Raw genomic sequence first — 57,671 nt, 5'->3', positions numbered from 1 at the left:
CGGATTGGTCTTCAGCGGCTTTGCCAGCACCATCGCCGCATTGGTGGCGAGATCGCCGTGGGCGCTGTCGCGCGGCGGCTCCACCACGCATCGCTGCAACAGGTCCGCTCCGACCTCCCCTCCCGGATGGAGTTCGAGGATCGCGGCCCGCACAAGCTCGGCATAGTGGCTGAAGATGTTCATCGCGTTCTTGTGTCCGTGGAGAGGATTCCGTCCCTTGGGCCGCAATCCGGTCTGGTCTGGTTCGGCCGTGTCGGGGCCGGTTGGAAAAGCGGCGTATACCGCGCGGCGGGCCTATCCCAAATCGGGAGTGTGGTCAAACAGCCGGCGATGCTCGTCGATGGCGAAACGGTCGGTCATCCCGGCGATGAAATCGCACACCCGCCGCGCCCGCCGGGTCTCGTCGTCCTGCTCGAGGCCGCGCCGCCATTCCTCCGGCAACTCGGCCGGCTTCGCCATATAGGCCCCGAACAGGTCGCGCACCACCCCGGCCACCTGTCGGCGCACGGCGAGCATCGTCTCGTGCCGGTAGAGATTGGCGAAGAGGAAAGCCTTCACCTCGCGTTCGCGGGCCGCCATCTCCTCGGAAAAGGCGACAACGGGCGCACCGGCCGCGCGAATGTCCTCCGCGTCCGCGGGAGAGAGCGCGGCTAGCCTGCGCAGGGATTCGCCGATCACGTCCTCGACCATCCGGGTGATCGAACGCCGCACGATCTCGTGAATGCGCCGCGCCTCTTCCAGCTGCGGATAGCGCGCGTCGACCTCGTCCAGGATCCGGGCCAGGAACGGCACCTCGCGCATCTGCTCGATGCTGAGCAGCCCGGCGCGCAATCCGTCGTCGAGATCATGCGCGTCATAGGCGATATCGTCGGCAATCGCGGCGGCCTGGGCCTCGGCGCTCGGCCAGCTGTCGAGGCGCAGGTCCTGCTTCTGCGCATACTGGCGAATGGCGAAAGGCAGCCCCGTATCCTTGAACTTGCCAAGCGGATGCCCGTTGCCGTCGAGAAGCGGCCCGTTGTGCTTGACCAGCCCCTCCAGCGTCTCCCAGCTGAGGTTCAGACCGTCGAACTCGGCGTAGCGGCGCTCCAGCACGGTGACGACACGCAGTGACTGCGCGTTGTGGTCGAACCCGCCGAACGGCGCCATCGCGGCGTCCATGACGTCTTCCCCCTCATGCCCGAACGGCGTGTGGCCCAGGTCGTGGGCGAGCGCCAGGCATTCGGCGAGGTCCTCGTCGAGCCGCATGGCCCGGGCGAGCGAGCGGGCGATCTGCGACACCTCGATCGTGTGGGTCAGCCGGGTGCGGAAATGGTCGCCCTCGTGATAGACGAACACCTGCGTCTTGTGCTTGAGCCGCCGAAAGGCGGTGGAGTGGATGATGCGGTCGCGGTCGCGCTGAAACGGCGTGCGGGTCGGGCTCTCCGCCTCGGGCACCAGGCGTCCGGCGCTTCTGTCCGGGTCGGTGGCGTAAGCGGCGCGCGGCTGGGCTCCATAGCCAAGCGGTGCGGTCATGAGGCCTCCTGGTCGTCTGCCGGAGATTGACGTGCGCGAGGATCGCGTACGCTTTCGGGCAGCGAGACTGTTGACGCATGCCCGCGCTGTTCATACCTATTCACTAACGCCTTGCACAGGGCGGCCTTGCTCGGAGCATGCGATTTCCCGCAACCCGCAAGCCGCCCGGCCGGATCACCCGGCGCGGCAAGCACCGGAGCCTCCATTGCCCCGGGGAGACGGCATCCCCGCCGGCAACGGCAGTGCCTGCAAAACGGAAGAGCATGACCATGGCGGATCACATCACGGACGCGACGCCCGAAACGGTCGACCTCAGCGACACGGCGGTAAAGCGCATTGCCCGTATCCTCTCCTCCGAACCGGAGGGAACCAGCCTGCGCGTCAGCGTCGAGGGTGGCGGCTGTTCGGGCTTCCAGTACAAATACGACCTCGTGCGGGAGCAGGAGAGCGACGACCTCGTCATCGCCCGCGACGGCGCGAGCGTGCTCATCGACCCTGTCTCGCTGCAATACATGAGCGGCTCGGTCATCGATTTCGTCGACGACCTGATGGGCCAGTCGTTCCAGATCAGGAACCCGCTTGCCGCCGCCGGCTGCGGCTGCGGCACCAGCTTCTCGATCTGATCTCCCGCCTTTCCGATCCAAAGGACCGACGCCGTTGAAAATCGCCACCTGGAACATCAACGGCGTCAAGGCGCGCCTTGAGACAACGCTTGCCTGGCTCGACGAGGCAAAGCCCGACCTTGCCTGCCTGCAGGAGATCAAGTCCGTCGACGAGGGCTTTCCCCGCGCCGCCTTCGAGGAGGCGGGCTACCAGGTCGAGACCCATGGCCAGAAGGGTTTCAACGGCGTCGCGCTTCTGAGCCGCCGCCCCCTGACGGACATCGCGCGCGGCCTGCCGGGCGACGACAGCGACGAGCAGGCCCGCTACATCGAGGCCCGCGTCGAGACGGACGGGCACCCCTTGCGCGTCGGCTGTCTCTACCTGCCGAACGGCAATCCGCTCGGCACCGAGAAATTCCCCTACAAGCTCGGCTGGATGGACCGTCTGATCCGCCATGCCCGCATGCGGCTCGAGGAGGAAGAGCGGTTCGTGCTCCTGGGCGACTACAACGTCATCCCGGACCCGCGCGATGCCCGCCATCCGCAGAACTGGACGGACGATGCCCTGTTCCAGCCGGAAAGCCGCGGTGCCTACCGGGCCCTGCTCGCGCTTGGCCTGACCGACGCCGTGCGCGCCACCAACCAGGAGGACGGCGTCTACACGTTCTGGGACTATCAGGCCGGCGCCTGGCAGAAGAACAACGGCATCCGCATCGATCACGTGCTGCTGTCGCCCGAGGCGACCGACATCCTGGAAGGCGTTGGCATCGACGCGCATGTGCGCGGCTGGGAAAAGCCGTCGGACCATGTGCCGGTCTGGGTGAATCTCGCTGCCTGAACCTTGCCCGGCATAACCGCTCAATGCGCGGCGGGCAGCCCGGCCAGCGTGGCGATGGTATGCGGCGCCTGCCTGAGCGATGTCGGGCAGGAACGCTCCAGCGTTTTCCAGGTCGTGTTGTTGAGGTTCATGGAGCAGCGGGCCATCCTCGGCCCGTTAGGCCCGCGCAGGCAGATCATGTCGCCGAGCTTGTAGTCGGTTCCGAAGAAGCGGCAGGTGCAGTTCATGTTCGCGCCCGCCTGCCGGATCTCGCCCGCCCGGGCGATACCCGTTTGCCCCGCGAGGCCGGGCAAGGCGGAAAGCCCTGCAACCAGCAACAGCACGGGCATGCTGCTCCCGGTAAACACCTTGCCGGTGCTTGCAGCCAGGGTCTTCAGACGTCTTGTCCGGATCCAGCCCTTCTTGCCCATGTCATATCGTACCATGAAAACGCTGCGTAAACGAGCCCGGAGCGCCGCGCCTCTCCGGCACCCGCGCAACAATCGGCCGGGGTCGTCCTCTCCCGGCTTTTTCCCCCCGCGCCGATCCGATATGGTGCGCGCCGACATGAGCGCCGGTCTTCCCCGGCAAGCGGAGACATTCACGGTGACTGGCAAGGTGATTGGCAAGGTGACGGGTACCGTGACTGGCACAAGCGCAGCGCAGCGAGCGGCAACACCGCAGCGCCCGCGGCTGCAGCTCGCGGCGGCACTGTCACTGGCCCTGGTGCTTGCCGCCTGCCAGACGGCCGGCAAGCCGGCCGGCAACTCCGTATCGGCGAACGCTGCCCGCGCCGCCGCCGTGCAGACGGCCGCCCTGCCCGCCCTGCCGGGCACCGCCACCACAAGCGCCGGTCCGGCCCTCGCCTTCGCCCCTCCCGGGCAGGCGGAGCCCCGCGCCCATGCGGCGATCGTCATCGATGCGGCAAGCGGCAGCGTCCTGCACGAGGAACAGGCGGACGCCCTGCGCTATCCCGCCTCGCTGACCAAGATGATGACCCTCTACCTGTTGTTCGACGCCGTGTCCGAAGGCCGGGTCTCCCTCGACACACCGCTTTCGGTCTCGGCGCGGGCCGCCGGACAGCCGCCGGCGAAAATCGGCCTCAGGCAGGGTGGAACGATCACCGTCTCGCAGGCGATCCAGGCGCTTGCGGTCAAGTCGGCCAATGATGTCGCCGTGACCGTGGCGGAAAACCTCGGCGGCTCGGAAGCAGCCTTCGCCCGCACGATGACCTCCAAGGCCCGGGCGCTGGGCATGCGGCGCACCCATTTCGTCAATGCCTCGGGCCTTCCCGATCCGCGCCAGGTGACGACGGCGCGCGACATGGCGATTCTCTCGCGGGCCTTGAAGAGCCGGCACGCCAACCGCGCCCGCGCCTTCACCGCCCGCAGCTTCTCCTATAACGGCCGCACGTTCGAGGCGACCAACAACCTGCTCGGCCGCGTCGCCGGCGTCGACGGCATCAAGACCGGCTATATCCGCCTTTCGGGCTACAATCTGGCTGCCTCCGCAAGGCGCGGCGGCCGGCAGGTGATCGCCGTGGTGTTCGGGGGGGAAAGCGAGGGCGCGCGCGACCGTGAGGTCACCGCCCTGATCGAGCAGTATCTCTAAGGCACGCTTATGAGTTCACGCCCCGGCGGGGGCTGTCCGACACCGCGTCGGGCAGCAGTATCATGTGCGACAGGTGCCCCTTCTCGCCGGGCCGCGACGTGCTTTCGTCCCCCGGAATGGGCTCGGGTTGCTCAAGCAGGGGATCGCCGCCTTCCGGCACGACGGTGACGATCACGCCGCTTGTGCCGTCGACCAGCAGGAAGAAGCGCTGTCCGTCCTTGCGCACGACGACCTCGATGCGCCCGTCCTTGTTCATGTAACGCAGGGTGGTATAGCCGGATTCGGCGAGGTTCATGACGATCCCGTTGAGGTCCGTTCCGACCTTCATGCCCGGCACCGGCTCCATCGCCAGCGCGGAGCCCGAAAATCCGCCGGCCGCCGTGAGCGGCAGGACAATCGCAAGAACCAGGGCAAAACGACCGGTCACCATCCCCTTACCTCCCCTTGCCTTCCCGGTTGCCTTCCGCACCGCGCCCTCGTCGGGGGCGCGTGGTCCGTGGTCGCTGGACCGCCGGAGAGACGCAAATGATGAGCCCGATCCCTGTCGGCCGCCCCGTCCCTGCAACCCGGCCGGCAATTCGACCGGCAACCCGAGAAGTGTCTGATGCTACCACAGTTTTCCGACCATCCGGCACTGATATCGACATCAATATGACTACAGAAGACTACGGATGCCGGTAGAAGCGCCGGGCGAAGACATGTCCTCTATCGGCTTACGCAGGGGGATTTTTGCGGATCACATCTTGGCCAGCGGAGGCGGGGATGGCGGACGAGCGAGGCCGTCATTGGCTCCGAGAAGCTAAAGCAGCAATACGCCCGCATAAACCCTGCGGATCCATCCGGGTAGGAACGGCTGAGCCAAGACAAGGCGTCCGCCTGCGAACACGAGACACTGTGCGGGAGGTGTGTTGATGCCGGAATTGTCGAAGACCATACCCCGGTCGGCCATGAGCACGGCTTCGCGGATCAAGGGTGCGCCGCGCTCGTAGCGGGCGCGTATCTTGTTCTCCGGCACTGTGTGCCCACCCTCTTCGACCCTCGAGCCAACCCGGACAACGGAGAGCTCCGCCGCCTCCACCCCCACATGCATGACGATGACTGTAAATCCTCGCGCGCGAGCCTGCCTGACGAGTTCAAGCTTCGAGGGATGGGAGAAGACCGTCTCGGTAGCAAAGTCACGGCCGTTGGCGAGGCAATTCGCCCGGCGGTGGTCGGCGATCCGTGCCGCCTCATAAGCCGCGTCGGGCGAGGGCTCGCAAAGTTCGTCCCGCTGGATGACATCGGCATTGATGAAAGGACCCGCGAAGCGGGGCGCGACGCGGGTCTCGTAGAGGGTGGACTTGCCAGCGCCATTCGGTCCGGCGAGCACGATCATTGTCGGGCTCATGCCCCCGGTTTGGTTTTTGGTTTGGCTGCACGCACGAGGTTGCCGCCCGCATCGAGACCGACGCCAAGGCCAAGCGCGCGCCGACGGGCGAAGAATGCCTCTTCTCCCGCGTCCGGCTCCGCCATCGCCTCGGTGAAGCTGTCGAGCCAGACGTCTTTTTCCTCACCTGTGAGATCGCGCGTCTCGCGCGCTCCGGCAAGCACTTCGCTAATACGGTTGGAGTTGAAATTGCCGGACTTCTCTATGGCGCGGCCAATCCGCAGCCAATGAGTGATCTGGCCGGCAACCGAACGGCTCTGCAGCTCGGATTCGCGCCGCACGAGCGCCATCACGTCGTCACTCAGCTTCACGGACTGTGCCATCGCATCGACCTCCTGATCACTTACAAGGTAGCATTTTGCTACCCCTTGATCAATGGCTGGAAATCGAGCCTCCCCGGCCAACCGTACTGGCTCTTGGAAAGGCTCCTGCACCGTGAGGTTCGATAACCGGCGCTCTTTTTGATTGCATCACCGAAGCGCTGCGTGATGCAGTGGCTGCTTTGGGCATAGCAGCGCTTGTAGCGTGGCTTCTGCTTCGACTTGGGTGAGTTGCAGGCGGAGATGCGGCATGGATCAAGTGAGGCTCGCGGGTCTTTTTGGCGAACCGGCGGGAGTGAGCAGATGAGCGATCTTCCGTTACGCAACAAAACACCGCTGAGACACCACCTCTATTGTTATCTGGAGCCAACCGTCTGGCCAGGTAAAGGGCTGTCGCCAGTCAACAAGGTGCTGGCCGTCCTCATTGCCCTGGCGACGGCCGCCGCGATTCTCGAAAGTGAACCGGTGATCCTGACGGGGCGGGAGTCTGTGTTCTTTATCGTTGAGGCCGTTTTCACCGTGCTGTTCGCGATCGAGTACCTGCTCCGTCTCTGGGTCGCGGGAGAGAATGCCCGCTACTCCGGAATTGCGGGCCGCCTTCGATATATGGCCACGCCAGCCGCAATCATGGACTTTCTGGCGATCTTGCCGCTCCTGCTCACCACCTTCGGTACGGAAGCATTCCTGCTCAGGCTTTTCCGTTTGACGCGCATTCTGCGGGTGGCCCGCCTTGGCCGCTTCTCGCGAGCCTTCGAGGCGATTTCCCAAGCCCTTCATTCTCGACGTTTCGAGTTGATGATGAGCGCAGGCATCGCCGGCATGTTGCTGCTCTTCTCCTCTACTGTTCTCTATCTGGTGGAAGGTGCGATACAGCCCGAGACCTTCGGAAGCATTCCGCGAACCATGTGGTGGTCAATCGCAACTCTCACCACGGTCGGATACGGAGACGTCTATCCCAAGACAGCTCTTGGACAGTTTTTTGCCGGGCTGACCGCTGTCACCGGGATTGGCCTGATCGCAATGCCGACAGGCATTCTCGCCGCAGCCTTTTCCGATGCTATTCAGGCGCGGCGAAAGGCCGATGACGTCAATGACGCCGCCTTGATCGCTCCCGTCGGCCCCGCCAATGACGGCAAAGACAGCAACACATAGAATCCCGCCATTCCCGCTCCCGCCCTGCCGAACGGTCTGCGCCGCAAACACATGGCCGGATCCGGCATCCAGCGTATCAGCCGCGCCGCAGGCGCTCCCCTGATCGGCGGGCGCGCCGGCTTCACCGCGCTTGCCCGGGATGACCGGTGAGAACCGGCCGCCGCGCCCCGCGTCTTGTCCCTGAAAACAAAAACCGCCCGGCATCGCTGCCGGACGGGTTTGTGTTTCGTATATCGAGCAGCAGGGAGGCCGGCCTTCAGGCCAGCCGTCCCCGTCCCGTCAGCTGCAGCCGCTGGTGCTGCCGCAGGTGTCGCATTTCAGGCAGGTGCCGTTGCGCACCATGGTGAAGTTGCCGCATTCCATGCAGCTCTCGCCCTCGTAGCCCTGCATCCGGGCCTTGGCGATCTGCTGCGCCTGGCTTGCCTTGGCGGGCGCTGCGGTGCCGACCGCGACATCCGCCTCCGGCTCTGCCTCCACATCCCGCTTGAAGGCGGTCGCGACCGCCGCCGTGCGGGCATGGATGCTGCCGCTGGCAACCGCCGAGGCCTTGCCGCCCTTGGCCGAGCCGCCCTCGCCGCCGCCAAGCGAGCCGGCCGGCTCACCCGGGTTGCCGACGAGGCGGAAACGCTCCGTCTGGCCGCGCACAAGCCCCTTGGACACGACGCCGCTATGCGCGGTGCCGGCCGGACGGCCTTCGTTCTCGCCGCCGCTGATCGACGTGGTCGACAGGGATTCCGGCGACACATGGGCCAGGTCGTGCCGGTCCAGGTAGGAGACGGCCAGTTCGCGGAAGATGTAGTCGAGGATCGAGGTCGCGTTCTTGATCGCCTCGTTGCCCTGCACCATGCCGGCCGGCTCGAACCGGGTGAAGGTGAAGGCGTCGACATATTCCTCGAGCGGCACGCCGTACTGGAGGCCGAGCGAGATGGCGATGGCGAAATTGTTCATCAAGGAGCGGAAGGCGGCGCCTTCCTTGTGCATGTCGATGAAGATCTCGCCGAGGCGGCCGTCGCCATACTCACCCGTGGTCAGATAGACCTTGTGGCCGCCGACACGCGCCTTCTGGGTGTAGCCCTTGCGCCGGTCCGGCATCTTCTCGCGCTCGCGCACGGTGCGTTCCACCACCCGCTCGACAATGCGCTCGACGATCCGTTCCGCCACCATCTCGGCCCGCGCCGCCTGCGGCTGCGCCATCAGCGCCTCGACCGCATCCTCCTCGTCATCGTCGCTGTCGGCGAGAAGCTGGGAGTTGAGCGGCTGGCTCAGCTTCGAGCCGTCGCGGTAGAGCGCGTTGGCCTTCAGCGCCAGGCGCCAGGACAGCATGTAGGCCTCGGCGCAATCGGAAACCGTCGCGTCGTTCGGCATGTTGATCGTCTTGGAAATCGCGCCGGAGATGAACGGCTGTGCCGCCGCCATCATGCGGATGTGGCTCTCCACCGACAGGAACCGCTTGCCCAGGCGACCGCACGGATTGGCGCAATCGAAGACCGCGTAATGCTCCTGCTTGAGGAACGGCGCGCCTTCCAGCGTCATCGCGCCGCAGACATGGGTGTTGGCCTGCTCGATATCGGCACGAGAAAAGCCGAGATGCGCCAGCAGCTCGAAATCCGGATCGTCGAGCTTCTCGGCCGGCACCTTCAGGGCGTCGGTCAGGAACTCGTCGCCGAGCGTCCAGCGATTGAAGACGAACTTGATGTCGAAGGCCGACTTCAGCGCGCCCGCCACCTTCTCCAGCGCGGCATCGTTGAACCCCTTGGCGCGTAGGCTGCCGGGATTGACCGCCGGAGCCTGGTCGAGCGTGCCGTGGCCGACCGCGTAGGCCTCCATCTCGGCGATCTCGCTCTCGGAATAGCCGAGCGTGCGCAGCGCCTCGGGGACCGCCCGGTTGATGATCTTGAAGTAGCCGCCACCGGCCAGCTTCTTGAACTTCACCAGCGCGAAGTCGGGTTCGATGCCGGTCGTGTCGCAATCCATGACCAGGCCGATCGTGCCGGTCGGCGCGATCACTGTCGACTGGGCGTTGCGGTAGCCGTGCTTCTCGCCCAGCTCCAGTGCCAGATCCCAGGCCGCCTTGGCCCGTTCGACCAGCACCTTGTCGGCGCAGGACGCATGGTCGAGCGGCACCGGATTGGTGTTGAGTCCCTCGTAGCCCTCGCTCTCGCCATGGGCGGCGCGGCGGTGGTTGCGGATGACGCGCAGCATGTGCTCGGCATTGTCCGCGTAGCCCGGGAAGGCGCCGAGTTCGCCAGCCATCTCTGCCGAAGTCGCGTAGGAAACACCGGTCATGATCGCGGTGAGAGCGCCGCAGATCGCCCGCCCCTCGTCGCTGTCATAAGGAATGCCGGACGTCATCAGCAGCCCGCCGATATTGGCGTAGCCAAGGCCGAGCGTGCGGTAGCGGTAGGACAGCTCCGCGATCTCCTTCGAGGGGAACTGCGCCATCAGCACCGAGATCTCGAGCACCATGGTCCACAGACGCACGCCGTGCTCATAGGCCTCGACGTCGAACACCCCGTCCTTGCCGCGGAACTGCAGCAGGTTCAGCGACGCCAGGTTGCAGGCCGTGTCGTCGAGGAACATGTACTCGGAGCACGGGTTCGAGGCGCGGATCTCGCCCGAGGCCGGGCAGGTGTGCCAGTCGTTGATCGTCGTGTGGTACTGGATGCCCGGATCGGCGGAGGCCCAGGCGGCATAGCCGATCTGCTCCCACAATTCGCGGGCCTTCAGCGTCTTGGTGACGCGGCCGTCCTTGCGCGCGGTCAGGTTCCAGTCGCCGTCCTCGACCACGGAGGTCAGGAAGCCGTCGGTGACGCGCACAGAGTTGTTGGAATTCTGGCCCGAAACCGTCAGGTAAGCTTCCGAATCCCAGTCGGTATTGTAGGTCGGGAACTCGATCTTGGTGAAACCCTGGCGGGCGAACTGGATGACGCGCTGGATGTAGTTCTCCGGCACCATCATCTTCTTGGCGGCGCGGATCTCGCGCTTCAAGGCCGGGTTCTTCGCCGGATCGAAGCAATCCCCGTTGTCGGCCTCGCAATTGACGCAGGCCTTCATGATCGCGGTCAGGTGCTTCTGGCAGATCTTCGAGCCGGTGACGAGCGCGGCCACCTTCTGCTCCTCGCGGACCTTCCAGGTGATGTAATCCTCGATGTCGGGATGATCGACATCGACCACCACCATCTTGGCGGCGCGACGCGTCGTGCCGCCCGACTTGATGGCCCCGGCCGCCCGGTCGCCGATCTTGAGGAAGCTCATCAGGCCGGACGACTTGCCCCCGCCCGACAGCCTCTCGCCCTCGCCGCGCACGCGGGAGAAGTTGGAGCCTGTCCCCGATCCGTACTTGAACAGGCGCGCTTCGCGCACCCACAGGTCCATGATGCCGTTCTCGTTGACGAGATCGTCCTGAACCGACTGGATGAAGCAGGCATGCGGCTGCGGATGCTCATAGGCGGTGGCCGAGCGGGTCAGCTCACCTGTTTGAAAATCAACGTAGAAATGCCCCTGGCTGGGGCCGTCGATGCCATAGGCCCAGTGCAGGCCGGTGTTGAACCACTGCGGCGAGTTCGGCGCCACCTTCTGGGTGGCGAGCATGTAGCGCAGCTCGTCGTAGAAGGCGCGGGCGTCGTCCTCGCCGTCAAAGTATCCGCCCTTCCAGCCCCAGTAGGTCCAGGTGCCGGCGAGCCGGTCGAAGACCTGGCGGGCGTCGATTTCCGAGCCGTAGCGCTCTTCCTCGGGCAGCGCCTCGAGCGCTGCAAGGTCCGCCTCCTGCCGCCACAGCCAGGAGGGAACGGTGTTCTCCTCGACCGGCTTCAGGCGGGCGGGGACACCGGCCTTGCGGAAATATTTCTGCGCCAGGATATCCGCGGCAACCTGCGAGAACTGCGCAGGAACGTCAATGTTTTCAAGCCGGAAGACGATCGAGCCGTCCGGATTCCGAATTTCGCTCGTGGCCACGCGAAACGCGATCTCGGCATAGGGCGACTGGCCGCCCTTCGTGTAACGCCGCTCGATCTTCATCCAAAAGCCCCCTTAACGTGCATCGGCCCGGCGGGCCGTGGGTATCTATTCGCGGCCAAGGCCGCCGGTGGAGCGGCGCGCGGCATGATGCCGGCGCCCGGTGCGAGGCGGCCATGCCGCCGGGCCGCGCACCTGAAGATGCGCAAGCCCTGTCCCCGCCGCCCTGTGATTTCGCCGCGCTTTGCCGCGCGGTCATGTGTGAAGGATGAACACCATATATAGTAGATCATCGCTTTTCTGTCACGACATATCGTCAACGCAAGGCGCAATTTTCCCGCATCGCGAACCGCCGCGGTCGCCATGCCGAAACCCGGAAGGCTCCGGGGACCATACGCTTGCAGTTGATGAGGACGCGGGGTCGAAGCCCCAACCTGTCTGCGATTTATCCGACACCCGAACGTTAGGGTGAATCGCCGGTGAGCGTCAAGCACCCAAATCCATCTATTGTGGTCACGCCTCGGCCAGACCCCAAATGTAGTGTGTGCGTGTGGATAACGAGGATGACGGGTGCTTTGCCGGCTCGGCCGCCAGATAGGCCTTGCAAGTGGCCTTCCGCCCTGACCGGCGCCTCCCCGGCCCCGCGTGACGGGAGCACCGCCACACCGCCGGTTGCGGGGATTGGCGGTTTTCCGGCCCCAAAAACGGAGCCGTACGGGGTGCCCCGGAACACCCCGGGGACAGCGCGAATCTGTCCCCGATTGCGCCAAATCCGGCCGAAAACAGCCCGAAACGACGCGGGTGAAAAACAGAATCACGTCTGTTTTGCCAATATAACAGCGATATTGATTCAATTTTAGCAAAACTGTCTGAGAATCGTCTTGTTCCCCTCAATCGCGGGGAAATCCGGCTGTGCTTTAAATGCCTTCCTTGGGACCTCCAACCGGGATGGCAACGTGGCTCGGATGACGCGGCATTACGCATACGGACTGGACATCGGCGATCTCGATGTCGTCGTCGTCGACGATTCCAAGCCGATGCAGGCGATCCTGCGGTCGACGCTGCTGTCGTTCCGCGTGCGCCGGGTGCGCACCTTCGACACCGCCGAGGCGGCGCTGGAAGTGATGCGGCTCGACCCGCCCAATTTCATCATCACCGACTGGCGGATGAAGCCGATGAGCGGCGTCGCCCTGCTGCGCGCCATCCGCCAGCGCAAGATGGCGCCGCTCTGCTTCCTGCCGGTGATGTTCTGCACCGCGCACGGCACCCGCACATTGATCGACCGGATCCTGCGCGACGGCGCCCAGCACGTCCTGACCAAGCCGCTGTCGCCCTCCGCCCTTTACGACCGGCTGATGTGGACGCTGCGCGATGCCCGCCCGCTGGTGATGGGCGAGGACGGGCGCTATGTCATCGACGGCGTCGCCGACAGTCTCGATGCCAAGGCGCGCAAGTGGCAGCAGATCGGCAACGGCCGCAACGTCGTCACCGTCAAGCCCGCCGTGACGCGCCGCGACGTGCCGCAGACCCCGGCGAGCCGGCCCGAGACGGCACCGCCCCAGGTGCACGAGACCGGCGCGCCCAACGCCAAGACCGCCCGCGCCGGCTTTGCCACCGTGCGCCCCAAGCGCGACAAGAACGCCGCCTGAGGAAACCGCCTTCAGGAAGAAGACCCCTTCAGGAAGAAGACGGGCGCCGCTCGCCGCCGGCCGGGACGCCCCGCCGCATTGCGCAACGGGCAAGGGTGCGCTATGCGAGGGCAACGGTATCAAACGAGACGGCGAGCCGATGAAAACCCTGCTGCAATTCTTCACCTGGTGGAACAGCGCCACCTGGGGCACGCGCCTCTTCACATGGCGCAAGGGCGAGTTCGTCGGCAAGGACGAGTTCGGCAATTCCTACTACCGCGAGCGCGGCGGCAAGAAGCGCTGGGTGATCTATGACGGCCTCGCAGAAGCCTCGACGATCCCGCCCGGCTGGCACGGCTGGATGCACCACCGCACGGACGTCGCCCCGAGCGAGACCGACTACGCCCCCCGCACCTGGGAAGCCCCGCACATCCCCAACCGCACCGGCACGCATCAGGCCTACCGGCCCAAGGGCTCGATCCTGACCGGCGACAAGCGCCCGCAGGTGACCGGCGACTACCAGCCCTGGACGCCGGGCGAGTAAGGACGGGCGAGGCTCTCAGACATTGATTTCTGAGAACTGACACCAGCCAGCCCGATCACGGCTACTCGTTGCGCTATGAGTCTCTTTCTAGGCGATTGGTGGAATCAAGCCACAATCGCAGCGGGGCTGCAATACGCAGCAGAAAAGCACTTTCTTTCATCTCTCTCGCGTGTCCCATTCGGGCGGCACGAGGAAGCGGTTACGGCGCCATTCCTCGACTATCGATGCCTCAAACCAGTCGTCAGCGAGATGCGCGTGATCAAGCACGATCAGTTGCAGCCCCTCGATCTCCTGACAAGCGCGGTACATCAGTTCGAAGAGGGCCTGCACCGCATGGCGATCCTTGTCGTCGAGGGGATCGAGGCTTCCCTCTTGATCGCGCTCGGCCGGATAATGAGCCTGCGAAGGCTGATCGAAGATCAGTGTTGCCGGCACGGGTCGGTTGCGTTTTCTGAACCACCAATGCAGAGCTAGATAGGTCAGCACGTGATAGCCTACCCAATTCTCACCGCTTCCCATCCGGTTCAAGGGAATCGGGCCGTCCAGCGTGTCCGCGACGACTGTCAGCTTCTTAATGTCTAGCCGAAGCTCGCTACCGCTGTGCTCGAGATCGAGTGATTCAGCAAAGGCAGACATCTGCTTGCTTATGAGATTGAGATAGGTGTCAAGGCGCTGAGAGACATCATCAGCGTTCACGGCAGCCACGAGGGTTTCAACCTTGCGCTTTGCCGCCTCAATCAAGAGTGCCAGATCAGGCTCGCTGTCGCTCGGTCGGAGAGCGTCTAGAAAGGCTGCGATACGGCCGACGACGCGCGCTTGATCTACCATCAGATCCTGCTGCGCCTTCGCCCGGGCGTCGTCCGTGATCAGCCGCGACAGTGAGTTCTGTGCCTCTACCAATTCGCGTTCAAGCTTACCCCGGCGTTGCTCTAAGCCTTCAATATAGCGCTGAAGATGCGGTTGTTCGACCTCGACCGCTGAGAGCTGTTCGCACACCATGCGCAAGGCGTCAGCAACCTGGGCCGTGGCAGGCGTTGGCACGTCGAGAGCCGTATTGCAAAGTGGGCACTGGTGCCCATCGGCCTCGACCTTGAAGAGACCGATTGAACTCAACCGTGCCCGCTGTTCATGCCCCTCGCGCGAATACGCGCTTTGCTCGGACAGCATCAATCGCGAGGCTCGAATCTCGTCATTCACGCGCTCGAGATCGCTCCGCAGAGTCGCCTGCTCACCCCGAAGGCGATCGATAGAGTCGCCGAAATCGGGGAGCACCGCCGTGGTAGCGAGGTCTGTTTGGGAAGCGTGGTCGAGAACCTCGAGAGCAGCATCGATCTCAACCGGCTCATACTCCGAAACAATAAGGCCGACGCGCTTACCATCCGTCACGAGCCTGCGGATACGGGCGACATCAACATTTCGCGCTTCATTCTGTCGCTGAGCGCGCTGCTCGAGCTCGCGCAAAGCCTCGCGAGCAAGATCAAGCTCGTGCTGCCGCAAGAAATGCTGTTCGTCGACCGCTCCGACGAAATAAGGAAGCGTATCCTTGATCGCCTGAGGGATGAACTGGTCACCTTGCCGGTGAAAAAGACGGTCGCGATTGTCGATCTCGTCCTGCTTCTGGAAGCACAGAAACAAGGCGTGCCGGATTGTTGCTTGGAGCGGGAGCCGTGTGCCGCTTTGTGGCCGGTGCTCATTTTCCGAGATGCCGACAAAGCGCGACAATAGCGAGATCAACTCAGATTCAACCACGTTGCGCGCAAGCTCGTCGAAAGCCGGCGGTGCGTCGAATGTGCCACGGCGAACATAGATTTCGCCACCTGTGTCCGTACCCGGTCCCGGATTCTTACGCGCGACGAATAGCTCGTCTTCTCCGTTCAGCAAGCAGACTGCGAACCAAGAAACGCTGCGTCTAATGACACCTTCGGCGACATTGCAGCTGCTCCGACCAAGGCAATAATCAATGATGTCGATGATCGCCGACTTGCCTGTCTTGGAGTCGCCAGTAATTACGTTGAAGCCGCGACTCTTGAACGCGAGCCTGCGTTGCTCGCCCGAGCGGGAATAGAGCACAATCGCCCCGATACTCATGCTCATGGCTTAATCCCCCACGCCGCCAAGATCGTCGATGTCGTCCCAGCCTTTGCAAGCCACCGGCCCAACAGGCGTGCGGCGGCTATGCACTCGCAGGCATCAACGGTAAGTCCCTGCTCGAACCTCTTTGCGACCACGAGAGGCTTCGCGCCCGACATGACAGCGCCGCCCTCAGCGAAGTCCAGCGCAGAGCGATCGATCGCGAACCGCAACGCTTCCTGCACAACCGGGCGAAGCAAGCGTGCCCGCTCAGCGAACCCGACCAGCACTTCTGGGTTGCGTTCACGCCACGAATAGAGCGACGTCACTGTCGAACCGGGAAGAGCACGCCGTGTCTTGCTATGGAGCGCGATCGACAGGGCGCAGAACAACAAAGCGTAAGGTGCGGCCTGTCCTTTCGCCTTCTGATATTCCTTAACAAACTCATGCAGCATGGCAGCGCAGAAAGCCGGATTGAACAGATGCGCCTCTTCGCGCGGACGACCCTCCCACTGCAGCATCAAGCTCATGCAGCCTTACCTTTGGCGGACGCACCGAACATTTTACCGTGATCAGGGTGCCAGCCGATCGTCACCCTGTCGGCAAGAATCTGATACGATCCGGCGCACAGCCATTGCTCGTGACGGTTGCGAAACGGCGCCTGCGCCCGGCTCGCCCAGTGGAATAACTGGCGGCCAAACAGCTTCTTGTCATCATCAGTTAAAGGCTTGCCGCTGCTTTCGCAGGCAAACCGCTCGCGGTTCCACCGCTCGACCAAATCAGCATCGTAGCGCGCAGCCTCGCCATCGAGCAACGCGTTCTCCCGTGCCCAGGCCGAGCGTTGCGCCGTCGCTCGATAGAAATCGAGCTTGGCGAGTTCAACCGATTCTTGAGCTACATCAACGCAGCGCATCTGCCGCACGAAAGTGCGCCCATCGAACTCGGGCAAATCGTCGGCGGAAACGGCCAGCGCCTCCGGACTGATCAGCAGCTCATTGTTGCGAAAAGCCCGTGCGATCTCGTCGAGTTTCGCTCGGAGCGCAAGGAGGGAAATAGCAACTGCGTCCGAAACAGCGAGGCAACTAACAATTTGTGCAAACCACCAGCCTTCAAGATGGTCAACTAGGTCGGAGACTTTCCCATCGGGCGCCGAGAAGAACAGCTGTTCCTCGATCTCGCTACGCGCATTGGTGATACTCGGCGCATTGTCGTGGATTCTCAGTGATGCGAGTAGGTTGCTCTGGTTATGCTCGGACAAGGTGAGAAATGCCTTCCGACCAGCGGCGGATTCCTGATTTACTGAGCCCTCGGCTGCCGTGCGCAATAGTACAAGAGCGTCTGCTTCGGCATGGGCGGACGGGCGGGTCGCCCGCAGCAGTTCTGCGGCTGAACCGGTCGGCGCCTGTGCGGTGGTGATGATTGTGAACCGTCGCTCGAACGGCAACTGCGGGTTCTCGGCAATTTGCTCGCTCCAAATTCGCAGCGTCTTCCACAGATCGACACTCATATCGGTCAGACTAGATTGGCTGACATGGTGTTTCAGCTGAAGCTGTTCGATCGCAGTGCCATTCTGCTCGAAGGCGACATCGTCGAAGCGTTCGATGGAGATCGATAAGCCAGGCCGAGATTTTGTCTCCAGCAATGCGAGAAGCAGCGCTTCGCGGCATTGGTACAAATATCCGAGCATCGACCCGGTGGCATTATATTTCGAAGCGATAGCACTCCCCCCTACATCGCGCGATGAAGCGTTGCCACTGCTTCTCAAGCACAGCATTGAGAATGCTATGTTCCTCCCAAAATATTGTAAAGTATAAACCGAATTGAACTGGTCCAGAGAGCGACCCTAGCGCGAAATTGGCACACCAACGAAACCATTGAAGATCGGGTGAGAGACGTGAAGCGCGGATCGGTCCAGAACGAATCTATTGGACATGTCGCGGGGAACCACTCCGCGATATAAACGAACGGTCAGTTCCGAGGTCAGCCCTGTGAACGGCGATAATCAGACGCCGAGCAGTCATACGACTCCACTCCGGACGCCCACGACACCGTTTCGAACTGGAGGCTTACAAGCGGGACCCTGCGGTTTCTGGCTCAACACCCAGATTACGACGCCGGTTGCCGCCAGCACGGGAACACGTCGCATGCTCGCCTCCCGGCGGCGAGCATGCGATCAGCCAGCCCCGCCCCCCCCTCACGCGACCTTTGCGACGGCCCCGACGGCCTCGGCGCTCTCGTCGTCCTCGCCGGCCGCCTTGCCGCCCGAGAGCGCGGTGGCTAGGTCGATGAAGAGCTTAGCCGGCAGCGGCGGTGCGAAGATGTAGCCCTGCGCTGCGGAGACGCCGAGCTCGCGCAGGCGCTCGATCTGCTCCATCGTCTCGACGCCCTCGGCGATGATGCCCATGCCCAGGTTGTCGGCGAGCTCCACCATCGTGTCGACGATGGTGGTGGAATTGTCGTCGGTCCCGAGGCTGTCGATGAACATCTTGTCGATCTTGATGATGTCGATACCCAGCTTCTGCAGATAGGCGAAGCCGCCATGGCCGGTGCCCACGTCGTCGAGCGCGACGCGCACGCCCACCGCCTGCATCTCGGCGATGATCTTGCGCGCCGTGTCCATGTCCGAAAGCGGCTGGCGCTCGGTCACTTCCATGACGATCTGCTGGAAGGCGATCTTGGAATCCCCGTAGATCTCGATGATGTCCTCGACGATCTTGCGGTCCTCGAAATGGCCGGCGAAGAGATTGATCGAGAGCTTGAATTCCGGGTTCTGGAAATAGAGGTCGCCGACTTCGTCGCGCGTCTTGCGCATGATCTGGCGGGTCATCTCGAAAATGTGGCCGGAGGTCTCGGCGAAGGTCATGAAGGCGCCGGGCGAGATCACCGATCCGTCGGGCCGCGCCCAACGCATCAGAACCTCGCAGCCGCGCAACCGGCCGGTCTCGATGTCCATCACCGGCTGGTAATAGGGCACGAACTCGCCCCGGCGGATCGACTGGACGAACTCGTCCTCCGCCTCGCTTTCCGGGCGCCAGGAGAACCAGACGCTGACGGCGACGAAGAGAATGGCAAAGCCGACGGCGGCAATGGCCGAGACGACCTTGAGGTCGCGCACCAGGTTGTCGGCGGCCGAGGCCGGCGCGGTGACGGTGGCCAGCATCGGGTACTTGGTCGAGGCGACCTCGACGACGAGCTCGCGCTCGCCGGAGCGCGAATCGAGCCGGCCGTATTCGCCCGAACGCAGCCAGACGACGCCATCGCCAAGGCGCAGCTCCACATGGCGATGGGCGCGCAGGTATTCCGGGCCCGGATCGATGGAGATCGCCACCGGCGAGATTTCCGCAAGCAGCCGGCTGCCGTTTCCGATCCGCCAGCTGACCAGCGCGACGCGGGTGCCCTCATAGGCGCGGTCGCGCATGCCGATGCCCACAAGCGGCGATTCGGACTGCAGCACGGGCAGCACCGGCTCGCCGCTGCTCGCCTCGTCCGGCACGTTGCACATCAGCACGCCGCTGGAATTGACAACGCCGATCATCTGCACGAAGGGCGCCGCGATCAGGCCGGCATGGAAGGCGGCGCGGTCGGAGGCCGAGCAGGTGACGAAGCCGTTCTGGTGCAGGCCCTGGAGAACCTGGACGGCATCGCCGATGGCTTTTTCGGCGCGCAGCACATAGCGCTCCGCCACCGCCTTCATCTCGGTTTCGGCCTGTGTTACGGCATAGTTGTTGAGGATGTAATTGGCCGCGATCAGGGGTGCGATCGCCAATCCGAGGGCGATCACGAGCGTTTTCAGGAAGCGGGTATAGCGATGCGGCACGCGATCATCCGACATTGAACAGCCGTGCCACTATGCCCCGCTTTGGTAAATGACCCCTGAAGAGAAAGCCGGGCGCAGCGAAAATAATTCCGGACGCACGGCCACTTAGCCACCTGCGTTGATCTCACGCGAGAGGAGCCCCGCATGCAGGCATTGTTCATCGGCCAGGCCTATATCGACATCACCTTCCTGACCGACGCGCTGCCCACCGGCGACGACAAGACGATCGCGCGCGACTATGCGGTCAGCTTCGGCGGCAACGCGGTGACCGCCGGTTTCGCCTGCGCGAAGCTCGGCATCGCCCCGGACCTCCTGTGCTCGCAGGCCGACGACTGGCTGGCGCGCATGTTCCTCGACATGGCGGCGAAATACGGCATCTCGGTGCATGGCCGCAAGGTGCGCGAATCCTCCCTCTCCTTCATCATGCCCAAGGGCGGCAAGCGCGCCATCGTGCGCTGCCGCGACAATGATTTCCTGCACCCCTTCCCGGTCCTCAACCTGGACGGCTGCCGAGCGCTGCACCTGGACGGGCACATGCCGGACGCCGCGCTCCATTATGCCCGCGCGGCGCGCGAGGCCGGCATCCTGACCTCGCTCGACGGCGGCGCGGTGCGCGAGAACACGCAAGAGCTGCTGCGCTTCATCGATGTCGCCATCGTCTCCGCCCGCTTCTGCGAGCAGCTGGGGTCAAGCGTGGAGGAGACGCTCGACCTGCTGCGCGCAAGGGGCTGCCCGGTGGGCGGGGTGACGCTCGGCGACGAGGGGCTCGTCTGGTACGAGGATGGCGGTCCGACGAAGCACCTGCCCGCCCTCGACGTGCCGCGCGAGCGGATCATCGACACCAACGGCGCCGGCGACGTCTTTCACGGGGCCTATATCCATTCCTACCTGGCGGAACCGGGTCGCAGCTGGGAGGAGCATTTCCGCTTCGCCCGCGCGGCCTCGGCGCACGCGATCCAGCACCTTGGCAACGAGGCCAGTCTGCCGAGCCTTGAAATGGTCGCAAATGCCATGGCCGAATGGCCGGAAAAGCGTTTGGCATCCGCATCCTAGCCCGGCGCGCGCAACCCATTCGCTGTCTCGGTTTCCGCGGGACAATCTTCGCGCGCGGCTTGTCCTTGAACCATATTTGACGCATCGTAGCGCTCCGCAGGCAGGGAGCGGATAACAGCAAACGAAATTCGGAGACGTCTGCATGACCTATCTTCCCCTACGCCGTCGCGCCCGCGCGTTCGCGCTGGCCTGCCCGTTCCTGCTCGCCGCGCCCCTTGTCAGCCACACGGCGCTCGCCTTCGACGCCTCCGGCAACCAGGTCGCCGACACCTTCATGGAGATCCTGGAGGCCGGCAACGCGACGATCTCCGGCTATGACGGCGTTTCGGGCAGCGGCGGCGACGTCGTCATCACGGGCCTGCGCGCCAGCGTCGACGACAACGGCAAGACATCCGACCTCACCATCGCCGAGACCTCCATCGCCGGCGGCAGCGTCGATGCCGAGGGCAAGCTGTCGGCCGACACGATGACGATGACGGACGTCGCCATCGACGACACGGACGGGAAGGACAAGGTGAACGCCCGCGTTGCCCGCGTCGCCATCGTCAAGCCGGTGCTTCCCTCGGCCGCAAGCGTCAAGGCCAAGGCCTCGACCGACGCCATCGCGCCGGGATATTCGAGCGCGGAACTGACCGGCATCGTCGTCGAGACCGAGGACCAGGGCACGATCCCCATCGCGCGGGCCAGCGCCGTGGTCGACAGGATGGACGGCGACCTGCCCACCGCCGGCTCGCTGTCGCTGGAAGGCGTGGAGGTGAGCGCCGAGGCCCTTGACGAAGACGAGCGCAAGACCCTCACCGACCTTGGCTACGACAAGGTCATGCTGAGCCTGCAGATGGAGATCGACTGGGATCCGGCCAGCGGCACGCTCAACATCGAGAAGCTGACGCTCGCCGGCGAGAACGCCGCCACGATCAACGCCACGCTGCGCATCAACGGCCTGACGCGCGAGGTGGTCCAGCAGCTCGACGCGGCCCAGGACAATCCCGAAAAGGCGATGGGCCTGATGCAGGGCCTGCTGGTGGAAAGCCTGACGCTGCGCATCGACAACGGCTCGCTCGTCGACCGGCTGCTCGACAACCAGGCCAAGGAAGCCGGCGCCACGCGCGAGGAGTTCGTGCAGCAGCTGACCGGCGCCCTGCCCTTCATGCTGTCGATGATCAACAATCCCGGCTTCCAGAAGAAGGTCGCCGCCGCGGCGACCACCTTCCTCAACGATCCCAAGTCGCTCAGCGCCACGGCGATGCCGTCCGCGCCGGTGCCCTTTGCCCAGGTGCTGGGCACCGCGATGATGGCGCCGCAGACGCTGCCCGACATTCTCGGCGTGACCATCACCGCCAACGAGAACTGAGCAATCGCGGGAGGGCTCACGCCTTCCCGCGTCCGCCCCGGGCGGATCGAAGCGCTTTGCATATCCATTTCCAGCGACGGACACCGATCATGTCGAATATTTCCTTGCGCGCGCCGGTCGCCGGCGCCTTTCTGCTTGCCGTAACAGCGCTCAGTGCCCCGGCCAGCGCCAATCCGGCCATCGAGGCGAGCGAAGCCTTCTTCGCCTGGGCCAAGGCCAACGGCGCGACCATTGCCGAATACGAGAGCCTGACCGAGACGGCGCCGTCCGACGCGATCCTGCGCGGGGCGAAGCTCGGCTGGGACTTCGCCTTTTCCTTCGGCGAGACAGACATCGACATCGACATCCGCATCGACAGCCCGGAAACGCGGCTGATCGGTGCCCGCATGGAAGCGGACGGCGTCCATCTCGACCGCTACGAACAGCCGGGCGGACACGAGTTCACCTTCAGCGGGGGCGTCACCGAGAAAGGCCGGCGGACGCCTTTCGAGATCACCGCCACGCAGTACGATCTCGTCGCGGAGAACTATTACCAGCCCTATCTGCGGGTCGAGGAGGACGCGGCACGGCCCGTTTCCCGCTTTGTGCCGGCCATCGTCGCCTCGCTGCGCGGACGCGTGGACCGCATGTCCGTGCGCCTGCTGGAAGCCAAGTCCAAGCTTCCCGATGGCGGCGGCGGCAGCGAGCGCTACGAGAATTTCACCATCACCGGTGTCGCCAACGGCCGGATGGACGAGCAACGCATTGAACGGACGGTGTCCGAAACCCTGCTCACGGCTGCACCGAGTTCGGACGGCCAGACCATGACGATGCGCCAGGAGACAGGCCCGCAGGTCGTCACAGGCACCGACATCAAGCCGCTGCTGCGCCTGCTCGGCGTGCTGCCCGGCGACCAACTTACCGGCGACGCCATGATCGAGGCCATGAGCGTCGAGAATGTCGACATCAGCGTCGCTTCGATCGGATCGGGCGCGATTCGCAGCATGGCGGCAGCCGGACTCCGCATCGCCGCCGATAAACCGGCCGTGGATCTGGCGGGCATCGGCGACAAGGCCATGCTCGGCACCCTGCCGACCAACGAGGCGGGCCTGGCCGCAATCGGCCGCGAGGCGCTCGACGCGCTGGAAGCCCTGTCGCTCGACAGTTTCGATCTAGAAGCGCTGGCGGTGAGCAGCGAGGCGATCAACGGCGCCATCGGCACTGTCACGGCCAGGAACGCGTCCTATGGCGGGGTTGGCGAGTTCTCCATCAAGGATGCCTCGTTCAAGACCGGGGAAGACGCCGGCGTGTTCGACCTTGCCGGGTTCACCATGAAGGACCTGCGCCTGGCGCGGCTGGCCTCCTATCTCGATTTCGGGCTGGCCGCCGCCAAGAACGAACCCTCGCTTGCAGAGATTCTCTCGATCGTGCCGACGCTCGGCCTGATGGAGATCGAGGGGCTCAAGGTTTCCTCCAACCAGCTGCCGGCACCCATCTCGCTGGATCGCTACCGGCTGGCGATGAGCGATTTCATCCAGCCGTTCCCGACCGCGATCGAAGGCCTCACCGAGAACGCCGTCTTCCCGGTCTCGCTGATCGAGGAGGAGGAGGCGCGCGCCCTGTTCGAGGCAATGGGGCTCGACGTGGTGCGCTATTCGGACCGCATGCGGCTGCGCTGGGATCCGGACACCCAGGTGCTGAGCGCCGATCCGGTGTCCTTCAACATCGAGGGCGGCGGATCGGTCGACATGGAGATGGAGATCGGCGGCATTCCGCGCATCGTCTTCGAAAGCCCGGAGCAGGCCCAGATGGCGATCGCCACGGCAACCGTCAACCGGGCACGGATCACCGTGCGCGACGCAAAGCTCGTCTCCGCCTTCATCGCCCAGCAGGCGAAGGGCTCCGGCCTGTCGCCGGAAACGCTGGCCCTCGGCCTTGCCGACCAGGCCGCGAATGAGATGGGTCCGGTGAAGGACACTCCCTTCGGCCAGAGCCTGCATGGCGCGCTGAAGGCCTTCCTGGTCTCGCCGGACGAACTGGTGCTGAGCGTGGAACCCGCCAACCCGGTGCCGGCGATGCAGATCATGGGCGTGCTTGCAACCGCGCCGAACACGCTGCCGCAGTTGCTCAACGCGACGGTGAGCGCCAATCCGGGGCGCTGAAGACGGGCTGGAGGGCTGCGCGCAGCCCTCCTCCAGCGCTCGACCAGCCAACCGCCGGAGCGCACAGCCACACCCGGCGGGGCCAATCACATCCGCTGAGGGTGCCAATGGATCCCCGGTCAAGCCGGGGATGACCACTGAGAAAGAGGCAAGGGCCGGCGTGTCGTAGCCCGCAGTGCGGAGAGGTGTCCCCTGACTGGGGGCAAGGCAAGAGCCCGTCTTCCATCACCCCGGCGCTCGCGGGCGGCTTGCTGCCCTTCCCCCCTCAGGCCGTCACCCCCGCCGAAGCGCAGCGAAGAGCGGGGGCCCATTGGCTTCCAGAGCAGCGGCGACGGGATTGGGGCGGCCGCCGCCGGTACGGTCCGCTGACGGCGGCAACCGCGCTCCCCACCGATGGCGCGTGGCTCCACGCCTACCGCGCCCGGCGGGGCCAGTCACATCCGCTGAGATTGCCAATGGATCCCCGGTCAAGCCGGGGATGACCACTGAGAAAGAGGCAGGCCCTCAGGCGGAGCCGGACCCGCCTTCGGCGAACTGCAGGTCGCAAAGCCGCTTGTAGAGACCGCCATGAGCGAAAAGCTCTGTATGGGTGCCGCGCTCGATGGCCCGGCCCTGGTCCATGACCACGATCTGGTCCGCCTCGCGCACGGTCGCCAGGCGGTGGGCGATGACGATCGTGGTGCGGCCACGCATGAGGTTGGCGAGCGCCGCCTGGATCTTTGCTTCCGATTCGGAATCGAGCGCCGAGGTCGCCTCGTCGAGCAGCAGCAGCGGCGCATCGCGCAGGATCGCGCGGGCAATCGCCACGCGCTGGCGCTGACCTCCGGACAGCCTGCCGCCGCCCTCCCCGACACGGGTCTCGTAGCCGTCCTCCAGGGCGAGGATGAAGTCGTGCGCGTTGGCCTCTCGCGCCGCCTGGCGGATCTCCTCGTCGCTGGCCCCGGGCCGGCCGATGGAGATGTTGTCGCGCACCGAGATGTCGAAAAGGAACGTATCCTGCGAGACCAGCGCAATGCGGCCGCGCAGGGCCGCCAGCGACCGGTCACGGACATCCGCGTCGTCGATCAGGACGCGCCCCGAGGTCGGATCGTAGAAGCGCTCGATCAGCGCGAAGACGGTTGACTTGCCCGCCCCCGACGGGCCGACCAGGGCCGTCACCTCGCCCGCGCGGGCGGTAAAGTCGAGACCGTCGAGCGCCGGCACCTCGCCATAGTGGAAGGTGACATCCTCGAACCGCACGGCCCCCGCGGTGACGGTCTCGTCGGCGGACGCCGGAACCTCGTCGCTTTCACCAGGCACCCTGTCGAGGATGTCGTACATCAGGCGGATGCCGACCATGTGGGCGGAAAGATTGACATTGAGGCGCGCCAGCCGCCGCGAGGGATCGTAGGCCAGCAACAGGGCTGTGATGAAGGCGAAGAAGGCGCCCGGATCGCCGCCGCGCTCGATGACGCTGTAGCCGCCATAGAGGATGACCAGCGCGATGGCCGCACCGCCGAGTGTTTCCATCACCGGAGAGGTGCGTGCCGACAGGCGCGTGATCTTGTTGGCGCGCAACTCGACATCGGCGACCGCGGCATCCATTTCGGCCCGCAGCCGGTCCTCCACGGCAAAGGCCTTGACGACGCGGATGCCGGAAATCGTCTCCTGGGCGATAGACAGGATGCGCGTCAGAGAAACGAATTGCGTCTTGGCGACCCGGCGCACCCGGCGCACCAGTCCGGCGATGATGATGATCGCCGGCGGCATGATCACCAGTGCGATCAGGCTCATCAGGGGATCCTGGGCGATCATCACCGCAACAAGGGCGATCACCGTCAGAAGGTCGCGCCCCAGAGCCGTTACGACGAGTTCGAGCGCGGCCCGCGCCGCCGTGGCGTTATGCGACAGGCGCGTGCCCAGATCGCCGATGCCGGAGGTCTCGAAGAACCCCACATCCTGGCGGGTGATGGCGTGAAACAGGCGCGACTGGGTGCGGGCGATGATCGCGTTGCCGATCTGTCCGAGCACCACCTGCTGGCCGTAGGTGGCCGCGCCCTTCAAGGTGAAGATGAACAGGACGAAGGCGGCGATGAGCACCACCATGGTCGCGTTGCGCTCCAGGAACACCCCGTTGATCACGTCCTTCATGATCCAGGCGCTGGCCGCCGTGCAGGCCGCGACGAGCCCCATGAAAACGAAGGCGAGCGCGTAGCGCCACACATAGTCGCGGGCGTTTTCCTGCACCAGGCGGCGGATCAGGAAGGGCGCCCCTTCCGGGTCGGCAAACAGGGAGGACCAGATGCGTTTCAATGCGTCGGCCTTGTCCGTTTATGCGCGGCGGCCGCCCCCGGGGCCGCGCTGTGCCTTGAGGAGGCTGGCGCCGTCGGCGTCAGCCCTTTTCCGGGAGGTTGAGACGGATGTGAAGCTCGCGCAACTGCTTCGGATAGACATCCGAGGGCGCGCCCATCAGGAGGTCCTGCGCCTGCTGGTTCATCGGGAACAGGCTGACGTCGCGCACGTTCTTCGCGCCAACGAGCAGCATGACGATGCGGTCGACGCCGGCCGCCATGCCGCCATGCGGCGGCGCGCCGTACTGGAAGGCCCGGTAGAGGCCGCCGAAGCGCTCCTCCACATCGGCCTTGGTCAGGCCGACCATCTCGAACGCCTTGACCATCAGATCCGGCGACTGGTTACGGATCGAGCCGGAGGCAATCTCGTAGCCGTTGCACACGAGGTCGTACTGGAAGGCCTTGATGTCGAGCGGATCCATGCTCTCGAGCGCCTCGAGCCCGCCCTGCGGCATGGAGAAGGGATTGTGGGCGAACTCGACCTTCTTCTCCTCCTCGTCCCATTCGAAGAACGGGAAGTCGACGATCCAGGCGAGCGCGAAACGGTCGCGGTCGACAAGGTCGAGATCCTCGGCCGCCTTGGTGCGGGCCTTGCCGGCGAAATCGGCGAACTTCTTCGGGTCGCCCGCGACGAAGAACGCAGCATCGCCCGCCTTCAGCCCGAGCTGGGTACGGATCGCCTCGGTGCGCTCCGGCCCGATGTTCTTGGCCAGCGGCCCGGCGCCCTCGATGGCACCGGCTTCCTCGCGCCAGAAGATGTAGCCAAGGCCCGGCTGGCCCTCGCCCTGCGCCCAGGAGTTCATCCGGTCGCAGAAGGCGCGGCTGCCGCCGGTCGGAGCGGGAATCGCCCACACGGCGTTCTTCTCGTCTTCCAGCAGGCGCGCGAAGATCTTGAAGCCGGAACCGGCGAAATGGGTGCTGACGTCGGCCATCTCGATCGGGTTGCGCAGGTCCGGCTTGTCGGACCCGTACTTGGCGATCGCCTCGGCATAGGGAATGCGCGGGAAGGCCTGCGTGACCGGCTTGCCCTTGGCGAATTCCTCGAAGATGCCGCGCATCACCGGTTCCATCGTCGAGAACACGTCGTCCTGCTCGACGAAGCTCATCTCGACGTCGAGCTGATAGAACTCGCCCGGCAGGCGGTCGGCGCGCGGGTCCTCGTCGCGGAAGCACGGCGCGATCTGGAAATAGCGGTCGAAGCCCGACATCATCAGCAGCTGCTTGAACTGCTGCGGCGCCTGCGGCAGGGCGTAGAACTTGCCCGGATGCAGCCGCGAGGGCACCAGGAAGTCACGCGCGCCCTCCGGCGAGGACGCCGTCAGGATCGGCGTCTGGAACTCTGTGAAGCCGGTCTCGCCCATGCGCTGGCGCAGCGACGAGATGATCTTCGTGCGCGTCATGATGTTGGCGTGCAGCGTCTCGCGGCGCAGGTCGAGGAAGCGATAGGTCAGGCGGATGTCTTCGGGATAGTCCGGCTCGTTGAAGACCGGCAGCGGCAGTTCGCGCGCCGCGCCCAGCACCTCGATGTCGCGGATGAACAACTCGATCGCGCCGGTCGGCAACGTCTCGTTGATCGTCTCGTCGGTGCGCTTCTTCACCTCTCCGTCGATGCGCAAGCACCATTCGGCGCGCACTGTCTCGGCCAGCTTGAAGGCCGACGAATCGGGATCGACCACGCATTGCGTCATGCCGTAATGGTCGCGCAGGTCGATGAACAGCAGGCCGCCATGATCGCGCACGCGGTGCACCCAGCCCGACAGGCGCGCCGTTGCGCCGACATGGGTTTCGCGCAGTTCCCCGCACGTGTGACTGCGATAACGGTGCATTTCGTCCTCGATGACCCGAAGTTTGAAGAAAGCCGAAAGGCCTGCGGCGTGGCAGAAGTCCGGGCCGAAGTCCGGCGCCGACGCGCGCCGTGCACAAACAACGACACGGCGACAAAGTCAAGGCAGACCGCCCGTTCGGGCCCGTTCCGCTCCCCTGTACGGGATGTGCCGCATCAAGGCGGTTTCGTGGCGACAAGCGGGCAAGCTTGGGATATATCTCGCGGTCGCCATGCATATCGTAACAAGCACAAAAGACCTCGCCGACGTCTGCCAGCGTCTCGCCCAACATGATTTCGTCGCGGTAGACACCGAGTTCCTGCGCGAAACCACCTTCTGGCCAAAACTCTGCGTCATTCAGTTGGCCAGTGTCGAGGAAGCCGTGATCGTCGATCCGCTCGCCGACGAGCTGGATCTCGGCCCGTTCTTCGACCTGATGCGCGACGAGAGCGTCGTCAAGGTGTTCCACGCCGCGCGTCAGGACATCGAGATCGTCTACCATCTCGGCGGTTTCATCCCCCACCCGGTGTTCGACACCCAGGTGGCGGCGATGGTCTGCGGTTTCGGCGATTCGATCTCCTACGACCAGCTCGTCCACCGCATCACGGCCGAGCGCATCGACAAGTCGTCGCGCTTCACCGACTGGGCGCGGCGCCCGCTCTCCGACAAGCAGCTCGACTACGCGCTCGCCGACGTCACCCATCTGCGGGAGGTGTATCACTTCCTCAAGGCCAATCTCGCCGAACAGGGCCGCAGCCACTGGGTGGGTGACGAGATGGAAATCCTGACCTCGGAAAGCACCTACAGGAGCGACCCGGAAAACGCCTGGAAACGGCTCAAGCTCAGGGTCCGCAAGCCCGTCGAGTTCGCCGTGCTGCAGGAAGTGGCCGCCTGGCGCGAACGCGAGGCGCATGAACGCGACGTGCCGCGCAACCGCATCATCAAGGACGACGCGATCTACGAGGTCGCGGCCCAGCAGCCGACCAACACCCAGGCGCTCGCCGCGCTGCGCACCATTCCGCGCGGCTTCGAGCGCTCGCGCACGGCCGAGGACATCCTTGCCGCGGTCAAGCGGGCGCTGGCGATCCCCAAGGACCAGCTGCCGGAGGTTCCCAAGGGCCGCTCCGCGCCCGACGGCTCCGCCGCCGCCGTCGATCTTCTCAAGGTGCTTCTCAAGCTGATCAGCGAGGCCAACGGCGTCGCCTCCAAGGTGATCGCGACAATGGAGGACCTGGAAAAGATCGCGGCCAGCGACGAGGCCGACGTCGCTGCCCTGAAGGGCTGGCGCCGGGAACTGTTCGGCGAGGCCGCCCTGAAGCTGAAACGCGGCGAGATCGCCCTTGCCTTCAACGGCAAGCGCATCGTCTCCGTCGAGCAGGACGAGCCGATCGTCGCCCCCAAGGCAGAGCCCTCGAAGCGCCGTCGCAACCGGCAAAAGACGGAAAAGGCGGCCGCGGAATAACACCGCGGCCACGCGCCCCGAATTGGAAGCTTCAGAAGCGTGGGAGCTTCAGGGGCGCGTCTCGACCCGCGCCTTGAGCCCGAGCAGCCGCGCGAACTGCGTCAGCCGCTTGTTCAGCCGCTCGCCGGCCAGGGCGCACAGCTCCCCTTCCAGCGTCATCACGACTTCACCCTCGTCGGCGGCCACCTGCACCTGCGGCAGGATGCCGGCAACCGAGGCGCTGAGCACCGAGGCGACCCGGAGCGCACCACCCAGGACGCGCGCGCGGTCCTTGAGGCGGGTGTGGGCGAGCTCGCGGATGCGCGGTCCCAGCGCATCCTCAACCAGCCCCTGGTGCCGGTAGAAGACGGAAAGCGCCAGGTAGGCGCGGCCGGGATGGTCGATCCCGACGAAGCCGGCATTGGAGATGATGTTGAGGCTCTGCTCGCCGCGATAGTCGGGATGCGCCCGCCAGCCGATATCCGAAAGGAGGCAACCGGCGGCGCGCAGGCGGCGTTCGTATTCCGTTTCGTCGATGCCGACGGCGGGAAACAGCTTGTCCGTCCAGGTGATCAGCTCCTCGCCATAGGCGGGCGAGCGCGAGCGCAGGACCGATAGTTCTCGGGCCGCCTCGACCAGCGGGTCCTGGCGGCGCGTTTCCTCCGGCAGCAGGTCGTAGAGCAGCCCCTCGCGCAGGCCGAGGGCCGACATCACCACCTTCGAGGCCTTGGACCGGCGCAGCACCTTCTCCATCACCACCGCGCCGAAAGGCAGCAACTGGCGACGGGCCCGCGAGACGACCTCGATCATGTCGTGGCTGTCGGGGTCGCGGCGCGCGACGAGCTGGCAGAACTCGATCGCCTCCTCGGCCGGGATCGCATAGTCGTGCATGACATGCAGCGGATAGCCGTTCTGGTGCAGATGCAGCCGGGCAAGCGAGCGCCACGTCCCGCCAACCGCGTAGAAGGGCTTGCCGGAGCCGATCGGCAGCCAGTCGACATTGTCGAGCGCCTGTTCGGCGATCTTCTGCGCCTTCGCGGTCTTGCCGTCAGCCTCCTCCTGCAGGCGAATACCGCCGAGCGGCAGGGTCTGGCCGCGTCCGATCTCGTCATGCTTCAACTCGACGAGTTCGAGGCTGCCGCCCCCCAGGTCCCCGACAATGCCGTCGGGTCGCCAGATGCCGGAGACGATGCCGAGCGCCGCCAGGCGCGCCTCGTCGCGCCCCGAAAGCAGGCGCACCGGCGTCCGGCAGATCGTCTCCACGGCATCGAGAAACTGCTGGCCGTTGTCCGCATCGCGGGTCGCGGCCGTGGCCAGGATATGCAGGTCGCCCACGCCGATCTGGTCGCACAGCCGGCGAAAGCGGACAAGGGCCCGCTCCGCCTGCTCCGTCGCGGCGTCCGAAAGGCGGCCCGTCGCCCCGACGCCGCGCCCCAGCCCGGCAAGCACCTTTTCGTTGAACAGGACCGTCGGCGTCCGGGCGTGTCGTTCATAGACCACAAGGCGGATCGAATTCGATCCGATATCGATCACCGCGACCGGCCCGCTCCCGTTGAGCCGGCCGCGCACGATCGCATGATGGGCATCGTCAGCCACGCTTCCTCGGCTCCGCGAAGGGTTTCGGGCTGTGGCTGCGCAGCGACTTGCCACGCCCCGACAGCGACGGATTTGTCATGAAATACTGGTGCGCGTTGAACGGCTTCTCGCCGCGCGACAGGCGCACCCGCTCATGCCCGCCATCGGGCAGAAGCCGCCAGCTCTGCTGGTTGTCCTTGAAATTGGCGACCATGATCTGATCGAGAACCTGTTCGTGCACGGTCGGGGTCAGCAGCGGCGCGAGCGTTTCCACCCGCCGGTCGATGTTGCGCGGCATCAGGTCCGCCGAGCCGATATAGACGACCGCATTGGGCGAGGGAAGCCCATGACCGTTGCCGAAGCAGAAGATGCGGCTGTGCTCCAGGAAACGGCCGACGATCGACTTGGCCCGGATGTTTTCCGACAGTCCCGGGATCCCCGGCCGCAGGCAGCAGATGCCACGGATCACCAGATCGATCTGCACGCCCGCCTGGCTGGCCTTGTAGAGCGCATCGATGATCTCGGGATCGACAAGCGAGTTCATCTTCATCCAGATCTGCGCCGGCCGGCCCGCCCTGGCGTGTTCCGCCTCGGCGGCGATCATCGCCATGAAGTCGCGTCGCAGCGTCACCGGCGAGACCATCATGTTCTTCAGCTCCACCGGCTCGGCATAACCGGTGATGAAGTTGAAGATCTTGGCGACCTCCTGCCCGATGCGCGGATCGGCGGTGAAATAGGAAAGATCGGTGTAGATGCGCGCCGTGATCGGATGGTAGTTGCCGGTGCCGATGTGGCAATAGGTGCGCAACTCGCCATGCTCGCGGCGAACCACCATTGAAAGCTTGGCGTGGGTCTTCAGCTCCAGGAAGCCGAAGACGACCTGCACGCCGGCGCGCTCCAGATCGCGCGACCAGCGGATGTTCGCCTCCTCGTCGAAACGCGCCTTCAGCTCGACCAGCGCCGTCACCGACTTGCCGGCCTCCGCCGCCTCGACCAGGGCCTTGACGATCGGCGAGTTGTTCGAGGTGCGGTAAAGCGTCTGCTTGATCGCCACCACGTCCGGGTCCTGGGCCGCCTGGCGCAGGTACTGGACCACCACGTCGAAGGACTCGTACGGGTGGTGGACGATGATGTCCTTCTGCTGGATCGCCGCGAAACAATCGCCGCCATGCTCGCGGATGCGCTCGGGGAAGCGCGGCGTGTAAGGCTCGAACTTGAGCTCGTCGCGGTCGATGGAGACCAGTTGCGACAGGTTGTTGAGGGCAAGAAGCCCGTCAACGAGGAAGACCTCGTCCGCCGACGCGGCGAGCGCCTCGGCCACGAACTCGCGCAGCGAGGCAGGCGTCGATTCCTCGATCTCCAGACGGATCACCGAGCCGCGCCGACGGCGCTTCAGCGCGCTTTCGAAAAGCCGCACCAGATCCTCCGCTTCCTCCTCGATTTCCAGATCGGAATCGCGGATGACGCGGAAGGCGCCCTTGCCCCGGATCTCGTAGCCCGGGAACAGCCGGGTGATGAACAGACCCAGCGCGTTCTCGATGGTGATGTAGCGGTCCGTTCCCTCGCTGTCGGCGGCCGGCAGGCGCACGAACCGGTCGATCTGGGCGGGAATGCGCAGCAAGGCCGTCATGCCCCGGCCGCCCTTTTCCGGCGCCAGTTCCAGCACGAGCGAAAAGCCCAGATTGGCGATGAACGGGAACGGATGGGCCGGATCGATGGCCAGCGGCGTCAGCACCGGGAAAATGTGGGCGAGGAAATAGTCTTCCAGCCACTGCAGATCCTGTGCCGACAGGTCCGTCCCGTCGATGATCGAGATACGGTCGCCGGCCAGAAGCTTGCGCATCTCGCGCCAGACGCTCTGTTGTTCGTTCTGCAAGGCCAGGATCGCCGCCGAGATTCGCTCCAGCTGCTCGTTCGGCGTCAGTCCGTCGATGGAGCGGGCCGACATGCCCTCGCGCTGCTGGGCGCGCAGGCCGGCGACGCGGACCATGAAGAACTCGTCGAGATTGTTGGCGGAAATCGAGAGGAAGCGCAGCCGCTCGAGCAGCGGATGCGATGCGTTTTCCGCCTCCTCCAGCACCCGGCGGTTGAACTGAAGCCAGGAAAGTTCCCGGTTGATGAACCGGCTGGGATGATCCGACAGCGCCTCCGCGGCATCGGAGACGCCGGTTCTTGTCGCTGTTTCCGGCGCCTGAACCGCTTCCGCATCCTTCGGGTTTGCGCCAATCTCGTTCATGCCTGCCTCCTGCGAGCCGGCCATGGCCGGCTGTCCGATTGTCACTGTCGGACGCGACTGTATCGGATTGTTTTGACGGATTTGCATCACTGGCAACCCGTCCGCATCCTTACCCGGCTGATGCCAGAACCTTTGCCGCCATCGGCCGGGTGATCCTGCGTGCCGCCGACAGGGACGCCTGGTCGAGTTGCTCGACCAGGATCTGCGCGGCGGCAACGGAGCGCTCCATGCGCACCACCAGGAACTCTACCACGGCCGGATCGATATCGATCTGGCGATCGGCGAAAAGCTTGACCAGGACCCGCCGCAACAGGTCGTCGTCCGGCTCCAGGATTTCCACCGGCGTTGCCGCTCGAAGTCGCGAGGCGAGATCGGGCAGGCGCAGCCCCCAGGATTGCGGCCAGCTGCGCGAGGTGACCAGGAGGCTTGCGCCGCTGTCGCGCACAGCATTGAACAGGTGGAACAGTGCCGTCTCGTCGAAGCCGGCATGGGCATCCTCGATCGCCACCGCCCGGTTTGCCGCCAGCGCCGTGACGTCCTCGCCGCGCAAGGCCCCGGCCGCCAGGATCGGCGCACCGCTGACACCCTGCCAGACATGGGCGAGATGTGTCTTGCCAGAGCCGACCGGGCCGGCGATCACCGCTGTTTGCGAAGGCCAGGCCGGCCAGCCCTCGACCAGCGAGAAGGCGGCCCGGTTGGACGCGCCGAGAAGAAAGTCGTCGCGCCCGAACGCGACCTCGTGCGGCAGCACCAGCGGCAGCTGTTCCCCTCCGTGGCGGCGGATGTCAGCCATCGCGCCCCTCGCCACCGTCAATGTCGGCGCCCCTGCCTGCACTGCCGTAATAGAGGGAGCTTGTCATGTACTGGGAGAGCGCGAAGCGGATGAGAACGCCGATCATTGCCGAGGCCGGAACCGCGATCAGCATGCCGACAAAACCGAACATGTAGCCAAAGGCGAACAGCGCGAACATCAGCCAGACCGGATGCAGGCCGATATTGCTGCCCACCAGCTTGGGCTGCAGCACGTTGCCTTCCAGGAACTGGCCGGTGACGAAGATCGCCAGCACGGCCGCGATCATCGGCCAGTCGGGCCAGAACTGCACCAGTGCGACACCGAGCGAGACGACGAGGCCGAGCGTCGCCCCGACATAGGGGATGAAGCTGACAAGCCCCGCGCCGATGCCGATCAGGAGGCCGAAATTGAGGCCCGTCATGGCAAGGCCGACGGCATAGAAGGCGCCGAGGATGAAACAGACGCTGACCTGGCCACGTACGAAACCGGCGACCGCGCCGTCCATCTGCCGGGCAAGCGTGCGGACGGTCTCGCGGTGCTGGCGCGGCAGCCAGCTGTCGATGCGTTCGACCATGTGGTCCCAGTCGAGCAGCAGGTAGAAGGCGACAACCGGCGTCACGACGAAGAGCGAGACCAGCGACAGGAGCGCCTGGCCGCCGTCCCACACCGACTTGAGCAGGCCCGCAACCCATCCCGCCCCCTCGCCCAGCAGCCCGCCGACATTCGCCTTGATGTCTGCGCCGCCAATGCCGATCAGTTCGAAGACGCGGCTGCCAAGCGCTTCGGTCATCAGTTGCTGCAGGGAATTGACGAGGCCGGGCAGTGCCTTGAGGAAGGCCGCCAGCTGGTTGCCGAGGATCGGAAGCAGCAGGAGCAGGATCAGCACGAAACAGATGACGAAAAGCACCAGGATGAGGATCGTCGCGCCAAGCCGCGGCAGGCCGAGCCTCTCCAGCCTGTCGGCGACCGGATCGAGCAGGTAGGCAAGCGCCATGCCGGCAACAAACGGCAACAGGATGGGGCTGAAAAGGTAGACGAACCCTGCGAACAGCGCGAAGGAAGCGAGCCAGAAATAGATTTGCCGCTGCAGCGTCACGAAAAGCTTCCCTTGCGAAGGCACATTCGCCCTTGTGGCGTCCAGGGTCCTGACCCTAGCAAGCAGATAGGCAGTCGTGCCGCCGAGCGTCAAGGCGCGGAGCGCGGAATGGCCCGCGTTTGTACCCGCTGTCCCGCGCCGCCCACAGGGCGCGGGCGCACGCCAAGCCCGGCGAAGCGCGCCCGCCCTTGTGTTCGGCAGCGTTCGACTGTAAGCGCGTGCAATCAGTCTCCCAAAGCCGCAGCATCGGAGTGCCGCAATGAGCGCCAGCCAGCCGACCGGATCGAACGGTCTCACCTATGCGCAGTCCGGCGTCGACATCGACGCGGGCAACACGCTGGTCAAGCGGATCAAGCCCTTTGTCAAGGCCACCGCGAGGCCCGGCGCCGACAGCGAGATCGGTGGCTTCGGCGGTCTTTTCGACCTCAAGTCGGCCGGCTTCACCGATCCGGTCCTGGTCGCCGCAAATGACGGCGTGGGCACAAAGCTGAAGATCGCCATCGACAGCGGCGCCCATGCGACCGTCGGCATCGACCTCGTCGCCATGTGCGTCAACGATCTCGTCGTCCAGGGCGCCGAGCCGCTGTTCTTCCTCGACTATTACGCCTGCGGGGCGCTCGATATCGACGTCGCCACCGACGTGGTGAAGGGCATCGCCGAGGGCTGCCGCATCTCCGGCTGTGCGCTGATCGGCGGCGAGACGGCGGAAATGCCGGGCATGTACCGGGCCGGCGACTATGACCTTGCCGGCTTCGCGGTCGGTGCGGCGGAGCGCGGATCGCTGTTGCCGCGCGGCGACGCGAAGGCCGGCGACGTGCTGCTGGCACTCGCCTCTTCCGGCGTTCATTCCAACGGCTTCTCGCTGGTGCGCAGGATCGTCGAGCACGCCGGCCTAGACTGGAGCGCCGACGCCCCCTTCGCCCCCGGCACGCCCCTGGGCACGGCGCTGATGACGCCGACCCGCATCTATGTGAAGGCGCTGCTTGCCGCCTTGAAGGCCGGCGCCGGCATCAAGGCGCTGGCCCATATCACCGGCGGCGGGCTGCCGGAAAACCTGCCGCGGGTGCTGCCCGATACCCTCGCCGCACGCATCGACCTCTCGGCCATCGCCGTGCCGCCGGTCTTCGGCTGGCTGGCAAAGGCCGGCGGCGTCGCCCAGTCGGAAATGCTGCGCACCTTCAATTGCGGTGTCGGCATGGTGGTCGCGGTCGAGGCCGACCAAGCCGACGCGGTCACCGCCGCCCTTGCCGCCGAAGGCGAGAGCGTCACCCGCATCGGCACGCTTCAGCCGCGCACCGGCGACGAGGCGGTCGTCTTCGACGGGGCGCTGGCGCTTTGACCAGCGGAGCGAACACAGGCCGGCGCAAGCGTACGGCCATTCTCGTTTCCGGGCGCGGTTCGAACATGACCGCGCTGCTCGACGCCGCCGTGGATCCCGCCTATCCGGCCGAGATCGCGCTGGTGGTTGCCAACGTGGCAGAAGCGCCGGCGCTGGAGAAGGCGCGCGCGGCCGGGATCGAGGCCCTTGCCGTCAGCCATCGCGGCCAGGGCGGCCGACAGGGATTCGAGGAACGGCTCGACGCGGAACTGCGTGCCCGCGACATCGAACTCGTCTGCCTCGCCGGGTTCATGCGCATCCTGACGCCCTGGTTCGTCGAACGCTGGCACGACCGGCTGCTCAACATCCATCCGGCCCTGCTGCCGGCCTTCAAGGGGCTCGACACCCATGCGCGCGCGCTGGCCGAGGGCTGCCGGCTGCACGGCGCCACCGTGCATTACGTGCGCGCCGAGATGGATGCGGGACCAATCATCGCGCAGGGCGCCGTGGCGGTGATGGACGGCGATACGCCGCAAACCCTCGGCGCGCGGGTGCTCGCCGTGGAGCATGCGATCTACCCGAAGGCGCTGGCCCTGGTCGCCTCGGACGCCGTGGAAATCGAGGGCATGCGCGTGCGACTGAAGACGGGCGACGGACCCGCACCCGCAGCGCTGATCGTCCCGGTCACGTAAGCCGCCTTGCCGCCGCCTACCCCGCCGCGCGGCGGGCCGGGACATCGGGCGGCGCCACGTCCCCCATCTGCATGCAGGCGGCCTCCTCGGTCCGTTTCTTCCACCACTCGGCGTAGAGCCGCTTGCGACCGCGCGGCGGCCGTGCCTCCAGCACGGTCATCTCCAGCATCCGGTCGGTGCGGAAATTGCGGTGGTCCTGGCGCAGCTCGCACCAGGCGGCAAGCACACGGGCGCGCTCGAAAAAGGCCAGCACGATCGGCCACACGACGCGGCGCTCCGGCTCGCGGCCGGGCACCTGATAGAGGATCTCCACCTTGCGCTCCAGCCGCAGCGCCTCGCGCAGCCGGGCCAGCTCGATCCGGTCGGCCGGCAGCGAGGCCGGCGGCGGCGCGTAGAGCGGAGCATCGAGAAATCCGCCACGCAGTTCTTCCGGCAGCACGGTGGCGATCTTGGCGACCGCATCGCGCGCCGTCCGCGAGATCGCCGCGTCGCCCCGCGTCTGCGCCATGCGCAGGCCGAGCATGACGATCTCCAGCTCCTCTGAGGTGAACATCAGCGGCGGCAGGTCGTAGCCTTCCTCCAGCACATAGCCGACACCGGCCTCGCCAAGCACCGGAACCCCGGAGGCCTGCAGCGCGACGACGTCGCGATAGACCGTGCGCAGCGACACTTCCAGCTCGGCCGCGATGGCGCCGCCGCTGACGGGACGGCGGGCACGGCGCAGGACCTGGATGATCTGAAGCAGCCTGTCGGCCCGGCGCATGCGATTCCTTCCACCTGACAAAAAGCCGATCAATGCTGACAGTATGCTGTCAGCAGGGAGACGCTACAAGCCGGAACACCACCTGACCGGGAGTTTCACCATGCTCGTCCTGCTCGACTTCCCCGCCGCTCTGGGCCTGCGCAGCCTTTCGCCCTTCGCCTACAAGGCGGAAGCGCTGATCGCGCTTGCCGGTCGTGACTACATCAAGGAAGAGGTTGTCGACTTCGACGCCCTCCCCCATGGCAAGGTGCCGGTGCTCAAGGACGGCGACCTGGTCATTCCCGACAGCTCGCTGATCCAGCGTCATCTGGAGCGCCATCACGGCCTCGACATCGACGCCAATCTGACCGGCGTCGAACGCGCCATGGCCGAGGCCTTCCGCCGCATGGCGGAGGAACACCTGCGCTGGAGCATGGTGCAGGCCCGCTGGATCGACCCGGCGGGCGAGGAGGAAATGATCGATGCGGCCTTTGGCGGCGTGCCGCAGGCAATGCGCCGCGATGTGTTCCTCGGCGTTCGCGAACAGGTCCGCCAGGCGCTCCACATGCATGGTCTTGGCCGGCACACGCCGGAGGAGATCTACACGTTCGGGCGCAACGACCTCGACGCGATCGCCACTTTCCTCGACGACAAGCCCTTCTTCATGGGCGACAGGCCGACCAGCATCGACGCGATCCTGGCCGGGCTCCTGATCAACATGCTGACGAGCCGGATCGACACGAGCCTGACGCGCCATGCCTGGGCGATCCCGACCTTCGCGGACTATGCCTTGCGTTTCGAGCGCACGGTGTTCGGGCCGGCGGCAAAAATCCCGGACCGGCTGAAGCGCGCGGCGGAAGCCGCCTGAGGCGAACCCGGCTCAGGCCGGGCGCACCCAGACCGAAATATCGTGGAACGCGGCGCCCCCATACGGGGCGACCGCGTCCGCGCCGGTGAGCGTGTTGATGCCCTTCCCGTCCGGATAGGCCTCGTTCGGCCAGATCCCTTCGGCGATCACCACGCCGCGCTTCAGCCCGGTCGTCAGGCGCGCATGCAGCATCACCGCACCGCGCCGGTTGCCGATGCGGATCGCCGCACCATCGGCAATGCCAAGGTCTTGCGCATCCTCCGCCCCGATCATCAGCTCCGGCCGGCCTTCCTTGGAACGCGAGGCTGCGGTTTCGTTGAAGGTCGAGTTGAGGAAGGAGCGCGCCGGCGAGGTGGCCAGACGGAAGGGATGTTCCGCGTCCGCCTCCTCCACCACGGCCCAGTAATCCGGCAGGGCCGGCATCTGCGCGAAGGGACCCATCGGCCCGGCATTGGGCGCGGGCACCGTCGGCCAGTCGGGCTTGAAGCGGAACTTCCCGTCCGGCCAGGCGAAGCCGTCGAGATAATGCGCCTTGCGGAATTCCGGCTGGCAGTCGACCCAGCGGTCCCGCTCGATCTCCTCCAGCGAGCCGAAGTTGGAGGCCTTCAGCATCCAGTCGATATGCTCGCGCGCGCTCATGGCAAAGCCGGGATGCTCCGCCGCGCCGACACGGCGGGCGATCTCGTTGAGGACGTAAAGATTGGGACGCGTCTCGCCTGGCCCGTCGACCAGCTTCGGGCCGAGCATCAGGTATTGATGGCCGCCCCCCTTGTAGATGTCGTCATGCTCGAGAAACTGCGTCGCCGGCAGCACGATGTCGGCCATCTTCGCGGTCTCGGTCATGAACTGCTCGTGCACGCAGACGAAGAGGTCGTCGCGGGCAAAGCCCTGCTTGACCAGTTCCTGTTCGGGCGCGACGGAGACCGGATTGGTGTTCTGGATCAGCATCGCCGTCACCGGCGGCCCGTGACGCAGCGCCTCCGCATCGCCCGTCAGCACCCGGCCGATCTGGCTCTGGTCGAGCTGGCGCACCGCCGGATCGATCAGCGAATGGCCCTCGATCATCGACTTGTCGAGCGTATAGATCGCGCCGTTGTTGTGGAACGCCCCGCCCCCTTCATGCTGCCAGGCACCGCTCACCGCCGCGATGCAGGAAGCGGCATGCATGGAGACAGCCCCGTTCCTCTGCCGGGTGAAGCCGTAGCCGAGGCGGAAATAGGTCTTCTTCGTCGCCCCGACCATCGCCGCGAAACGCTCGATCTCCTCGACTGACAGACCGGTTATCGCCGCCGCCCATTCCGGCGGACGCGCCGCCACATGCGCCTCCAGCTCATCCGGGCAGTCTGTATAGCGGGCAAGGTAATCTCGGTCGGCATGGCCATCGCGGAAGAGCACATGCATGACGGCGCAGGCAAGCGCCGCGTCCGTGCCGGGCTTCAGGACGAGGCCGAGATCGGCCTGCTTCACCGTCTGTGTCGGATAGACGTCGATGGCGACGATCTTCGCCCCGCGCGTCTTTCGCGCGGTGATCGCATGGGTCATCACGTTGACTTGGGTGGAGACCGGGTTGGTGCCCCAGATCACCACCATGTCGGCAAGCGCCATCTCGCGCGGGTCGGGCCCGGCAAGCAGCCCGGTGCCGGCGATGTAGCCGGTCCAGGCCATGTTGGTACAGATCGTGTCGAACTGGCGCGAATAACCCTTGGCATGACGCAGACGGTGGATGGAATCGCGCTGCACCAGCCCCATCGTGCCCGCATAGTGATAGGGCCAGACGGCCTGCGCCCCGTGCGCGGCCTCCGCCTTGAGGAAGGCAGTCGCGACCGTGTCGAGCGCCTCTTCCCAGGAGATCTCCTCGAAGCGCCCTGCCCCCTTCGGCCCAACGCGCTTCAGCGGCCGTGTCAGACGATCGGGATGGTAGAGCCGGTCGGCATAGCGGGCGACCTTGGCGCAGATGACACCGGCCGTATAGGCGTTCTCGCGCGCGCCCTTGAGCCGGCCGACCGTGCCGTCGGCAAACAGCTCCACCTCCAGCGCGCAGGTCGAGGGACAATCATGCGGACAGGCGGAAGCCTTCAGGATCGGGGCATTCGCAACGGGGGCGTTCATGCAGCACTCGCGGGCAAGGGAAAGAAGCCGTCAAGGTCCGCACATGCGTGCCCGCTGTCAAGAACCGGTCGGCCCACAAACCAGAGGGCCGGCCCCCGGAACCGCAAACAACAGAGGAGAGAATGCCGCCCGCCGAAACAGCAAGACCGGCCAGCGGCCGGTCTTGCAACACTTCGCAGAAACTGCTGGACGGTCGGGGCTTAGCCGACGATCTCGGTCTCGGAGAACCAGTAGGCGATCTCCTGCGCGGCCGTGTCGGCGCCATCGGAGCCGTGCACCGAGTTCTCGCCGATGTTCAGCGCATGGGTCTTGCGGATGGTGCCCTCGTCGGCATTCGCCGGGTTGGTGGCGCCCATCACTTCACGGTTCTTTGCAATCGCGTTCTCTCCTTCGAGAACCTGCACGATCGTCGGAGCCGAACACATGAACTCGACCAGCTCGCCGAAGAAGGGACGGTCCTTGTGGACCGCGTAGAAGCCCTCGGCCTCGCGACGCGACATCCACACGCGCTTGGAAGCGACGACGCGCAGGCCCGCCTCTTCCAGCATCGCGGTGATCGCGCCGGTCAGGTTGCGACGCGTCGCGTCGGGCTTGATCATCGAAAAGGTGCGCTCGATCGCCATCAGTCATTTTCCCGTTGTTGTCCGGCAGGCCCGCCGCGCCCTCGCGGCAGCCCGCCCGTCCGTGCCTTGAAAGCCGGACGATCCTTGATCTCGTGGCGCCCGTTTCGGGCGCGCCATGCGTATAGCCGGGGATCGGCGCCCCCGCAAGGCGTCAGGGGCGCCGGATCCCGCTGATTCTCGCCGGATGTCAGGCCGCCGGAATGGCGCGTGCGTAGCCGTCGAAGAGATCAAGGCACCGTTCGCGCCACTCGGCGACCGGCGAGCCCGGTTCAAGCAGCTCGAACGCGCTCGTGATGCGCGCCCACTGGAACGTGCCGAACAGCATGTAGTCGCTCTGGAGCGGGCTGTCGCCGCCGATGAATGGCTGCGACTTCAGCATCAGATGCATGGGCAGCAAGGCGGTGGCGAGATCAGCAAGCCGCTCCTCGCGCCCCGCCTGCACCTCTTCCAGGCTCATTCCGAACCGCTCCTCGCGGATCGGCCGGAAATAGGCCTGATCCTCCGGCGCGAGCAAGTCGCAGATGTCCTTGACGATCATCCGCACGATCCGCGCGCTGATCGATGCATTGGCCCAGCTCTCCACGAGCTTCGCCGCCGCCAGGCCGCCCGGCCCGCCAAACAGGGTCGGTCGGTCGGCATAGGTCTCTTCCAGATAGGTGGCGATGGCCCAGCTGTCGCAGATGGTCCGTTCCCCGTCGACCAGGATCGGCACGGTCTTGCCGACCTCCGGTGCGATCGCGGCGATCTGCGTGAAGGGCTTGGGCCGGGTCTCGAAATCGAGACCCTTGTGCTTCAGGGCCATGCGCACACGCCACGCATAGGGGCTGAAAGGACGCGCGGCATCGGCGCCACGCAGTTCGTAAAGGATCAGGCTCAAGATCTGTCTCCCCTCGGGATCCGGGTCGCTTCCCCGTTCGCCGCGCAGACTATCCCTCGCCACCCGCCCGGCCAAGGACGAACCGCGTTGCTGTCGCACACGTGCTCAGCACGTCATTTCAATCCCAAGGTGCATTATTTCGATGTTTCATAACCCTGGATTGAATCAAAGAAAAAATGCCGCGACGGCAAGATCCCGGAAAGGCGATTTTTCGAAAAACATTTACGGTCGGTTCAGCGTTCCAAGCACTTACTGCGGCTATCTTCAGTCCTGCGAGGCCGCTTTTCCCATGTCGATCAAACAGAAAATGCTCGTGCTGCTCACGGGCGCACTCGCCGCGCTCCTTCTCGTGCTCGGCGTCCAGACCTACACCTTCCACAAGAGCCTGATGGACGGTCGCCGCGCCCTGGTCCAGTCCCAGGTGGAAACGGCCCTCAGCCTCGTGAAGACCTTTCACGAGGAGGCGGAGGCTGGTCGGCTGACGAGCGAAGAAGCCCAGACGATGGCGCGCAACAAGCTGCGGTCCATGCGCTTCAACGGCAACGACTATTTCATCGTCCTCGACGCAAGCCCCGAGAACCAGGGCTTCGTCGTCGCCCATCCCAGCCCCAAGGTCGAGGGCAAGAACCTGTGGGCGACCAAGGACGCCAACGGCACGGAATTCGTTGTCGGGCAGATCGAGAGCGCCCGTCGCGGCGGCGGCTACACCTCGTTCCTGTTCCCGCGTCTGGGCGAGACCGTCCCGGCTCCCAAGATCAGCTACACGATGGGTTTCGCGCCCTGGAACTGGGCCATTAGCACCGCGCTCTACGTGGATGATGTCGACACCGCCTTCAATGCGCACCTGATCGCGACCGCCGCCTGGGTGGTTCCGCTGATCCTGCTCATCGCCGGCTTCGCCCTGTTCCTCGCCAACAGCATCACCCGGCCCATCGCCGCGATCACCGACGCCATGCGCCACCTTGCGCAAGGGGACCTTTCCGTCTCGGTGCCCGGCGCCGGGCGCAAGGACGAGATCGGCCAGATGGCGGATGCGACCGAAGTCTTCCGGGACGGCATGCTGCGCGCCCAGGACCTCTCCGTCGCGCAGATCGAGGAGCAGCGCGTGCGCGAGGAACGTGCCCGCCGCATCGAGGAGATGACCCGCCGCTTCGACGAGAGCGCCACGGCACTTCTCACCGCTGTCACCTCGTCGGCCGGCGAGATGGAGCACAATGCCCGTTCGATGGCTGACATCGCGGAAGGCACCAACGCCCGTTCGACCACGGTCGCGACCGCCGCCCAGCAGGCAGCGGCCAACGTGCAGACGGTCGCCTCGGCCACGGAGGAGCTCTCCTCCTCCATCTCCGAGATCAGCTCGCAGGTCTCCAAGTCGTCGCAGATCGCCTCCCAGGCCGTCGGCGAGGCGCAGCGCACCGACAACCAGATCCAGGGTCTGGCGGACGCCGCCGAGAAGATCGGCCAGGTGGTCAGCATGATCGCCGCCATTGCCGAGCAGACCAACCTGCTGGCGCTCAACGCGACCATCGAGGCCGCCCGCGCCGGCGAAGCGGGGCGCGGCTTTGCCGTCGTTGCGGCCGAAGTCAAGGAGCTCGCCTCGCAGACCTCCAAGGCGACCGAGGAGATCACCTCGCAGATCTCCGCGATCCAGTCCGAGACCCGGATCGCGGTCGGCGCCGTCCAGTCCATCGGCCGCACCGTCGAGGAGATGAACGCGATCGCCGCCGCCATCGCCGCGGCAGTCGAGGAACAGGGCGCCGCCACCGGCGAGATCGCCCGCAATGTGGAAGAAGCCTCGCGCGGCACCCAAGAGGTGACCGAGAACATTCTTGGCGTCTCCCACGCGGCCAACGAGACCCGGACCGCCGCTGGCGACGTGACCAATGCGGCCTCCGCTGTGAACCGGGACGCCGCCGCCCTCAAGCAGGAAGTCGAAAACTTCCTCGGAGGCGTGCGCGCCGCCTGATCACCGCCCCGCATTCGACCGACCAGGCCGCCGGCAGCAATGTCGGCGGCTTTTTTGTACCACGGCGGACGTCGGGTCTTTCGGCGATCACCGGCAAAACCTTCGCCGGCTGCCGATTTTGCCTCTCGCGGAGCGTGAAACGCCGCGCTATCATTTGCCTCCCGCCTGACGTTTCACATCACATCACATGAGGATAGCCATGACGCCGTCGTCGGAGGACTTGCTCACCGGCCTGCTCGACTGGGTGCGCATCGAGACCCACACGCCGGATGTCGAGGGGCTCAACCGGCTGATGGACCTGGTTGCGCAACAGGCCGAGGCCTTCGGCGCCACCACGCAGCGCTTTGCCGGGCGCGAGGGCCGCGGCGACCATCTGCTGGTGCGCTCGCCCTGGGGCGATCATTCGAAGCCCGGCATCCTCTTCCTCTCCCATCTCGACACGGTGCATCCGCGCGGCACCATCGACAAGGACCTGCCCGTGCGCGTCGAGGGCGAGCGCTGCTACGGTCCGGGCATCTGCGACATGAAGGGCGGCGCCTATAACGGCCTGGCCGCGATGCGTACCGTCGCCGAGGCGATCGCCGCCGGCGGGCGGACCCCGGCGCTTGCCGTCAGCATCCTGTTCACCGCCGACGAGGAGATCGGCAGCCCGACCTCGCAGGCACTGATCGAGCAACAGGGAGCCAAGGCGAAATACGCGCTGGTGACGGAGCCGGCCCGCAATGGCGGCCATGTGGTCACCGCGCGAAAGGGCGTCGGCCGCTTCACGCTGAAGGTCGAGGGCCGCCCGGCGCATGCCGGCGCGCGCCACTGGCAGGGCCGCAGCGCGGTCACCGAACTCGCTCACCAGATCATCGCGCTGGAAGCAATGACCGACTACGACCGCGAGATCACGGTCAATGTCGGCGAGATCCGGGGCGGCACCGGCACCAATGTCGTGCCGCAATTCGCCGTGGCCGAGATCGACCTGCGCGTGCCGACACTTGCCGCTGCCGAGGAAATGGTCGCCCGGATCACCTCGCTGACGCCGAAGACGCCGGACACGAAACTGACCGTCACCGGCGGCATGAACCGCCCGCCCTTCGAACAGTCGCCGGCCAGCAAGGCGCTGTTCGACCACGCGGCGGGACTGGCGGCCGAGATCGGCTTCGAACTGGTCGGCGAGACGACCGGTGGCGGCTCCGACGGCAATTTCATCGCCCATGCCGTGCCGACGCTCGACGGCCTGGGGCCCGATGGCGACGACGTCCACACCCTCAACGAGCACATCCTCATCCCGTCACTGGGCGAGCGGATGCAGCTGATGCGGCGGCTGATCGAAACACTGGAGTGAGCGGGCGTTTCCGGGATCGGCCACCAAGGGGCAAGGACGCCACTGGCGTCGGCGCCTGCAACCGTGCCCGCGATTGACAGCCACCATGAATTGCAATTGAATTCTCCCTACAATTCTGGGGGGATACGAGATGACGTTGCGACGGTTTGCCGCCTGCGGGATTTTGGCCATTTCGGGTCTGGCCACGGAGGCCCGGGCGGACGAGTTCTTCCCCGTCTTCGAGGAACTGCAGATCACCGGACGCGTGGAGACGGACAGCACCGAGCCGGTTTCGCCCTCGGAAGACAATTACGTCTCCCTCGAGATCCACAACCAGATGGGGATCGGCGCGCTGAGCGGCTACTCCGTCATCAACTGCCGGGAAAACGACACTGTCTGGCGTATGCTGCGCTCGCTCGCGCGGCGCGAGAATCAGTCGGCGCAGCTGACGATGTCCATCAAGGACTATGATGGCAACTTCATCGTAGAGAACCTGCCGTTTCTGCACATCACCTACACGGATGTCCGCTCCAGCGACGACGACAAGAACTGCATCTCCGGGCTGATCTCGGGCAATGTGACGCCGATCTTTCCCGTCCGGCGCAACGCCCGGTTCTCGATGACGCTCGGCATGTCGAAAACGGACGCCGTCGACATAACGATGCTTTCGGGCATTCAGAGCCTGGCGGCCGGGGCGCGCGATGTTTTCGGGGTTTCCGGCTGGGCCGGGAAGGTCCTGGCAACCGACGACTCGCTGGAAATGCTGGAAGACCTGCAACGCACCTTCAATCGGCGCCTGGGAGCGCAGGTCGAAGCGAAGGAAACCTTTCCGATCGACAGCGACGACGTCAACACGATCATCAGGGCTTCGCTCCTCGCCGCACCGTCGAACGACGCCGTGTTCGAGCCCGTGAGCAGCGTGGACATTCGCCTGAGCTACCTGGAATCGCTTTTCTTCGACCGTGAGGACGTGAGCATCGGCCGGGGCTCCGATGTGCTCGACAGGCCGATCTTCGCGGAAAGCGACAAGACAATCCGCGCCAAACTGCTCAACGAGAACACGCCGCTACGGGTTCACGCGTCCGATATCGCCGTCGATCTCTCCGACCCGAACGTCGATGTCGACCTGAGGGAGGTCTGCAACAGCCTGCGCTCGACGCTGCGAAGCCAGCTCAAGCTGTCTAGGCGCGACACGGCGATCGCCATGTGGTCGGCGCTCGAGGAGATGACCGGGGGCGTTCGCTATGCCGCCGCTCCACACGCCCACAGCGATGCCTGCTTCTCGCAGGAAGAGCTCGCGCAACTGCGCTTGCACAACGAAACATGGGCCCTTGCCCAACCACGCGGCAACTTCGGCAACCGCAACGTCAATACGCAGATGGCGGATCTCGAAAGGGCCGTTTTCTCCGGAACCGCAGCGGATCCAGCGGTGCTGAAGTCGCTGGCGGTGGAAGACGAGGACGCTTTCTTCGTACGCTTTTCCGGCAATGCGTTCGGCGTGACCGGCAACGCGCTTCTCACGGGGGCGAGTGCTTTCGAGAAGGCGGCGGAAATCCTCGGAACCAGGGTCGCGAGGCTCGGCTGCTACGCGCCGAGCGAGTTGAGCAGCCTTGGCGCCATCGCCTTTCATGCATCGGAAAGCACGGATTTTTCCAAACCCACCGCCAATGCGGCCCTCTTCGACAATGACGGACGCTTGCGCGGGATCGATTTCTCGACGGATGTCCGTCTGATCAAGACGATACACGGGTTCGTCGACTGGCCGGTAAAAACCGCCGAACGCGTCGGGAGCTGCAAGCGCTTCCAGATGCCCTCCTGAGCCCGCGCCAGCTCGCGGCACGCAGCAGCGGGCCTGGCCCCGCGCAAGAAAACATCCTCACCCCCTCGCCGGGGAGCGGATGCAGCCGGTGCGGCGGCTGATCGAAACGCTGGCGTAAGGGAAAACTGGCCGGCCGGCGTCTGCAAGCGCTGGCCGGCATTGTTTTCAAGGTCAGTCGGGCAGCCGCTTTCCGTCCGCGCCGAAATAGTGCAGGTGTTCGGCACCGCAGGACAGATGCACCCGCGCACCGGCGGCCGGCACCTCGCGCCCGCCATCGACCCGCACGATCATCCGCTCGCCGTCGTCGAGCTCCACATGGGCGAGCGTCTCTGCCCCCAGCGCCTCGGCGATGACCAGCTTGCCGGACAGCACCGCCGCCCCCTCCTCGCAGAAGGACAGATGCTCGGGGCGCACGCCGACCGTGTCGAGCGCCTCCGCCGGGCCGGCCGTTGCCGCCACCTTGCGCAGGAGGCCGCTCGCCTGAAGCCTTGCCGCCTGCAGGAAGTTCATCGGCGGCGAGCCGATGAAGCCGCCGACGAAGACGGTCGCCGGCTTGTTGTAGACCGACAGCGGCGTGCCGACCTGCTCGGCATTGCCGCCGTTCATCACGATGATGCGGTCGGCCATGGTCATCGCCTCGACCTGATCGTGGGTGACATAGAGCGAGGTGACGGCAAGACGGCGCTGCAGCGTCTTGATCTCGACACGCATCTGCACGCGCAGCTTGGCATCGAGATTGGACAGCGGCTCGTCGAAGAGGAAGACCGACGGCTTGCGCACGATGGCCCGGCCCATGGCGACGCGCTGGCGCTGGCCGCCGGAAAGCTGGCGCGGCTTGCGGTCGAGATAGGGCTCGAGCTCCAGCATCTTCGCCGCCTGGCCGACGCGCTCGGCGATCTCCGCCTTGGGAACGCCGGCGATCTTCAGCCCGTAGGCCATGTTGGCGAAAACCGACATGTGCGGATAGAGGGCGTAGTTCTGGAACACCATGGCGATGTCGCGCTCGCGCGGCTCCAGGTCGTTGACCACCCGGCCGCCGATGGAGATCTCGCCGGACGTGATGGTCTCCAGCCCCGCCACCATGCGCAGCAGGGTGGATTTGCCGCAGCCCGAGGGGCCGACGATGACGATCAGCTCGCCGTCGGCGATCTCCGCGTCGACCCCGTGGATGACCTCGGTCGGTCCGTAGGACTTGCGGACGTTGGATAAGGCGATCTCAGCCATGGAACCTATTTCTCGCTTTCCACGAGGCCCTTCACGAAGAGCCCCTGCATGAAGATGACGACGGCGACCGGCGGCAGCATCGCCAGCAGCGTGGTAGCCATGATCACCGGCCAGTCGGCGATGTCGTCGCCGGAGGGGAACATCTGCTTGATGCCCATGACGATGGTGTTCATGTCCGGCTTGGTGGTGATCAGCAGCGGCCAGAGATACTGGTTCCAGCCGTAGATGAAGAGGATGACGAAGAGCGCCGCGATGTTGGTGCGCGACATCGGCAGCAGGATGTCGATGAAGAAGCGCACCGGCCCCGCCCCGTCGACCCGGGCCGCCTCGATCAGTTCGTCCGGCACGGTGAGGAAGAACTGGCGGAACAGGAAGGTCGCGGTCGCCGAGGCGACCAGCGGCAGGATCAGGCCCGTGTAGGAATTGAGCATGCCGAAGCCGGCAACGACCTCGTAGGTCGGCACGATACGCACCTCGACGGGGAGCATCAGGGTCAGGAAGATCATCCAGAAGAAGGCCATGCGGAAGGGAAAGCGGAAATAGACGATCGCATAGGCGGATATGATCGAGATGACGATCTTGCCGATGGTGATGCCGAGCGCCATGACGCTGGAATTGAACAGCATCAAGAGCACCGGCGAGTTGACGCCCCTGGTCAGCGCCGCCGTGTAGTTCTCGATGAAATGCCCGCCCGGCAGCAGCGGCATCGGCGGCCGCGCGATCTCGGGCTGCGTCACCGTCGAGGCGACGAAGGCCATGTAGATCGGGAAGCAGATGATGGCGATGCCAATGATCAGCCCGAGATGGGTCAGCCAGATGCCGAGCCCGTGTTTTTCGACCATGCCGCTCATCAGTAGTGCACCTTGCGTTCGATGTAGCGGAACTGAACCACCGTCAGCAGCCCGACCACGAAGAGAAGGATGACCGACTGGGCCGCCGAGGATCCGAGATCCTGGCCGACGAAGCCGTCGGAAAACACCTTGTAGACAAGGATCGTCGTTGCCTGCTGAGGTCCGCCGGCGGTGATCGTGTGGATCACGCCGAAGGTCTCGAAGAAGGCGTAGACGATGTTGACGACGAGCAGGAAGAAGGTGGTCGGCGACAGGAGCGGGAAGACGATGGTCCAGAAGCGACGGGCAAAGCTCGCCCCGTCGATGGCGGCCGCCTCGATGACGCTTTTGGGAATCGCCTGCAGGCCGGCAAGAAAGAACAGGAAGTTGTAGCTGATCTGTCGCCAGGCCGAGGCGACGACGACAAGGCCCATCGCCTCGCCGTCGTTGAGGACGTGGTTCCAGTCATAGCCCATCGCCTTCAGGTACCAGGCGACGAGGCCGACATTGGGGTTGAACATGAACAGCCACAACACGCCGGCAACGGCGGGCGCCACCGCATAGGGCCACACCAGCAGCGTCTTGTAGGCGCTCGATCCCTTGATCACCCGGTCGGCCATCACGGCAAGCCACAGCGCCGCGCCCATCGACAGCACGGTGACGAGCGTCGAGAAGATGACCGTCGTCTTGAACGAGGCGAGATAGTAGCGGTCGCTCAGCAGGAACTCGAAATTGCCGAAGCCGACGAATTGCGAGGAGAGACCGAAGGGGTCGGGAATATAGGCCGACTGGTAGATCGCCTGGCCGGCGGGCCAGAAGAAGAAGACGAGCGTCACCAGGATCTGCGGCGCGAGCAGCAGGTAGGGCAGCACCCGGTTGTTGAAGACGACGCGTTTGTGCATGGCGCGGACCACCGGCGAAAACAGGGGCGTCGGCTGTCGCCGACGGGAGAAAACGGCCCGGCGGAGACCGCCGGACCGCTTCCCGAAACGGGTGGACCGCGAACAGGGGAACGCCCTGCCCGCGGCCCGACTTCAGGCTTAGCGGTTGGCCTGCTCGAAGCGGCGCAGCAGCTGGTTGCCGCGCTCGACGGCGTTGTCCAGCGCGTCCTTGGCGGCCTTGTCGCCGGCCCACACGGCTTCCAGTTCCTCGTCGATGATGCCGCGGATCTGGTCGAAGCTGCCCAGGCGCAGGCCCTTCGAGTTGGCCGTCGGGGCCTTGCCGGTCATCTGGATGACGGCAATGTCCGTGCCCGGATTGGCCTCGTAGAAGCCGGCCGCCTTGGTCTGGTCAAAGGCGGCATGGGTGATCGGCAGGTAGCCGGTGTCCTGGTGCCACTTCGCCTGGATGTCGGCGGAGGACAGGAAGTTCAGGAACTCGGCGACGCCGGCATATTCGGCGGCCTCGTGGCCGGTCATCACCCACAGCGAGGCACCGCCGATGATGGTGTTGACCGGAGCGGCCTCGACCGAGGCCCAGTACGGCAGCGGACGAATGTCGAAGGCAAACTCGGCCTCGGCCTTCACACCGGCATAGCCGGCGGAGGACTCGGTGAAGAATGCGCATTCGCCGGAGCGGAAGCGGGCGCCACCCTCGTTGCGACGGCCGGCATAGATGAACTTGCCGTCCTTGGCCCACTGGCCCATCGCCTCGATATGAGCGACCTGGACCGGGCCGTTGAAGGCGAGCTCGGTGTCGACGCCGGCAAAGCCGTTCTCCTTCGTGGCGAAGGGTACGTCATGATAGGCGGAGAGGTTCTCCAGGTGCACCCAGCTCTGCCAGGCGGTGGTCAGCGGGCAGGACGAGCCGGATGCCTTCAGCTTGTCGAGCGCCTCGCCGACCTTCTCCCAGGTCGACAGGTCCGCGTCCGGATCGATGCCGGCCGCCGACAGCGCGTCGCGGTTGACATAGAGAACCGGCGTCGAGGAGTTGTAGGGCAGCGACAGCATCTCGCCGTCGGTGGTGGTGTAGTAGCCGGCGACGGCCGCCAGATAGGCGTCCTGGTCGAACGGCTTGCCGGTCTCGGCCATCAGCTCGTAGACCGGCTTGATGGCGCCCTTGGCGCCCATCATCGTCGCGGTGCCGACCTCGAACACCATCAGCACATGCGGCTGCTCTCCGGCGCGGAAGGCGGCGATGCCGGCGTTCAGCGTCTCGGAATAGTTGCCCTTGTGCGAGGCGACGACCACATAGTCGCTCTGCGAGGCGTTGAACTTCTCGACCTGCTCGGCGAGCAGATCGCCCAGGCGGCCGGTAAACGCGTGCCACCACTGGATTTCGGTCGCGGCGTAGGAAACGCCGGTGCTGCCGGCAAGGATCGTCGCCGCGACGAGGCCGGCCAATGTCTTGCGATATGCCATGTTCGTTTGCTCCCAAGGCTCGGGGGACTACCCGACATGCGGTTGAGTTGCGATCACGATCCGCTCTCCGGTCGCGCCGAACGAAAACGCCCGCATTTCGTATTGTTTTCATATGAACGCGATATGTCGCTCACATGAACATTAAGCGACAGTTCAATGACGTTCGCAACCCCTCGATTGCGCGAGGATTTTCGCATCCCCTTCGTTTTTTCGGCGATGCCGGGCAACAGCAGTATGACAGCGCCGCCGCGTGTGGAAAAACCACGTTTTCGGGACCGGGCAACGGCGGAACGCAAGCCGCTGCCAACGTCAACCGGCGGAAGCGGTTATCCCCGTTCCTCTTTGCGATGGACGCTGCCTGTGATTTACGCTTCCACCCTGCCCCCCTCCTCCGCTAGGAACAAAGACACACGAGGGGAAACGACATGAAGGGTCCGCTACCGGCGAACGACACGAACGCCGCGACGATGCGCGTCGCTCCGCACAATGCGGAGGCCGAGCGCCAGTTGCTGGGCGCGATCATCGTCAACAACGAGACCTATTACCGCGTATCGGACTTTCTGGAGCCGGAGCATTTTTTCATTGCTCCGCACCGGGAGGTCTACGAGAAGGCCGGCCAGCTCATCCGCGCCGGCAAGATCGCCTCGCCGATCACGCTGAAGACCTTCTTTCCCCAGGATGCCAAGATCGCCGACATGTCGGCGGCGCAATACATCCTGCGCCTCGCCGCCGATGCTGCCTCGATCATCAACGCCGAGGATTACGGCCACGCCATCTACGACCTCGCGATTCGGCGGAACCTCATCCGCATCGGCGAGGACATGGTCAACATCGCCTTCGACGCACCGATCGACATGCCGCCCGGCGCACAGATCGACGATGCCGAGCGGCGCCTGTTCGAACTCGCCGAAAAGGGCCGCTCCGACCAGGGGTTCGTCTCCTTTGGCGATGCGCTGACGGCGACCATCGAGATGGCGGCGGCCGCGTTCCAGCGCGAGGGCGCGCTGTCGGGCATCGCCAGCGGGCTGCGCGACCTCGACGCCCTGATGGGCGGGCTGCAACCCTCGGACCTGATCGTGCTCGCCGGACGTCCGGCCATGGGCAAGACCTCGCTTGCCACCAACATCGCCTACAATGTCGCCGAAGCCTATATGTCGGAGGAGCAGCCCGACGGTACGATCAAGACCGTCAATGGCGGCGTCGTCGGCTTCTTCTCACTGGAAATGTCGGCCGAGCAGCTGGCCACGCGTATCATTTCCGAGCAGACGGAAATCTCCTCCTCCAAGATCCGCCGCGGCGACATTTCCGAGCATGACTTCGAGAAGCTCGCCGCCGCCTCGCAGACCATGCAGAGCGTGCCGCTGCATGTCGACCAGACCGGCGGTATCTCCATTGCCCAGCTCGTCGCCCGCGCCCGCCGGCTGAAACGCCAGCGCGGCCTCGACCTCCTGATCGTCGACTATATCCAGCTGCTCACCGGCTCATCCAAGAACCAGGGCAACCGCGTTCAGGAGATCACCGAGATCACCACCGGCCTGAAGGCGCTGGCCAAGGAACTGAACGTCCCGATCATTGCGCTGTCCCAGCTCTCGCGCCAGGTCGAATCGCGCGACGACAAGCGCCCGATTCTCTCGGACCTGCGTGAATCCGGCTCCATCGAGCAGGACGCCGACGTGGTGCTTTTCGTCTATCGCGAGGAATACTATCTCGCCAAGGCGATCGGCACGGAGGCGACGCCCGAGGACATGGAGAAGCTCGACCGGGCGAAAAACCGCGCGGAAGTGATCATCGCCAAGCAGCGTCACGGCCCCACCGGCACCGCCAACCTGCATTTCCAGGGCGAGTTCACGCGCTTCTCCGACCTTGCCGATCCGGACCGGTTCCCCGACCCCCATTGAAGTGGACCGCGCCGTGACAGACCCCATCTCCAGTTCCCTGCCTCGCACGCACACCCCGCAGCCGGGCGACAATGGCCGCATCACGATCGATCTGGGGGCACTTGCCGGCAACTGGAAGGCGCTCTCCGCCCGGCTCGCCGACGGCACAGAATGCGGCGCGGCGGTCAAGGCCGACTGCTACGGCCTCGGCGACGCGCCCTGCATGAGCGCCCTCTGGCAGGCCGGTTGCCGCACATTCTTCGTCGCCACGCCGCAGGAAGGTGCGCGGCTGCGCGCCCTGCTGCCAGAGGCGTATGTCTACATCCTCAACGGCCTCTATCCGGGCGATGCGGACTACTATGCCGCCCATGAGCTGCGCCCCTGTCTCGGCTCGCCGGACGAAGTCGCAGAGTGGCGCGCGGCCGGAGCCCCTGGCCCCGCGGCGTTGCATGTCGACACCGGCATCAGCCGCCTGGGCCTCTCCGCCGGGGAAGCGGCCGAAGTCGCCGCCGACGGGCTGCCGGGACTGTCGCTAGTGATGTCGCATCTCGCCTGCGCCGACACCCCGAACGCTCCCTCGAACGCGGGCCAGCTCGCCCGTTTCCGGGAGATCGCGGCGCTGTTTCCGGGCGTTGCCCGCTCGCTTGCCAATTCCGCCGGCATCTTTCTCGGCCCCGACTTCCATTTCGACCTCGCCCGCCCGGGTATAGCGCTTTACGGCGGCCAGCCCTCGAACGACGCAGCCAGCCGGCTGGCGCCCGTCGTGACGCTCGAGGCCCGCATCCTGCAGACCCACGCGCTGGCGCGCGGCGAGACCATCGGCTATGGCGCGGCCTGGACGGCGCCTGTCGACATGCGCGTCGCCATGGTTGCCGCCGGATATGCGGACGGCTATCTGAGAAGCGCGGGATCGAGCGACGCACGGCCGGGCGCCGACGCCTGGCTTGCCGGATACCGCCTGCCGGCGCTCGGCCGGGTCTCGATGGACATGACCGCCTTCGACATCAGCGCCCTGCCGGAAGGACTTGCCGAGCGCGGTGCCTTCATCGAACTGTTCGGGCCGAATATCGGCGTCGACGAGGTCGCCGCGGCGGCCGGAACCATCGGCTACGAACTGCTCACCTCGCTGGGCCACCGCTTCACCCGCCGCCATGTCGGCGATCCGACCGGAATCACACGCTGATGGCCAAACGCGCGACCGCCTATGTCTGCCAGTCCTGCGGCGCGGTCGCCGCCAAATGGGCCGGGCGGTGCGACAGCTGCGGCGAATGGAACACGCTTGTCGAGGAACGCAGCGGTTCGGGCGTCGGCGGTTCGCCCACGGTCGCCTCCCGCAAGCGCGGACGCGTCGTGCCGCTGGTCGGACTGTCCGGCGAAAGCGAGGCGCCGGCGCGCGTCGAGACGCGGGTCGGGGAACTCGACCGCGTCACCGGTGGCGGCTTCGTGCGCGGATCGGCGCTGCTGGTGGGCGGCGACCCCGGCATCGGCAAGTCGACGCTGCTGATCCAGGCGGCCGCCCGCGTCGCCCGGCTCGGCCATCGCGCCATCTATATTTCCGGCGAGGAGGCGATCGACCAGGTGCGGCTGCGCGCCGCCCGTCTCGGCCTCTCGGACGCGCCCGTCGGACTTGCCGCCGAGACCAGCGTGGAGGACATCCTGGCAACGCTGACCGACGGCCCGGCGCCGGCGCTGGTGATCATCGATTCGATCCAGACCCTGTGGTCGGAAATGGTGGAATCGCCGCCGGGAACGGTGACGCAGGTGCGGGCCTCCGCGCAGGCGCTTGTACGCTACGCCAAGTCGAGCGGCGCCACCGTGATCCTTGTCGGCCACGTCACCAAGGACGGCCAGATCGCCGGCCCGCGCGTCGTCGAGCACATGGTCGACGCGGTTCTCTATTTCGAGGGCGACGGCGCCCACCAGTACCGCATCCTGCGCTCGGTCAAGAATCGCTTCGGCGCGACCGACGAGATCGGCGTCTTCGAGATGACCGACAAGGGCCTCGCCGAAGTCGCCAATCCCTCGGCCCTGTTTCTCGGCGAACGCTCCGGGCGCACGCCCGGATCCGCGGTTTTCGCCGGACTGGAGGGCACCAGGCCGCTGCTGATCGAGATCCAGGCGCTGGTCGCTCCCTCGCCGCTCGGCACGCCGCGACGGGCCGTGATCGGATGGGACAGCGCAAGGCTTTCCATGATCCTCGCCGTGCTGGAAGCGCGTTGCGGCGTGCGCTTCGCCCAGAACGACGTCTACCTGAATGTCGCCGGCGGCCTCAGGGTGAGCGAAACCGGCGCCGACCTCGCGGTTGCAGCAGCCCTCATCTCCTCGCTCAGCGGGGTTGCCCTTCCCGCCGATTGCGTCTATTTCGGCGAGGTCAGCCTCTCCGGCGCGGTCCGCGCGGTCTCGCAGGCGCAAAGTCGCCTGAAGGAAGCGCGGAAGCTGGGCTTCACCTCGGCCTTCGTGCCGGAGGCGAATGCCGGCGATGCCGACGGCGACCAGGTGACGGGTCTGAGCGAGCTCACCGATCTCGTTGCCCGGATCGCGGCAAGCTCGACCGGTGCCGACCGGCCGGCGGACGCCGAGGGATAGACCGGACCTCGTCCGGTGCGGACAAACGGACACGAACCGCGCCCGACCCACGCGGAAAACTGGGTCGACAACGCCTTTAAGGCTGCGATCAAGGACCAGGCCGAGCGATGCCGATCACGATTCTCGACGGAATCCTTCTCGTCATAATGCTCCTCTCGGCCGTCCTGGCCATGATCCGGGGTTTCGTCCGCGAGGTCCTGTCGATCGCCTCCTGGGTGGCGGCGGCCGTCGCGGCCTTCTACCTGCACAAGCAGGTCCTGCCTTTCGCCAAGCAGTACATCAACAACGACAATGTCGCGCTCGGCGTGGCCGTCATCGCCGTCTTCCTGGTGACCCTGATCGTCGTCAGCTACATCACGATGCGGATCTCCGACTTCGTCCTCGACAGCCGCATCGGCGCGCTGGACCGCACGGTCGGTTTCGTCTTCGGCGCGGCACGGGGCCTGCTGCTGGTGGTCGTGGCAATGCTGTTCTTCAACTGGTTTGTGCCCGGGCAGGAACAGCCCGCCTGGATCGCGACGGCGAAGTCCAAGCCGATGCTCGACAGCATCGGCGACCGGCTGATCTCCGCCCTGCCGGAGAATCCGGAAAACACCATCCTCGACCGGATCCGCAACCGCACCGAGCCGACCGAGGGCGGCACGACGCCTCCCGCCAGCCAGCCGGCGGCGAGCGGCGAGGAACCGGGCTACTCCGACAGCGAGCGCCGCGGCCTCGAACAGTTGACGACGTCGGGTTCGTCCACCAACTAAGGTCCCGTGACCGGACGCGAAGCCGGCCCGGACCCCGACAGCTATCCCTGCGCCCAGGGCGGACCGCCAAGACCGGTTCCGTCCCTTGCGCGTTTTGCAGCCCCTTCTGACGACGGCAGGCGCCGCACCGCCAGGGGCAACCAGGAGCAAGGCCATGGCCTATCCCGAACATGATGATGCTTCCCGCAACGAAAGCGTGACGACCGATTTCTGGCGCGAGGAGATCGAGGGCGACAGGCTGCACGAGGAGTGCGGCGTGTTCGGCATCCTCGGCCATGACGATGCCGCCGCGATCACCGCGCTCGGCCTGCACGCCCTCCAGCATCGCGGCCAGGAGGCGGCCGGCATCGTCACCTTCGACGGCAGCCAGTTCCGCTCCGAACGGCATCTGGGCCTCGTTGGCGATCATTTCTCGGACGCCGAG

The 57,671-nt window shown here is 65.6% G+C and carries 46 protein-coding genes (2 of these 46 only partly in view); 21 read left to right on the top strand and 25 right to left on the bottom strand.

The features are described from left to right. Nucleotides 1-183, bottom strand: partial view of an arginine--tRNA ligase gene (argS, locus tag RBB46_RS10085; protein WP_306028852.1) — the 5' end (the start) only. Its footprint begins 1,584 nt before the window's first position; only the first 183 of its 1,767 coding nucleotides appear in the window; the start codon lies at nt 181-183; the stop codon falls past the left edge of the window. A gap of 111 nt (nt 184-294) precedes the next feature. Further along, nucleotides 295-1,512, bottom strand: a complete 1,218-nt coding sequence (locus RBB46_RS10080) for a deoxyguanosinetriphosphate triphosphohydrolase (protein WP_306028851.1) — start codon at nt 1,510-1,512, stop codon at nt 295-297. A gap of 269 nt (nt 1,513-1,781) precedes the next feature. Between RBB46_RS10080 and erpA the strand changes: the two genes are divergently transcribed. Further along, nucleotides 1,782-2,135, top strand: a complete 354-nt coding sequence (gene erpA, locus RBB46_RS10075) for an iron-sulfur cluster insertion protein ErpA (protein WP_306028850.1) — start codon at nt 1,782-1,784, stop codon at nt 2,133-2,135. A 34-nt stretch (nt 2,136-2,169) separates the two neighbouring features. Continuing rightward, complete coding sequence (xth, locus tag RBB46_RS10070; protein ID WP_306028849.1) at nt 2,170-2,952, top strand: exodeoxyribonuclease III; 783 nt, start codon at nt 2,170-2,172, stop codon at nt 2,950-2,952. Between the two features lie 20 nt (nt 2,953-2,972). Here xth and RBB46_RS10065 read toward each other — a convergent pair whose 3' ends face one another. Beyond that, nucleotides 2,973-3,362 carry a hypothetical protein gene (locus tag RBB46_RS10065; protein ID WP_306028848.1) on the bottom strand — a complete coding sequence of 130 codons (390 nt, stop codon included), beginning with the start codon at nt 3,360-3,362 and terminating at the stop codon, nt 2,973-2,975. A gap of 136 nt (nt 3,363-3,498) precedes the next feature. On the opposite strand from RBB46_RS10065, the gene RBB46_RS10060 reads away from it, so the two are divergent. Further along, entirely contained in the window at nt 3,499-4,542 is a 1,044-nt protein-coding gene (locus tag RBB46_RS10060; protein ID WP_306028847.1) for a D-alanyl-D-alanine carboxypeptidase family protein, read from the top strand. A gap of 7 nt (nt 4,543-4,549) precedes the next feature. Here the strand turns inward: RBB46_RS10060 and RBB46_RS10055 are convergent, their stop codons facing one another. The 3 genes from RBB46_RS10055 to RBB46_RS10045 form a co-directional block, all read right to left on the bottom strand. After that, entirely contained in the window at nt 4,550-4,972 is a 423-nt protein-coding gene (locus RBB46_RS10055) for a hypothetical protein (protein ID WP_306028846.1), read from the bottom strand. A 369-nt stretch (nt 4,973-5,341) separates the two neighbouring features. Continuing rightward, nucleotides 5,342-5,917, bottom strand: a complete 576-nt coding sequence (locus tag RBB46_RS10050; protein ID WP_306028845.1) for a zeta toxin family protein — start codon at nt 5,915-5,917, stop codon at nt 5,342-5,344. An 8-nt stretch (nt 5,918-5,925) separates the two neighbouring features. After that, entirely contained in the window at nt 5,926-6,291 is a 366-nt protein-coding gene (locus tag RBB46_RS10045; protein ID WP_306028844.1) for a ParD-like family protein, read from the bottom strand. Nucleotides 6,292-6,591: 300 nt separating this feature from the next. On the opposite strand from RBB46_RS10045, the gene RBB46_RS10040 reads away from it, so the two are divergent. Beyond that, nucleotides 6,592-7,440 carry an ion transporter gene (locus RBB46_RS10040; RefSeq protein WP_306028843.1) on the top strand — a complete coding sequence of 283 codons (849 nt, stop codon included), beginning with the start codon at nt 6,592-6,594 and terminating at the stop codon, nt 7,438-7,440. A 279-nt stretch (nt 7,441-7,719) separates the two neighbouring features. Here the strand turns inward: RBB46_RS10040 and RBB46_RS10035 are convergent, their stop codons facing one another. Then, complete coding sequence (locus tag RBB46_RS10035; protein ID WP_306028842.1) at nt 7,720-11,457, bottom strand: vitamin B12-dependent ribonucleotide reductase; 3,738 nt, start codon at nt 11,455-11,457, stop codon at nt 7,720-7,722. 902 nt (nt 11,458-12,359) lie between these two features. On the opposite strand from RBB46_RS10035, the gene RBB46_RS10030 reads away from it, so the two are divergent. Together RBB46_RS10030 and RBB46_RS10025 are read left to right on the top strand one after the other, a co-directional pair. Next, nucleotides 12,360-13,043: a response regulator gene (locus RBB46_RS10030; protein ID WP_306028933.1), complete on the top strand. Its 684-nt coding sequence runs from the start codon at nt 12,360-12,362 to the stop codon at nt 13,041-13,043. A gap of 139 nt (nt 13,044-13,182) precedes the next feature. Further along, the gene (locus RBB46_RS10025) at nt 13,183-13,566 is read left to right on the top strand and encodes an NADH:ubiquinone oxidoreductase subunit NDUFA12 (RefSeq protein ID WP_306028841.1); all 384 of its coding nucleotides are present in this window, start codon (nt 13,183-13,185) and stop codon (nt 13,564-13,566) included. 156 nt (nt 13,567-13,722) lie between these two features. Here the strand turns inward: RBB46_RS10025 and RBB46_RS10020 are convergent, their stop codons facing one another. From RBB46_RS10020 to RBB46_RS10005, 4 genes are all read right to left on the bottom strand, one after another. Continuing rightward, the gene (locus tag RBB46_RS10020; RefSeq protein WP_306028840.1) at nt 13,723-15,660 is read right to left on the bottom strand and encodes a DUF3732 domain-containing protein; all 1,938 of its coding nucleotides are present in this window, start codon (nt 15,658-15,660) and stop codon (nt 13,723-13,725) included. Beyond that, complete coding sequence (locus tag RBB46_RS10015; RefSeq protein WP_306028839.1) at nt 15,657-16,166, bottom strand: three component ABC system middle component; 510 nt, start codon at nt 16,164-16,166, stop codon at nt 15,657-15,659. The genes RBB46_RS10020 and RBB46_RS10015 overlap by 4 nt, the downstream gene beginning before the upstream one ends. After that, complete coding sequence (locus tag RBB46_RS10010; RefSeq protein WP_306028838.1) at nt 16,163-17,323, bottom strand: ABC-three component system protein; 1,161 nt, start codon at nt 17,321-17,323, stop codon at nt 16,163-16,165. The genes RBB46_RS10015 and RBB46_RS10010 overlap by 4 nt, the downstream gene beginning before the upstream one ends. A 507-nt stretch (nt 17,324-17,830) precedes the next feature. After that, complete coding sequence (locus tag RBB46_RS10005) at nt 17,831-19,453, bottom strand: EAL domain-containing protein (protein ID WP_306028837.1); 1,623 nt, start codon at nt 19,451-19,453, stop codon at nt 17,831-17,833. Between the two features lie 144 nt (nt 19,454-19,597). Here RBB46_RS10005 and RBB46_RS10000 point away from each other — a divergent pair, with 144 nt between their 5' ends. From RBB46_RS10000 to RBB46_RS09990, 3 genes are all read left to right on the top strand, one after another. Then, nucleotides 19,598-20,506 carry a sugar kinase gene (locus RBB46_RS10000; protein ID WP_306028836.1) on the top strand — a complete coding sequence of 303 codons (909 nt, stop codon included), beginning with the start codon at nt 19,598-19,600 and terminating at the stop codon, nt 20,504-20,506. A 142-nt stretch (nt 20,507-20,648) separates the two neighbouring features. Continuing rightward, nucleotides 20,649-21,857, top strand: a complete 1,209-nt coding sequence (locus RBB46_RS09995) for a hypothetical protein (RefSeq protein ID WP_306028835.1) — start codon at nt 20,649-20,651, stop codon at nt 21,855-21,857. Nucleotides 21,858-21,946: 89 nt separating this feature from the next. Continuing rightward, nucleotides 21,947-23,998, top strand: coding sequence for a hypothetical protein (locus RBB46_RS09990; RefSeq protein ID WP_306028834.1), 2,052 nt, complete (start codon nt 21,947-21,949; stop codon nt 23,996-23,998). Between the two features lie 504 nt (nt 23,999-24,502). On the opposite strand, the gene RBB46_RS09985 is transcribed toward RBB46_RS09990, so the two are convergent. Both RBB46_RS09985 and aspS read right to left on the bottom strand, forming a co-directional pair. Then, on the bottom strand, nt 24,503-26,290 hold the full coding sequence (locus RBB46_RS09985) for an ABC transporter ATP-binding protein (RefSeq protein ID WP_306028833.1): 1,788 nt from the start codon (nt 26,288-26,290) through the stop codon (nt 24,503-24,505). 79 nt (nt 26,291-26,369) lie between these two features. Next, nucleotides 26,370-28,154: an aspartate--tRNA ligase gene (gene aspS, locus RBB46_RS09980; RefSeq protein ID WP_306028832.1), complete on the bottom strand. Its 1,785-nt coding sequence runs from the start codon at nt 28,152-28,154 to the stop codon at nt 26,370-26,372. 229 nt (nt 28,155-28,383) lie between these two features. Here aspS and rnd point away from each other — a divergent pair, with 229 nt between their 5' ends. Continuing rightward, nucleotides 28,384-29,613 carry a ribonuclease D gene (gene rnd / locus RBB46_RS09975; protein ID WP_306028831.1) on the top strand — a complete coding sequence of 410 codons (1,230 nt, stop codon included), beginning with the start codon at nt 28,384-28,386 and terminating at the stop codon, nt 29,611-29,613. Between the two features lie 48 nt (nt 29,614-29,661). On the opposite strand, the gene RBB46_RS09970 is transcribed toward rnd, so the two are convergent. The 4 genes from RBB46_RS09970 to RBB46_RS09955 all read right to left on the bottom strand — a co-directional run bounded on the left by RBB46_RS09970 (nt 29,662) and on the right by RBB46_RS09955 (nt 35,292). Then, entirely contained in the window at nt 29,662-31,188 is a 1,527-nt protein-coding gene (locus tag RBB46_RS09970) for a Ppx/GppA phosphatase family protein (protein ID WP_306028830.1), read from the bottom strand. Further along, nucleotides 31,181-33,403 carry an RNA degradosome polyphosphate kinase gene (locus tag RBB46_RS09965; RefSeq protein WP_306028829.1) on the bottom strand — a complete coding sequence of 741 codons (2,223 nt, stop codon included), beginning with the start codon at nt 33,401-33,403 and terminating at the stop codon, nt 31,181-31,183. Before RBB46_RS09965 ends, RBB46_RS09970 begins: the two co-directional genes overlap by 8 nt. Nucleotides 33,404-33,512: 109 nt before the next feature. Then, complete coding sequence (locus RBB46_RS09960) at nt 33,513-34,196, bottom strand: DnaA/Hda family protein (RefSeq protein WP_306028828.1); 684 nt, start codon at nt 34,194-34,196, stop codon at nt 33,513-33,515. Further along, nucleotides 34,189-35,292: an AI-2E family transporter gene (locus RBB46_RS09955; RefSeq protein WP_306028827.1), complete on the bottom strand. Its 1,104-nt coding sequence runs from the start codon at nt 35,290-35,292 to the stop codon at nt 34,189-34,191. The genes RBB46_RS09960 and RBB46_RS09955 overlap by 8 nt, the downstream gene beginning before the upstream one ends. Before the next feature lie 259 nt (nt 35,293-35,551). Here RBB46_RS09955 and purM point away from each other — a divergent pair, with 259 nt between their 5' ends. Both purM and purN read left to right on the top strand, forming a co-directional pair. Next, nucleotides 35,552-36,631: a phosphoribosylformylglycinamidine cyclo-ligase gene (gene purM / locus RBB46_RS09950; protein WP_306028826.1), complete on the top strand. Its 1,080-nt coding sequence runs from the start codon at nt 35,552-35,554 to the stop codon at nt 36,629-36,631. Beyond that, nucleotides 36,628-37,302, top strand: coding sequence for a phosphoribosylglycinamide formyltransferase (purN, locus tag RBB46_RS09945; protein WP_306028825.1), 675 nt, complete (start codon nt 36,628-36,630; stop codon nt 37,300-37,302). The genes purM and purN overlap by 4 nt, the downstream gene beginning before the upstream one ends. A gap of 16 nt (nt 37,303-37,318) precedes the next feature. Here the strand turns inward: purN and RBB46_RS09940 are convergent, their stop codons facing one another. After that, on the bottom strand, nt 37,319-38,065 hold the full coding sequence (locus RBB46_RS09940; RefSeq protein WP_306028824.1) for a YafY family protein: 747 nt from the start codon (nt 38,063-38,065) through the stop codon (nt 37,319-37,321). Nucleotides 38,066-38,165: 100 nt separating this feature from the next. Here RBB46_RS09940 and RBB46_RS09935 point away from each other — a divergent pair, with 100 nt between their 5' ends. Next, nucleotides 38,166-38,912, top strand: a complete 747-nt coding sequence (locus RBB46_RS09935; RefSeq protein WP_306028823.1) for a glutathione S-transferase family protein — start codon at nt 38,166-38,168, stop codon at nt 38,910-38,912. Nucleotides 38,913-38,924: 12 nt separating this feature from the next. On the opposite strand, the gene RBB46_RS09930 is transcribed toward RBB46_RS09935, so the two are convergent. The 3 genes from RBB46_RS09930 to RBB46_RS09920 all read right to left on the bottom strand — a co-directional run bounded on the left by RBB46_RS09930 (nt 38,925) and on the right by RBB46_RS09920 (nt 42,521). After that, nucleotides 38,925-41,021: a molybdopterin-dependent oxidoreductase gene (locus tag RBB46_RS09930; protein ID WP_306028822.1), complete on the bottom strand. Its 2,097-nt coding sequence runs from the start codon at nt 41,019-41,021 to the stop codon at nt 38,925-38,927. Nucleotides 41,022-41,221: 200 nt separating this feature from the next. Then, nucleotides 41,222-41,644 (bottom strand): nucleoside-diphosphate kinase, encoded by a 423-nt coding sequence (gene ndk / locus RBB46_RS09925; protein ID WP_306028821.1) that lies wholly within the window; start codon nt 41,642-41,644, stop codon nt 41,222-41,224. Nucleotides 41,645-41,831: 187 nt separating this feature from the next. Next, a complete protein-coding gene (locus RBB46_RS09920; RefSeq protein ID WP_306028820.1) occupies nt 41,832-42,521 on the bottom strand; it encodes a glutathione S-transferase family protein in 690 nt (229 codons plus the stop codon). A gap of 289 nt (nt 42,522-42,810) precedes the next feature. Here RBB46_RS09920 and RBB46_RS09915 point away from each other — a divergent pair, with 289 nt between their 5' ends. From RBB46_RS09915 to RBB46_RS09905, 3 genes are all read left to right on the top strand, one after another. Next, nucleotides 42,811-44,487 (top strand): methyl-accepting chemotaxis protein, encoded by a 1,677-nt coding sequence (locus RBB46_RS09915; protein WP_306028819.1) that lies wholly within the window; start codon nt 42,811-42,813, stop codon nt 44,485-44,487. Between the two features lie 199 nt (nt 44,488-44,686). Continuing rightward, on the top strand, nt 44,687-45,820 hold the full coding sequence (locus tag RBB46_RS09910) for a M20 family metallopeptidase (protein WP_306028818.1): 1,134 nt from the start codon (nt 44,687-44,689) through the stop codon (nt 45,818-45,820). Nucleotides 45,821-45,950: 130 nt separating this feature from the next. After that, on the top strand, nt 45,951-47,618 hold the full coding sequence (locus tag RBB46_RS09905) for a hypothetical protein (RefSeq protein WP_306028817.1): 1,668 nt from the start codon (nt 45,951-45,953) through the stop codon (nt 47,616-47,618). A 171-nt stretch (nt 47,619-47,789) separates the two neighbouring features. Here RBB46_RS09905 and RBB46_RS09900 read toward each other — a convergent pair whose 3' ends face one another. The 4 genes from RBB46_RS09900 to ugpB all read right to left on the bottom strand — a co-directional run bounded on the left by RBB46_RS09900 (nt 47,790) and on the right by ugpB (nt 52,032). Beyond that, on the bottom strand, nt 47,790-48,842 hold the full coding sequence (locus RBB46_RS09900) for a sn-glycerol-3-phosphate import ATP-binding protein UgpC (RefSeq protein WP_306028816.1): 1,053 nt from the start codon (nt 48,840-48,842) through the stop codon (nt 47,790-47,792). 5 nt (nt 48,843-48,847) lie between these two features. Continuing rightward, the gene (ugpE, locus tag RBB46_RS09895) at nt 48,848-49,684 is read right to left on the bottom strand and encodes a sn-glycerol-3-phosphate ABC transporter permease UgpE (RefSeq protein ID WP_306028932.1); all 837 of its coding nucleotides are present in this window, start codon (nt 49,682-49,684) and stop codon (nt 48,848-48,850) included. An 8-nt stretch (nt 49,685-49,692) separates the two neighbouring features. Next, nucleotides 49,693-50,574, bottom strand: coding sequence for a sn-glycerol-3-phosphate ABC transporter permease UgpA (gene ugpA / locus RBB46_RS09890; protein ID WP_306028815.1), 882 nt, complete (start codon nt 50,572-50,574; stop codon nt 49,693-49,695). 138 nt (nt 50,575-50,712) lie between these two features. Then, on the bottom strand, nt 50,713-52,032 hold the full coding sequence (gene ugpB, locus RBB46_RS09885) for a sn-glycerol-3-phosphate ABC transporter substrate-binding protein UgpB (protein ID WP_306028814.1): 1,320 nt from the start codon (nt 52,030-52,032) through the stop codon (nt 50,713-50,715). A 425-nt stretch (nt 52,033-52,457) separates the two neighbouring features. Between ugpB and RBB46_RS09880 the strand changes: the two genes are divergently transcribed. The 5 genes from RBB46_RS09880 to purF form a co-directional block, all read left to right on the top strand. Then, entirely contained in the window at nt 52,458-53,930 is a 1,473-nt protein-coding gene (locus RBB46_RS09880) for a replicative DNA helicase (protein ID WP_306028813.1), read from the top strand. A 13-nt stretch (nt 53,931-53,943) separates the two neighbouring features. Next, nucleotides 53,944-55,092 (top strand): alanine racemase, encoded by a 1,149-nt coding sequence (gene alr / locus RBB46_RS09875; RefSeq protein ID WP_306028812.1) that lies wholly within the window; start codon nt 53,944-53,946, stop codon nt 55,090-55,092. Beyond that, on the top strand, nt 55,092-56,495 hold the full coding sequence (gene radA / locus RBB46_RS09870) for a DNA repair protein RadA (protein WP_306028811.1): 1,404 nt from the start codon (nt 55,092-55,094) through the stop codon (nt 56,493-56,495). The genes alr and radA overlap by 1 nt, the downstream gene beginning before the upstream one ends. Nucleotides 56,496-56,602: 107 nt before the next feature. Next, nucleotides 56,603-57,247, top strand: coding sequence for a CvpA family protein (locus RBB46_RS09865; RefSeq protein ID WP_306028810.1), 645 nt, complete (start codon nt 56,603-56,605; stop codon nt 57,245-57,247). Nucleotides 57,248-57,401: 154 nt separating this feature from the next. Beyond that, on the top strand, nt 57,402-57,671 hold the start of the coding sequence (purF, locus tag RBB46_RS09860; protein WP_306028809.1) for an amidophosphoribosyltransferase. 1,236 nt of this gene lie beyond the right edge of the window; 270 of the gene's 1,506 nt are visible here — the first part of the coding sequence; it begins with the start codon at nt 57,402-57,404; its stop codon lies off the right edge, out of view.

The sequence above is a fragment of the Stappia sp. MMSF_3263 genome (assembly GCF_030733745.1).
GTDB lineage: Bacteria > Pseudomonadota > Alphaproteobacteria > Rhizobiales > Stappiaceae > Stappia.
The sequence above is the reverse complement of the archived record's forward strand: the minus strand, read 5'-3'. Positions and strand labels throughout refer to the sequence as shown.

Coding starts and splice junctions, on each gene's coding strand:
- RBB46_RS09865 (WP_306028810.1), top strand. CDS start 56,603: ATGCCGATCACGATTCTCGACGGAATCCTTCTCGTCATAATGCTCCTC.
- RBB46_RS10015 (WP_306028839.1), bottom strand. CDS start 16,166: ATGAGCTTGATGCTGCAGTGGGAGGGTCGTCCGCGCGAAGAGGCGCAT.
- RBB46_RS10010 (WP_306028838.1), bottom strand. CDS start 17,323: ATGCTCGGATATTTGTACCAATGCCGCGAAGCGCTGCTTCTCGCATTG.
- RBB46_RS10060 (WP_306028847.1), top strand. CDS start 3,499: ATGAGCGCCGGTCTTCCCCGGCAAGCGGAGACATTCACGGTGACTGGC.
- RBB46_RS09990 (WP_306028834.1), top strand. CDS start 21,947: ATGTCGAATATTTCCTTGCGCGCGCCGGTCGCCGGCGCCTTTCTGCTT.
- RBB46_RS10050 (WP_306028845.1), bottom strand. CDS start 5,917: ATGATCGTGCTCGCCGGACCGAATGGCGCTGGCAAGTCCACCCTCTAC.
- RBB46_RS10040 (WP_306028843.1), top strand. CDS start 6,592: ATGAGCGATCTTCCGTTACGCAACAAAACACCGCTGAGACACCACCTC.
- ugpB (WP_306028814.1), bottom strand. CDS start 52,032: ATGGCATATCGCAAGACATTGGCCGGCCTCGTCGCGGCGACGATCCTT.
- RBB46_RS10035 (WP_306028842.1), bottom strand. CDS start 11,457: ATGAAGATCGAGCGGCGTTACACGAAGGGCGGCCAGTCGCCCTATGCC.
- RBB46_RS09905 (WP_306028817.1), top strand. CDS start 45,951: ATGACGTTGCGACGGTTTGCCGCCTGCGGGATTTTGGCCATTTCGGGT.
- RBB46_RS10000 (WP_306028836.1), top strand. CDS start 19,598: ATGCAGGCATTGTTCATCGGCCAGGCCTATATCGACATCACCTTCCTG.
- RBB46_RS10055 (WP_306028846.1), bottom strand. CDS start 4,972: ATGGTGACCGGTCGTTTTGCCCTGGTTCTTGCGATTGTCCTGCCGCTC.
- RBB46_RS09910 (WP_306028818.1), top strand. CDS start 44,687: ATGACGCCGTCGTCGGAGGACTTGCTCACCGGCCTGCTCGACTGGGTG.
- RBB46_RS10020 (WP_306028840.1), bottom strand. CDS start 15,660: ATGAGCATGAGTATCGGGGCGATTGTGCTCTATTCCCGCTCGGGCGAG.
- ndk (WP_306028821.1), bottom strand. CDS start 41,644: ATGGCGATCGAGCGCACCTTTTCGATGATCAAGCCCGACGCGACGCGT.
- RBB46_RS09915 (WP_306028819.1), top strand. CDS start 42,811: ATGTCGATCAAACAGAAAATGCTCGTGCTGCTCACGGGCGCACTCGCC.
- RBB46_RS09900 (WP_306028816.1), bottom strand. CDS start 48,842: ATGGCTGAGATCGCCTTATCCAACGTCCGCAAGTCCTACGGACCGACC.
- RBB46_RS10030 (WP_306028933.1), top strand. CDS start 12,360: ATGACGCGGCATTACGCATACGGACTGGACATCGGCGATCTCGATGTC.
- RBB46_RS09940 (WP_306028824.1), bottom strand. CDS start 38,065: ATGCGCCGGGCCGACAGGCTGCTTCAGATCATCCAGGTCCTGCGCCGT.
- ugpA (WP_306028815.1), bottom strand. CDS start 50,574: ATGCACAAACGCGTCGTCTTCAACAACCGGGTGCTGCCCTACCTGCTG.
- aspS (WP_306028832.1), bottom strand. CDS start 28,154: ATGCACCGTTATCGCAGTCACACGTGCGGGGAACTGCGCGAAACCCAT.
- RBB46_RS10080 (WP_306028851.1), bottom strand. CDS start 1,512: ATGACCGCACCGCTTGGCTATGGAGCCCAGCCGCGCGCCGCTTACGCC.
- RBB46_RS10065 (WP_306028848.1), bottom strand. CDS start 3,362: ATGGGCAAGAAGGGCTGGATCCGGACAAGACGTCTGAAGACCCTGGCT.
- ugpE (WP_306028932.1), bottom strand. CDS start 49,684: ATGGTCGAAAAACACGGGCTCGGCATCTGGCTGACCCATCTCGGGCTG.
- RBB46_RS09930 (WP_306028822.1), bottom strand. CDS start 41,021: ATGAACGCCCCCGTTGCGAATGCCCCGATCCTGAAGGCTTCCGCCTGT.
- RBB46_RS10025 (WP_306028841.1), top strand. CDS start 13,183: ATGAAAACCCTGCTGCAATTCTTCACCTGGTGGAACAGCGCCACCTGG.
- rnd (WP_306028831.1), top strand. CDS start 28,384: ATGCATATCGTAACAAGCACAAAAGACCTCGCCGACGTCTGCCAGCGT.
- RBB46_RS09995 (WP_306028835.1), top strand. CDS start 20,649: ATGACCTATCTTCCCCTACGCCGTCGCGCCCGCGCGTTCGCGCTGGCC.
- RBB46_RS09880 (WP_306028813.1), top strand. CDS start 52,458: ATGAAGGGTCCGCTACCGGCGAACGACACGAACGCCGCGACGATGCGC.
- RBB46_RS09935 (WP_306028823.1), top strand. CDS start 38,166: ATGCTCGTCCTGCTCGACTTCCCCGCCGCTCTGGGCCTGCGCAGCCTT.
- RBB46_RS10045 (WP_306028844.1), bottom strand. CDS start 6,291: ATGGCACAGTCCGTGAAGCTGAGTGACGACGTGATGGCGCTCGTGCGG.
- erpA (WP_306028850.1), top strand. CDS start 1,782: ATGGCGGATCACATCACGGACGCGACGCCCGAAACGGTCGACCTCAGC.
- RBB46_RS09960 (WP_306028828.1), bottom strand. CDS start 34,196: ATGGCTGACATCCGCCGCCACGGAGGGGAACAGCTGCCGCTGGTGCTG.
- RBB46_RS09965 (WP_306028829.1), bottom strand. CDS start 33,403: ATGAACGAGATTGGCGCAAACCCGAAGGATGCGGAAGCGGTTCAGGCG.
- purM (WP_306028826.1), top strand. CDS start 35,552: ATGAGCGCCAGCCAGCCGACCGGATCGAACGGTCTCACCTATGCGCAG.
- radA (WP_306028811.1), top strand. CDS start 55,092: ATGGCCAAACGCGCGACCGCCTATGTCTGCCAGTCCTGCGGCGCGGTC.